Source organism: uncultured Cellulomonas sp. (genome assembly GCF_947494015.1).
In the GTDB taxonomy this organism is placed as follows: domain Bacteria; phylum Actinomycetota; class Actinomycetes; order Actinomycetales; family Cellulomonadaceae; genus Pengzhenrongella.
This window is the reverse complement of sequence record NZ_CANLTL010000006.1, coordinates 228,242-275,572: the sequence shown is the minus strand read 5'-3', so window position 1 is coordinate 275,572 and position 47,331 is coordinate 228,242. Positions and strand designations below refer to the sequence as shown.

The 47,331-nt window shown below is 75.9% G+C and carries 42 protein-coding genes (1 of these 42 running past the window's edge); 20 read left to right on the top strand and 22 right to left on the bottom strand.

The genetic code is table 11. The annotated features are described in order from the left end of the window. The 5 genes from Q0840_RS09380 to hisC all read right to left on the bottom strand — a co-directional run. Positions 1–405 (bottom strand): biotin/lipoyl-containing protein (locus Q0840_RS09380; protein ID WP_298459063.1); only part of this gene is annotated, 405 nt, incomplete at its 3' end. 119 nt (positions 406–524) lie between these two features. Beyond that, on the bottom strand, positions 525–1,568 hold the full coding sequence (locus Q0840_RS09375; protein WP_298459061.1) for an alpha-ketoacid dehydrogenase subunit beta: 1,044 nt from the start codon (positions 1,566–1,568) through the stop codon (positions 525–527). Next, complete coding sequence (pdhA, locus tag Q0840_RS09370) at positions 1,565–2,743, bottom strand: pyruvate dehydrogenase (acetyl-transferring) E1 component subunit alpha (protein WP_298459059.1); 1,179 nt, start codon at positions 2,741–2,743, stop codon at positions 1,565–1,567. Before pdhA ends, Q0840_RS09375 begins: the two co-directional genes overlap by 4 nt. A gap of 200 nt (positions 2,744–2,943) precedes the next feature. Continuing rightward, on the bottom strand, positions 2,944–3,336 hold the full coding sequence (locus Q0840_RS09365) for a VOC family protein (protein ID WP_298459058.1): 393 nt from the start codon (positions 3,334–3,336) through the stop codon (positions 2,944–2,946). A gap of 141 nt (positions 3,337–3,477) precedes the next feature. Next, a complete protein-coding gene (hisC, locus tag Q0840_RS09360; RefSeq protein WP_298459056.1) occupies positions 3,478–4,572 on the bottom strand; it encodes a histidinol-phosphate transaminase in 1,095 nt (364 codons plus the stop codon). A gap of 112 nt (positions 4,573–4,684) precedes the next feature. Between hisC and Q0840_RS09355 the strand changes: the two genes are divergently transcribed. Next, entirely contained in the window at positions 4,685–5,068 is a 384-nt protein-coding gene (locus Q0840_RS09355; protein ID WP_298459055.1) for a phage holin family protein, read from the top strand. On the opposite strand, the gene Q0840_RS09350 is transcribed toward Q0840_RS09355, so the two are convergent. Further along, complete coding sequence (locus Q0840_RS09350; RefSeq protein WP_298459053.1) at positions 5,043–6,635, bottom strand: hypothetical protein; 1,593 nt, start codon at positions 6,633–6,635, stop codon at positions 5,043–5,045. The genes Q0840_RS09355 and Q0840_RS09350 overlap by 26 nt on opposite strands. Continuing rightward, complete coding sequence (locus Q0840_RS09345) at positions 6,632–6,982, bottom strand: hypothetical protein (RefSeq protein ID WP_298459051.1); 351 nt, start codon at positions 6,980–6,982, stop codon at positions 6,632–6,634. The genes Q0840_RS09350 and Q0840_RS09345 overlap by 4 nt, the downstream gene beginning before the upstream one ends. 182 nt (positions 6,983–7,164) lie before the next feature. On the opposite strand from Q0840_RS09345, the gene Q0840_RS09340 reads away from it, so the two are divergent. The 3 genes from Q0840_RS09340 to Q0840_RS09330 all read left to right on the top strand — a co-directional run bounded on the left by Q0840_RS09340 (position 7,165) and on the right by Q0840_RS09330 (position 10,670). Beyond that, positions 7,165–8,217 (top strand): DMT family transporter, encoded by a 1,053-nt coding sequence (locus Q0840_RS09340; protein WP_298459049.1) that lies wholly within the window; start codon positions 7,165–7,167, stop codon positions 8,215–8,217. A gap of 62 nt (positions 8,218–8,279) precedes the next feature. Further along, positions 8,280–9,890 (top strand): methyl-accepting chemotaxis protein, encoded by a 1,611-nt coding sequence (locus Q0840_RS09335; RefSeq protein WP_298459047.1) that lies wholly within the window; start codon positions 8,280–8,282, stop codon positions 9,888–9,890. 135 nt (positions 9,891–10,025) lie between these two features. Continuing rightward, positions 10,026–10,670 carry a GNAT family N-acetyltransferase gene (locus Q0840_RS09330; protein ID WP_298459046.1) on the top strand — a complete coding sequence of 215 codons (645 nt, stop codon included), beginning with the start codon at positions 10,026–10,028 and terminating at the stop codon, positions 10,668–10,670. A 296-nt stretch (positions 10,671–10,966) separates the two neighbouring features. Here Q0840_RS09330 and Q0840_RS09325 read toward each other — a convergent pair whose 3' ends face one another. Further along, positions 10,967–12,523, bottom strand: coding sequence for a methyl-accepting chemotaxis protein (locus Q0840_RS09325; RefSeq protein WP_298459044.1), 1,557 nt, complete (start codon positions 12,521–12,523; stop codon positions 10,967–10,969). 103 nt (positions 12,524–12,626) lie between these two features. On the opposite strand from Q0840_RS09325, the gene purB reads away from it, so the two are divergent. Continuing rightward, positions 12,627–14,093 carry an adenylosuccinate lyase gene (gene purB, locus Q0840_RS09320; protein ID WP_298459043.1) on the top strand — a complete coding sequence of 489 codons (1,467 nt, stop codon included), beginning with the start codon at positions 12,627–12,629 and terminating at the stop codon, positions 14,091–14,093. Between the two features lie 125 nt (positions 14,094–14,218). Here the strand turns inward: purB and Q0840_RS09315 are convergent, their stop codons facing one another. Together Q0840_RS09315 and Q0840_RS09310 are read right to left on the bottom strand one after the other, a co-directional pair. After that, positions 14,219–15,766, bottom strand: a complete 1,548-nt coding sequence (locus Q0840_RS09315; protein WP_298459041.1) for a GAF domain-containing protein — start codon at positions 15,764–15,766, stop codon at positions 14,219–14,221. 109 nt (positions 15,767–15,875) lie between these two features. Then, on the bottom strand, positions 15,876–17,270 hold the full coding sequence (locus Q0840_RS09310) for a glutamyl-tRNA reductase (RefSeq protein WP_298459095.1): 1,395 nt from the start codon (positions 17,268–17,270) through the stop codon (positions 15,876–15,878). 56 nt (positions 17,271–17,326) lie between these two features. Here Q0840_RS09310 and hemE point away from each other — a divergent pair, with 56 nt between their 5' ends. The 9 genes from hemE (at position 17,327) to Q0840_RS09265 (ending at position 28,201) form a co-directional block, all read left to right on the top strand. Further along, positions 17,327–18,397, top strand: a complete 1,071-nt coding sequence (gene hemE / locus Q0840_RS09305) for a uroporphyrinogen decarboxylase (protein ID WP_298459040.1) — start codon at positions 17,327–17,329, stop codon at positions 18,395–18,397. A gap of 9 nt (positions 18,398–18,406) precedes the next feature. After that, positions 18,407–19,987, top strand: coding sequence for an NAD(P)/FAD-dependent oxidoreductase (locus tag Q0840_RS09300; RefSeq protein WP_367183097.1), 1,581 nt, complete (start codon positions 18,407–18,409; stop codon positions 19,985–19,987). Between the two features lie 157 nt (positions 19,988–20,144). After that, positions 20,145–21,167, top strand: coding sequence for a hydroxymethylbilane synthase (gene hemC / locus Q0840_RS09295; RefSeq protein ID WP_298459039.1), 1,023 nt, complete (start codon positions 20,145–20,147; stop codon positions 21,165–21,167). Next, positions 21,164–22,168: a uroporphyrinogen-III synthase gene (locus tag Q0840_RS09290; protein WP_298459038.1), complete on the top strand. Its 1,005-nt coding sequence runs from the start codon at positions 21,164–21,166 to the stop codon at positions 22,166–22,168. The genes hemC and Q0840_RS09290 overlap by 4 nt, the downstream gene beginning before the upstream one ends. A gap of 4 nt (positions 22,169–22,172) precedes the next feature. Beyond that, positions 22,173–23,195: a porphobilinogen synthase gene (hemB, locus tag Q0840_RS09285; protein ID WP_298459036.1), complete on the top strand. Its 1,023-nt coding sequence runs from the start codon at positions 22,173–22,175 to the stop codon at positions 23,193–23,195. A gap of 101 nt (positions 23,196–23,296) precedes the next feature. Beyond that, positions 23,297–24,658 carry a glutamate-1-semialdehyde 2,1-aminomutase gene (gene hemL / locus Q0840_RS09280; protein ID WP_298459035.1) on the top strand — a complete coding sequence of 454 codons (1,362 nt, stop codon included), beginning with the start codon at positions 23,297–23,299 and terminating at the stop codon, positions 24,656–24,658. Between the two features lie 277 nt (positions 24,659–24,935). Next, positions 24,936–25,217 (top strand): metal-sensitive transcriptional regulator, encoded by a 282-nt coding sequence (locus Q0840_RS09275; RefSeq protein ID WP_298459033.1) that lies wholly within the window; start codon positions 24,936–24,938, stop codon positions 25,215–25,217. A gap of 62 nt (positions 25,218–25,279) precedes the next feature. Continuing rightward, positions 25,280–25,507 carry a heavy-metal-associated domain-containing protein gene (locus Q0840_RS09270; protein WP_298459032.1) on the top strand — a complete coding sequence of 76 codons (228 nt, stop codon included), beginning with the start codon at positions 25,280–25,282 and terminating at the stop codon, positions 25,505–25,507. 117 nt (positions 25,508–25,624) lie between these two features. After that, positions 25,625–28,201: a cation-translocating P-type ATPase gene (locus Q0840_RS09265; protein WP_298459031.1), complete on the top strand. Its 2,577-nt coding sequence runs from the start codon at positions 25,625–25,627 to the stop codon at positions 28,199–28,201. Positions 28,202–28,235: 34 nt separating this feature from the next. On the opposite strand, the gene Q0840_RS09260 is transcribed toward Q0840_RS09265, so the two are convergent. Genes Q0840_RS09260 through Q0840_RS09245 form a run of 4 tightly spaced genes read right to left on the bottom strand, consistent with a single transcriptional unit; the run spans position 28,236 to position 31,364 of the window. Beyond that, a complete protein-coding gene (locus tag Q0840_RS09260) occupies positions 28,236–29,075 on the bottom strand; it encodes an ABC transporter permease (protein ID WP_298459030.1) in 840 nt (279 codons plus the stop codon). Continuing rightward, the gene (locus Q0840_RS09255) at positions 29,072–30,142 is read right to left on the bottom strand and encodes an ABC transporter ATP-binding protein (RefSeq protein ID WP_298459029.1); all 1,071 of its coding nucleotides are present in this window, start codon (positions 30,140–30,142) and stop codon (positions 29,072–29,074) included. Before Q0840_RS09255 ends, Q0840_RS09260 begins: the two co-directional genes overlap by 4 nt. Further along, positions 30,139–30,588 (bottom strand): winged helix-turn-helix domain-containing protein, encoded by a 450-nt coding sequence (locus tag Q0840_RS09250; protein WP_367183096.1) that lies wholly within the window; start codon positions 30,586–30,588, stop codon positions 30,139–30,141. Before Q0840_RS09250 ends, Q0840_RS09255 begins: the two co-directional genes overlap by 4 nt. Next, positions 30,588–31,364 (bottom strand): hypothetical protein, encoded by a 777-nt coding sequence (locus Q0840_RS09245; RefSeq protein ID WP_298459028.1) that lies wholly within the window; start codon positions 31,362–31,364, stop codon positions 30,588–30,590. Before Q0840_RS09245 ends, Q0840_RS09250 begins: the two co-directional genes overlap by 1 nt. 124 nt (positions 31,365–31,488) lie before the next feature. On the opposite strand from Q0840_RS09245, the gene Q0840_RS09240 reads away from it, so the two are divergent. The 4 genes from Q0840_RS09240 (at position 31,489) to Q0840_RS09225 (ending at position 37,714) form a co-directional block, all read left to right on the top strand. After that, positions 31,489–32,283: a CPBP family intramembrane glutamic endopeptidase gene (locus Q0840_RS09240; RefSeq protein WP_298459027.1), complete on the top strand. Its 795-nt coding sequence runs from the start codon at positions 31,489–31,491 to the stop codon at positions 32,281–32,283. 89 nt (positions 32,284–32,372) lie between these two features. Next, positions 32,373–34,904: a lysylphosphatidylglycerol synthase transmembrane domain-containing protein gene (locus tag Q0840_RS09235; RefSeq protein ID WP_298459026.1), complete on the top strand. Its 2,532-nt coding sequence runs from the start codon at positions 32,373–32,375 to the stop codon at positions 34,902–34,904. Between the two features lie 162 nt (positions 34,905–35,066). Continuing rightward, the gene (locus Q0840_RS09230) at positions 35,067–35,888 is read left to right on the top strand and encodes an alpha/beta fold hydrolase (RefSeq protein ID WP_298459024.1); all 822 of its coding nucleotides are present in this window, start codon (positions 35,067–35,069) and stop codon (positions 35,886–35,888) included. Next, a complete protein-coding gene (locus tag Q0840_RS09225) occupies positions 35,885–37,714 on the top strand; it encodes a bifunctional diguanylate cyclase/phosphodiesterase (RefSeq protein ID WP_298459023.1) in 1,830 nt (609 codons plus the stop codon). Before Q0840_RS09230 ends, Q0840_RS09225 begins: the two co-directional genes overlap by 4 nt. On the opposite strand, the gene Q0840_RS09220 is transcribed toward Q0840_RS09225, so the two are convergent. Next, positions 37,695–38,147: a hypothetical protein gene (locus Q0840_RS09220; RefSeq protein WP_298459021.1), complete on the bottom strand. Its 453-nt coding sequence runs from the start codon at positions 38,145–38,147 to the stop codon at positions 37,695–37,697. The genes Q0840_RS09225 and Q0840_RS09220 overlap by 20 nt on opposite strands. A 184-nt stretch (positions 38,148–38,331) precedes the next feature. On the opposite strand from Q0840_RS09220, the gene Q0840_RS09215 reads away from it, so the two are divergent. Next, entirely contained in the window at positions 38,332–39,027 is a 696-nt protein-coding gene (locus Q0840_RS09215; protein ID WP_298459019.1) for a fasciclin domain-containing protein, read from the top strand. Positions 39,028–39,167: 140 nt separating this feature from the next. On the opposite strand, the gene Q0840_RS09210 is transcribed toward Q0840_RS09215, so the two are convergent. The 3 genes from Q0840_RS09210 to Q0840_RS09200 all read right to left on the bottom strand — a co-directional run bounded on the left by Q0840_RS09210 (position 39,168) and on the right by Q0840_RS09200 (position 41,274). Beyond that, positions 39,168–39,992 carry an anti-sigma factor gene (locus Q0840_RS09210; RefSeq protein WP_298459017.1) on the bottom strand — a complete coding sequence of 275 codons (825 nt, stop codon included), beginning with the start codon at positions 39,990–39,992 and terminating at the stop codon, positions 39,168–39,170. Then, the gene (gene sigK / locus Q0840_RS09205) at positions 39,989–40,585 is read right to left on the bottom strand and encodes an ECF RNA polymerase sigma factor SigK (protein WP_298459015.1); all 597 of its coding nucleotides are present in this window, start codon (positions 40,583–40,585) and stop codon (positions 39,989–39,991) included. The genes Q0840_RS09210 and sigK overlap by 4 nt, the downstream gene beginning before the upstream one ends. Positions 40,586–40,770: 185 nt before the next feature. After that, complete coding sequence (locus tag Q0840_RS09200) at positions 40,771–41,274, bottom strand: GNAT family N-acetyltransferase (RefSeq protein ID WP_298459013.1); 504 nt, start codon at positions 41,272–41,274, stop codon at positions 40,771–40,773. Between the two features lie 213 nt (positions 41,275–41,487). Here Q0840_RS09200 and Q0840_RS09195 point away from each other — a divergent pair, with 213 nt between their 5' ends. Further along, complete coding sequence (locus Q0840_RS09195) at positions 41,488–42,540, top strand: SDR family oxidoreductase (protein ID WP_298459011.1); 1,053 nt, start codon at positions 41,488–41,490, stop codon at positions 42,538–42,540. Between the two features lie 256 nt (positions 42,541–42,796). On the opposite strand, the gene Q0840_RS09190 is transcribed toward Q0840_RS09195, so the two are convergent. The 4 genes from Q0840_RS09190 to Q0840_RS09175 all read right to left on the bottom strand — a co-directional run. After that, positions 42,797–44,077 (bottom strand): ABC transporter permease, encoded by a 1,281-nt coding sequence (locus Q0840_RS09190; RefSeq protein ID WP_367183094.1) that lies wholly within the window; start codon positions 44,075–44,077, stop codon positions 42,797–42,799. Positions 44,078–44,079: 2 nt separating this feature from the next. After that, positions 44,080–44,739: an ABC transporter ATP-binding protein gene (locus tag Q0840_RS09185; RefSeq protein ID WP_298459090.1), complete on the bottom strand. Its 660-nt coding sequence runs from the start codon at positions 44,737–44,739 to the stop codon at positions 44,080–44,082. Between the two features lie 146 nt (positions 44,740–44,885). Next, on the bottom strand, positions 44,886–46,448 hold the full coding sequence (locus tag Q0840_RS09180; protein WP_298459009.1) for a hypothetical protein: 1,563 nt from the start codon (positions 46,446–46,448) through the stop codon (positions 44,886–44,888). Positions 46,449–46,540: 92 nt separating this feature from the next. After that, positions 46,541–47,331 carry the 3' portion of a hypothetical protein gene (locus Q0840_RS09175; RefSeq protein WP_298459007.1) on the bottom strand. Its footprint extends 247 nt past the window's final position, so the window shows 791 of its 1,038 coding nt (coding positions 248–1,038); its start codon lies beyond the right edge, outside the window; its stop codon occupies positions 46,541–46,543.

Genomic DNA, 47,331 nt, shown 5'->3' with positions numbered 1-47,331 from the left:
GCGCCCCCGCCCCGGCGCCGGGGCGGGGGCGCCGTCCGCCGGCGTGCCGGACGGGGCCGGCGTGCTCGACGGCGCGGGCGTGCCCGACCCCGAGGCCCCGGGGCCCGGTGCCGGGTCGGCGGCGGTCGCCGCGGCGGACTCCGGGCGCGGCGTCCCGGACGGGTCGGTGTCGATGACGATGATCGGCGTGCCGACCTCGACGGTCGTGCCCGTGGCCACCAGGATCTCGGTGACCACCCCGGTGAACGGGCTGGGCAGCTCGACCAGCGACTTCGCCGTCTCGATCTCCACGATGGCCTGGTTGACCGTGACGGCGTCGCCGACCGCGACGTGCCAGGTGACCACCTCGGCCTCGGTCAGGCCCTCGCCGGCGTCGGGGAGGCGGAACTGCTCGAAGGTCGGCACGACGGTGGCCCTCCAGGGACGGGACGGTGGGACGGACGGTGGGGCGGTGCTCGCACCGGGCTCCGCGACGGCCGGTCGGCCGCGGCGCGGGCACCACGGCCGCGTGCGCGGTGGTGCGGTCAGAACGCCATCGCACGGTCGACGGCGTCCAGCACGCGGTCGACGCCGGGCAGGTAGTCGTGCTCGACCTTGTTGGCGGGGTACGGGGTGTGGAAGCCGCCGACCCGCAGCACGGGTGCCTGCAGGTGGTAGAAGCACTCCTCGGTGACCCGGGCGGCGATCTCCCCGCCGGCGCCGTAGAACACCGGCGCCTCGTGCACGACGACGCAGCGCCCGGTGCGGCGCACGGACGCCACGAGCGTCGGCGCGTCGAGCGGCGAGATGCTGCGCAAGTCCACGACCTCGATGCTCACACCGTCGGCCGCCGCGGCCTCGGCGGCCCGCAGGGCGGTGGCGACGCCCGCCCCGTAGGCCGCGATGGTCAGGTCCGTGCCGGTGCGGGCCACGTGCGCCCGGTCCATCTCGGCGAGCGCGGCGGCCCCGGCCTGCGTGTCGCCCGAGGTGATGGTGGTGTCGAGATCGACCTCGCCCTTGTCCCAGTAGCGGCCCTTGGGCTCGAAGAACATCACCGGGTCCGGCGAGGCGATGGCCTGCTGGATCATCACGAAGGCGTCCGCCGGGGTCGCCGGCGTGACCACGCGCAGGCCGGCGGTGTGGGCGAACAGGACCTCGGGGGACTCGCTGTGGTGCTCGATGGCGCCGATGCCCCCGCCGTAGGGAACCCGGATGACCACGGGCAGGGAGAGCCGCCCGCGTGAGCGGTACCGCATCTTGGCGAGCTGGGTGGTGATCTGGTCGAACGCCGGGAAGATGAACCCGTCGAACTGGATCTCGCACACCGGCCGGTAGCCGCGCAGCGCCAGCCCGATCGCGGTGCCGACGATGCCGGACTCCGCCAGCGGGGTGTCGACGACGCGGTCCGGGCCGAAGTCCTTGTGCAGGCCGTCGGTGACCCGGAACACGCCCCCGAGGGGGCCGATGTCCTCGCCCATGAGCAGCACCTTGGGGTCGGTCTCCAGCGCCCGTCGGAGCCCGGCGTTGATCGCCTTGGACAGGGTCAGGCGCTGGGTGCCGCGGTGACCGCTCGCCTCGGCCGCGCTCACAGGGCCACCTCCCCCGCCGACGCACCGGCCGGGGCGGGAGCCACCTGCCCCTGGGGCGGCTCGCCGACGAACGAGGCCTCGTACTCGGTGAACCAGGCGCGCTCGGCGTCGAGCGTGCTGTGCGGGGTCCCGTAGACGTGGTCGAACAGGCTCACCGGTGCGGGCGGCTGCATCGCGCGCACGGTGGTGCGGATCCGCTCGCCGAAGGCGGCCACCTCGGCGTCGAGGTCGGCGACGAAGTCCGCCCCGAGCTCGCCGGCGGACTGCAGATAGGTGCGCAGCCGGTCGATCGGGTCCCGCTGTCGCCAGTACTCGTCGTCGGACGTGCTGCGGTAGCGGGTCGGGTCGTCGGACGTGGTGTGCGCGCCCATCCGGTAGGTGAAGGCCTCGACGAGCGTCGGCCCCCCGCCGCTGCGGGCCCGCTCGAGGGCCTCGGCGGTGACCGCGTAGGTGGCCAGGACGTCGTTGCCGTCCACCCGCACGCCGGGCACGCCGAAGCCCTCGCCGCGGCGGGCGAGCGGCACCCGGGTCTGCCGGGTGGTCGGCTCGGAGATGGCCCACTGGTTGTTCTGGCAGAACAGCACCAGGGGCGCGTTGTTGACGGCGGCGAACACGAGCGCCTCGCTCACGTCGCCCTGCGACGTCGCGCCGTCGCCGAAATAGGTGACCACGGCCGTGTCCCGCTCGCGGTCACCGGTCGCGACGAGGCCGTCGCGCTGCAGGCCCATCGCGTAGCCGGTGGCGTGCAGGGTGTGCGAGCCGATGACCAGCGTGTACAGGTGGAACCGGTGCTCCTCGGGGTCCCAGCCGCCCTGGTCCACGCCGCGGAACAGCCTGAGGATGTCGACGAGGTCCAGGCCGCGGGTGTGGGCGACGCCGTGCTCGCGGTAGGACGGGAAGACGTAGTCCTGGGCCGCGAGCGCCCGACCCGAGCCGACCTGGGCCGCCTCCTGGCCGAGGCTCTGCGCCCACAGCCCGAGCTCGCCCTGCCGCTGCAGCGACGTGGCCTCGTCGTCGAAGGCCCGCACGAGCACCATGTCGCGGTACATGCCGCGCAGCGCGTCGGCGTCCAGGTGCGCGATGCGCGGGGAGTACTCGGGATGCTCCCGGAGCTCACCGGCCGGGGTCAGGAGCTGGACGAGGTCGGCGTCCTCGAGAGGGCCGGAGGTGCTCACGCGGTGCTCCTTCGGGGCAGGGCGCGGGGCTGCGCAACGGGACGAATCGGAAACCTACGTCAGCGTAGGCTACGCAACCGTAGGTTCGTCCGCGCGGGCGGGTACAGAACCTCGGCCCGGTCGGTTGTAGGGATCCTCACCCAGCCGGGGCCGCCCGGCGCCGCTCTGCGGCAGAGCCCCGAGGCGTCACCCGTCGGGCACTAGAAGCGCTCGCCGGTCCGCCACGGCATCTGCTGCAGGGTCAGAGAGTTCCCGTCGGGATCGACGATCGAGGCGTGGAGAACTCCTCCGCCGACGTCCACCACCTCCCCAACATCGACCCCACGTCCGACCAGCTCAGCACGGGCGAGCTCGACATCGTCGACGACGAGGTGGAGCCCTCTCACCGAACCGGGCGGGGCCCCGAAGACCGCAAGGCCCGTCCCGAAACCGATGGAGCAGCCGGACCCCGGTGGCGTCACCTGTACCACCCGCACTCCGTCGGCGGGGCGGACGTCGACATCCACGACGAACCCCAGCCCGTCGGCGTAGAACGCCTTGGACCGGTCGACGTCGTGCACCGGCACCGGCACCAGCTCGAGCTTCATGTCCACGCCGGGCTCCTCCGTGCTCGCTGCCGTCGTCGGCCGGATGACCGGCGGCAGCTGCCCCCACGTCACCCGTCCGAGACGGATCGTGTCACAGGCGAGCGCGAGCTCCAGGGTCGCCTGCGGTCCCTCGTCGCGGGGGACGCGTCAGGCCGAGCGGGGTGCCGACCACTCGGCGGTGACGTCGAGCAGGAGGTCGGTCGCCTCGGGCTCCCCGACGCTCACCCGGACGCCATCCCCGGCGAACGGACGCACGAGCACACCCGCCGCGGCGGCCTCCGCGGCGAAGGCGCCCGACCGGTCACCGAGGCCGAGCCAGACGAAGTTGGCCTGGCTGTCCGGAACGGACCAGCCCTGGGTCCGCAGGCGGTCGACGATGCGCGTGCGCTCGGCGACGATGGCCTCGACCCGGTCCAGCAGCTGCCCGGCCGCGCCGAGCGACACCACCGCGGCGCGCTGCGCGACGTGGGACACCCCGAACGGCGTCGACGTGGCGCGGATGCCGGCCGCGATCCGGCGGCGGGCGACGGCGTACCCGACCCGTAGGCCGGCCAGTCCGTACGCCTTGGAGAAGGTGCGCAGGAGCACCACGTTGCGGTGGGCGGCCAGCACGTCGAGGCCGTCAGGGGCGTCGGGGTCGCGGACGAACTCGACGTACGCCTCGTCGAGCACGACCAGGACGTCGGACGGGACCGACGCGAGCAGGGTCTCCAGCTCGGCGGTGCGCACGGCGGGCCCGGTGGGGTTGTTGGGCGTGCACACCACGACGACCCGGGTGCGGTCGGTCACCGCGGCCGCCATCGCGACCAGGTCCAGGCGCGCGTCGTCGGTGAGCGGCACGGGGACCGCCGTCGCTCCCGCGACCGCGACCGCGATGGGGTACGCCTCGAACGAGCGCCACGGGATCACCACCTCGTCGCCCGCCCCGCACACGGCGGCGAGCACGTGCCCGAGCACGGCGACCGACCCGCACCCCGTCACGACGGACTCGGGCCGGACCCCGAGCGCGTCGGCGAGCGCGGCGGTGAGCTCGGTCGCGTACATGTCGGGGTACCGGTTGGCGTCCGCGGCGGCGTCGGCGATCGCCGAGACCACCCCGGGCAGCGGCGGGTACGGGTTCTCGTTCGACGACAGCTTCCAGGCCGCCGCACCCACCGACGCCCGCGCCCCGGGGACGTAGGCCGGCAGGTCCGCGACGGCCGGACGGAGCGGGACGGAGCGCGGGGTCACGGCGTCCAGCATGCCACCGCACCGCCGGGCTGCCCGGACCCGTCCGGCGCACGCCCGGCCCGCCCGACGCGCGGGACGGTGCCGGGGGTGCTGCGCCGACCCGCGGCTGCGGGAGGATCGGTCCATGACGTTCGTGCTGCGCGTGCTCATCAACGCGGTCGCCCTCTGGCTGGCCACCGTGCTGCTGTCCGGCCTGGAGATCGTCGGGGGGACGACGACGCTCGAGCGGATCGGGGTCCTCACCGCCGTCGCGCTGGTGTTCAGCCTGGTGAACGCGGTGATCAAGCCGGTGGTGAAGCTCCTGACGTTCCCGCTGTACGTCCTCACGCTCGGGCTCTTCACGCTGGTGGTCAACGCGCTCATGCTCATGCTGACGGCGTGGGTCACCGAGTGGACGACCGTCGGCCTGCGGGTCGGCGGGTTCGGCACCGCGGTGATCGGGGCGCTGGTCATCTCGCTGGTCAGCCTGCTGCTCGGTGCGGTCACCGGGGTGAACCGGCGGACGTAGGCCCGCCGGCTCGGGCGGGCTCCCGCTGACCCGGCGCCGGCAGGCCGGGTCCCAGCAGACCTGGCCCCAGCAGACCCGGCCCCAGCACACCGAGCCCCCGCTGCTCAGCCCCCGGTGCGTGCACCGGGCCGTCGGGCGGCGTGCGCTCCCCGGTGAACTCCAGGTGCACCGCCGTGCTGCCGGGCCCACCGAGCACCTCGGCGGCGGCCCGCTCCCACGCACGCACGGACGACCCTCCGGCGTCGGACACCGCGCGCGCCGTGCGGGCGTAGGCGGCGATCTCGTGGGCGGCCGCCGGGGACCGCGCCGCGACCCGGTCGGCGACCGCCGGGGACACGCCGAGGTCGCGCACCGCGGTCGTCCGGTTCGCACGGTCGGGGTTGCGCCACCCGTCGAGCGCGGGCACCAGGTCCTGACGGTGCTCGAGGTGCAGCGCGGCCGTCCCGGTGGGCACGGGCATCGTCGCCACCGGCGAGCCGGCGGTGAGGACGGCGGCGACCCGGAACCGCTGGGTGAACGTCGCACTGCCGGCGAGCGCCATCGCCACCATGCCGCCCTGGCTGTGCCCGGCCAGCAGGATCGGCTCGTCCGACCGGGCTCCGGCCTGCTCGAGCGCGCGCTCCACCAGCTCGCTGCTGTCGTCGGGGACGGCCGCCATGAGTCGCAGGTTGGTCGCCATGTCCAGCGGGTTCGGCCCGGTCCCCATCGAGCCGTCCTGCGTGCCGGGGATGGAGACCACCCATGACCGGGTGCCGTCCGGGTGGTCGATCCGGTCCACGCCGACCGTGCCGGCCGCCCCGCCCCCCTGCGGGTACAGCGCACCGATGCGGTCGAGCACGTCACCGGCGTCGTCCGGGGCCGAGGTCCGCGGTGACGCCCGCAGACGAGGAATCACCTGCAGCGGGCGGCGACGCAACGACGGCACCACGAGGCCACCCAGGGCCGCGCCGGTCGTGACCAGGCCGGAGGCTCTCGGGACCGGGACGACGGTGGGCTGCCCCCGACCCGGTGGCAGCCCCCCGGCCGCTCCGGCCATCGCCTGGACGGCGAGCTCCGCGAGGTCGGTCCGCAGCAGCGCCCGGCGCAGGTCGACCCGGCGGCCGGACAGCCGCAGGCCGATCGACGCCGCGAGCGCCGTGGGCAGCAGGCCCGTGGCCAGCACGGTGAGCACGGCCGCACGGAGCCCGGTGAGCAGTGGCTGGTCGGCCGCCTGGTGAGCCCCGACCGCCAGCAGGCCGCGCACGTGCGCGCCGGCCCGCGCCTCCGCGTCCTCGTACGCGCGGGCTGCGTCGCGCAGGCGGCGGGCGAGGTCGTGCACCGACTGCTGGTGCGCGGTGAAGGACGTCGGGCCCCGCACGAGCGGCGTGACGGCGTGCTGGGCACGGACCGCGGTGGGGAGCACCCCGGCCGGGGCGCCCAGCTGGGCATCGGCCCATGCCACGGAGCCCGCCGCGGCGTCGAGCAGGTCGGCGGCGGCGCGCAGCCGGCGCACGCCCTCGCGCAGCCGGTCGAGCCGCGCGGCGGTGCCGCCGACGCCGCCGCGCACCTCGAGGCCAGCGTCGGTCACGGGACGCCGGACCAGCCGACCGGACCGGGCACGAGCGGCGACGCGGGCCCGAGCGGACCGTCGGTGGGCAGCAGCACACCCAGGTCCCGCGTCGCGGCGGCGTGCCGCACCATCGCGTCCGTCGCCCAGCCCAGCTGGCGGTGCGTGCGCCGGACCTCGCGGACGACGTCATCGAGCGCGGCGCGGTACCGCACCGCCGCCCGCCCGGACCACTCCACGTCGCCGGCCGCGTCCAGGTGCCGCAGCGCGGCGACCGTGGCGTCCGCGGCCCGCTCCAGCGCCCGCACGGCGGCCATCTCGCGCTGGGGCCACGCGAGCCCGCCGGCGGGCACCACGCCGCCCGTCATGCTCGACCACCCATGCTCCGGGACGGTAGGCACGCAGCCGGCGGGCCCCACGGGCCCGGCGCCGCGGCGGGGGACGACGTCGCGCAGGACGTGGCCGGGGGACGGCCCGCGCGGGTCCGGCGAGGCACGCAGACGGGCACGGGCACGGCCACCCGGCGGGTGGCGCCGCTAGCCTCGCCCCCGTGCCACCCAGCCCGCCGCTCGTCCCGGCTCGCCGCCCCACCGCGGCACCACGGGCCACGCTGGGCGTGGTCGCGGTGGTCGTCGCGGCCGTGCTGTTCGCGGTGAACGGGACGGTCGCCAAGCTGGCCATGACCAGCGGCATCGGCCCCACCCGCCTGGTCGAGCTGCGCACGCTCGGGTCCGCGCTGGTCCTGGTGCCGGTGGCCCTGGTGGTCGTCCGGCGACGCATGGTGCTGCACCGTCGCGACGTCCTGGTGATGGCGACGCTCGGTGTCGTCGGGATGGCCGCCGTGCAGTGGTGCTACCTCGTGGCCATCTCGCGGCTCCCGGTGGGCCTCGCCCTCCTGATCGAGTACACCGCACCCCTGCTGATCGCCCTGTGGGCCCGGTTCGTGCTGCACGAGGCGGTGCGGCCGCGGGCCTGGTGGGGTCTGGCCGCGTCCCTGGTGGGCCTGACGATGGTGGCGCAGGTGCGCCGCGGCGTGGAGCTCGACGCCGTCGGCCTCGCAGCAGCAGGCGGTGCGGCGGTCGCGCTGGCCACCTACTACGTGCTCGGTGAACGGCTGGTCGCCCGCCGCGACCCGCTGTCGACCCAGGCGTGGTCGTTGGCGTTCGCGGCCCTGTTCTGGGCCGTCCTGCAGCCGCTGTGGACGTGGGACGTGTCGGTGCTGGCGGTCGAGGGCACGCTGCCCGGCCCGCTGGCGGGCCTGGCCGCACCGACCTGGGCGCTGGTGCTGTGGGTCGTGGTGCTGGGGACCGTGGTGCCGTACACCCTGGTGCTCGCCGGGGTCCGGGTGATCGGCGCCGCCCGCGCGGGTCTGCTCGGGATGATCGAGCCGGTCGCGGCGGCCGGCGTGGCGTGGCTCGTCCTCGGCGAGTCCATGACGATCGTCCAGGTCGCCGGCGGAGCGGTCGTCCTGGCGGGGGTCGCGCTGGCCGAGACCGCGCGTGCCCGCCCCGTCGCCGTCCTGCCGGACGCCGTCCTGCCCGAGCCCGCCCGTCCCGCGGCCGTGCTCGACGACGCGGCGGATGCGACCCCCGTGGTTCCTTGACGAGCGACCCGGTGTGCCGATCAGTGGGTCGAGAACCCCTGTCACGTCAACCGGAGACCACCATGAGCACCACCACCCGCCGCGCCTCGCGCCTGAGCGACCTCGGCGTCCGCACCAAGATCCTCGCCGCCGTCCTGGTCGCGTCCGTCGTGGCCGCGGTCGTCGGCCTGATGGGCCTGTCGACGCTGTCGGCGTCCAACGCCGACATGACCCTGCTGTACGAGGACAAGATGCTCGGCTTCGAGAAGGCCGCCGGCCTGCGCCGGGACACCCTGAGCATCCGTCTCGCCGCCGCCAACCACGTCATCTCCTCCGACGCGGAGCGCACCGCCCAGTTCGAGCAGCAGGTCGACGAGCTCGAGGCCTCGCTGGCCGAGCAGATCGAGGACTACCGCCCGATGCTGAGCAGCGCGTCCAACATCGCGGCGCTCGACAGCTTCGTCGAGGGCCTGGCGGCGTACAGCACGGCGCTGGACGACGTGCTGCTGCCCGCCGGTCGCGCGAACGACGTCGCCGCGTGGGAGGACGCCCGTGACGGCGTCGCCGCCGACGCGATCACCACGATGACCGAGGCGACCGGCGCGCTGGTCGAGGGCGAGAAGACCGCGGCCAAGGAGCTCATCGCCGAGTCGCAGGCCGCCTACGACCGCGCCCGCACGACCGCGATCGTGCTCCTCGTCGTGGGCCTGTCCGTGGCCATCGGCGTCGGGCTCGTGGTGTCCCGGGCGATCGTGCGCGGGCTCGACCGGGTGCGGGCCACCGTGACCGCCCTGGAGAGCGGCGACCTGACCGTCCCGGTCGGCCTGACCACCCGCGACGAGGTCGGCACCATGGGCGCCGCGCTCGACAACGCCCTGACCACGCTGCGCGGGGTGGTCTCCACCATCGACGCCTCCTCGGACTCCCTGGCCGGCGCCTCGACCCAGATGTCGGCCACCGCGGTGCAGATCGCCTCCGGCGCCGAGGAGACCGCAGCCCAGGCCGGCGTCGTCTCGGCCGCCGCCGAGCAGGTCTCGCGCAACACCCAGACCGTCGCGGCCGGCACCGAGGAGATGGGCGCCTCCATCCGCGAGATCGCCCACAACGCCTCCGAGGCCGCCCGGATCGCCGCCCAGGCCGTGACCGCCGCCGAGGAGACCACCGCCACCGTGTCGCGCCTGGGTGAGTCCAGCCGCCAGATCGGCGACGTGGTCAAGGCCATCACCTCGATCGCGGAGCAGACCAACCTGCTCGCCCTGAACGCGACGATCGAGGCCGCCCGCGCCGGGGAGGCCGGCAAGGGCTTCGCCGTCGTGGCCGGCGAGGTCAAGGAGCTCGCCCAGGAGACCGCCCGCGCCACCGAGGACATCGCCCGGCGCGTGCAGGCCATCCAGGGCGACACCGCCGGCGCGGTCGACGCGATCGGCAACATCTCGCACATCGTGGCCTCGATCAACGACTTCCAGGCGACGATCGCCGCGGCCGTCGAGGAGCAGACCGCGACGACCAACGAGATGACCCGCAACGTCTCGGAGGCGGCTGCCGGGTCCGGGGAGATCGCGGTCAACATCTCCGGTGTGGCCGACGCCGCCGCGCTGACCACCCAGGGTGCCGCGGAGTCGCAGCAGGCCGTGAGCGAGCTGGCCCGCATGTCCGCCGACCTCAAGACCCTGGTGGGCACCTTCCGCTACTGAGCCCACCCACCGGCGCGCGCAGCGCCGCGCACCGACGGCCACGACCCCCCGCGGGTCGTGGCCGTTCGCGCGCCGGGGACCGGGCGGGCGTGCCGGGCCGGCGCGACGGACCGCGGGGCGACCTAGAGTCCCGGCATGGAACCGGTCACGCTGAGCGACGGCGTCGTCGAGCTCGCTCCCCCGACCCCCGCCGACGTCGACGCGGTGACGACGCTGTGCCAGGACCCCGACATCCGGCGATGGACCACCGTCCCGAGCCCGTACACCCGGCCCGACGCCGAGTACTTCGTCGGCACGATGGTCGGCGACGGCTGGGAGCAGGGCCGGGAGTGCACCTGGGGGATCCGCACCGACGGTGCGCTGGTCGGCATGATCGGCCTGTCGCTGCGCCCCCCGGGGTCGGCCGAGGTCGGCTACTGGCTGGGTCCGCAGGCGCGCGGCCGGGGACTGCTGCACCGGTCGCTGCGGCTGGCGCTCGGCCACGCGTTCGCGCCGGACGGGCTGGACCTGGACCGGGTCGAGTGGCGGTGCTTCGCCGGCAACTGGGCCTCCTGGCGCGCTGCCTGGCGGGTCGGCTTCACCTTCGAGGCGACCCTGCGCGGCGGCGGGGTGCAGCGTGGCCGACGGGTCGACGAGTGGGCGGGCACGCTGCTGCGCGAGGACCCGCGGGAGCCGCGGCGGCCCTGGCCGGCGACGAGCATCCCCGCGCCCTTGCCGCCCACCCTGCCGCCCACCCTGCCGCGCACCACGCCAACGCCCGTGGCCGGCCCGAGCGCCTGACGCCGGGGAGCAGGTCGCCGGCCGCACGTCGGCGACGACCGGGCGCTCCGCCGGTAGAGCGTCGGACCGCGTACCCGGGGGGCACGCAGGTGACGAACCGCCTGCCCCCGGACCCTCGCGCCGCAGGCCGGCGAGGACCGCGACGCCACGGTGCAGCGCCTGCTGGACCTCGGCGCCCGGCAGGGGACGTCGGCCAGGGCGAAGCGTCCCGTGGCTGGTGCCGGCCGACCGGCGACGGCGACGAGCTCTGCGTGCTCAGCCCCGGGACGGACCGCGCCGGTGCGCGCGCCGGACGGTCAGCGGCCCTCGAAGGCCCGGGCCATGGCGCGCTGGGTCTCGAGCACCTGGCCCATCCGGGTCTGCACCTCGTCCATCCGGCCGATCGTGGCGCTGATCGCCTCGATGCCGCGGGTCACGGTCGCGGTGTTGCTCTGGATGTCCGCGACCCGCTCCCCGACCCGGCTGGTGGCCGCCGTCGTGCCGCCCGCCAGCTCCTTGACCTCCGTGGCGACCACGGCGAACCCGCGGCCGGCCTGCCCGGCGCGTGCAGCCTCGATGGTCGCGTTGAGGGCGAGCAGGTTGGTCTGGTCGGCGATGGAGGAGATGACCTTGATGACGTCGCCGATCGCGGTGGACGAGTCGCTCAGGGCGCGCACCTCACCGGCGATGGCCGAGGCCTGGGCGACGGCGTCCATCGCGACCGCACCCGCCTCGCGGGCGCTGGCCTGGAGCTGCTCGACGCTGCCGAGCAGCGCCGTGGCCGCCTCGGAGTCGCGAGCCGCCCGGCGCAGGATGTTCAGGCGCTGGGACACCAGCCGGGCCACGTTGCGCAGCGCGTCGGCCCGGCCCGCGGACAGGTCGATGGTGTCCGTGGTGAAGAAGTCCATCGTGCCGATCACCGCGCCGTCGACCATGATCGGCAGGCAGACGCCGGACCGGACCCCGGCCCGCTGCGCGGCCGGGCGGCGGACGCAGTCCGTCAGCTGCCCCAGGTCGGGGACGAAGACGAGGTCGCGGGCCTTCCACGCCCGGCCGGACAGACCCACGCCCTCGGCGAAGCTCGCGGACAGCGTGACCTGCCGGAACTCCTCGCCGGCGCTCCCGGACTCGACGACGAACCGCAGCACGCGGCTCTCGGTGTCCAGGCCCCAGAACGACCCGTAGGCCCACCCGAACTCGGTCCGGACCGCCTCCAGCGCGGTGCGCAGGGCGGTCTCCTCGTCCCGGCACGCGCCCACCTGCTCGACCACCGTGGTGACGGCCTGCTGGTCGCGGGCAGCGCTGGCCAGCACCTCGGCCGCCTCCATCGCGGCCAGGGTCTGCGACACCACGCGGGACAGCGCGCTGAGCACAGCGGGGCGCGTGGCGCTCTCGGTGCCGGGCCGGCGCGACAGGAACTCCAGGAACATGACGATCTCGCCGTCCCGGCGGATCGGCAGGGACAGGGCGCCGTGCGCACCGGCGCGCAGGCTGGTCTCGCCGCGCACGCAGTTCGGCGGGTGCGCGGCCAGGTCGGTGAGGTCCAGCACCTCACCCTGCGACCACGAGACGCCGCACAGGCCCAGGCCGCGGGTCATGTGGTGGTCGGGCGTCATCCGGCTGAGCTCGGCGCTCAGCGAGCCCACCTGGGACCGGAACTCGAGCTCGTCCGAGCCCGGCCGCACCTCCCACGCCGATCCGTAGTCGTAGCCGAAGGCGCGCCGGATGCCCTCCAGGACCGCCTGCACGCCCGCGCACGTCGTCTCGGTCTTCCCGAGGTCGGCGATCACCGAGTCCAGCGCCTCGAGCTCGGCGAGCACGCGGCTGTCATCGCTGCGGTCGTCCTGCGGTCGTCGTCGCGTCAGCACAGGCACGCGGTCACTCCTCGGGGTGGGCCCGGGCTCGAGATGCCGGGACCAGCGTCGGATCGGCGGGCGCGGCCCGATGATGAGGTGTCCGCGTGGGACCATGTGCCCCGTGGCCGACTCGACCGACATCCCTGCCCAGCACGCCGCGACCCGGGTGACCCTCGCCGGCGTGGTCCCGGCCGTCGCCCTCGGCCCGCTGGACGGGCGCTACCGGACGACCGTGGCGCCTCTGGTCGACCACCTCAGCGAGCCGGCCCTGAACCGCGAGCGCCTGCTGGTCGAGGTCGAGTGGGTCATCCACCTGACCCGGACCGGCGTCGTCCCGGGCGCGCCACGGCTGTCGGCCGCGGAGGAGGACTACCTGCGCAGCGTCGTCACCACGTTCGGCGCGCAGGAGATCGCGCGGCTCGGGGCGATCGAGAAGGTCACCGTGCACGACGTCAAGGCGGTCGAGTACTTCCTCAAGGAGCACCTGGCCGCCGCGCCGGACGTGCTGGGTGCCGGCACCGCGCTGCCGGCCGTCTCCGAGCTGGTGCACTTCTGCTGCACGAGCGAGGACGTGAACAACCTGTCCTACGCCCTCATGGTGCGCGGCGCGGTGACCGAGGTGTGGCTGCCCGCCGCGCAGGCCCTGGTCGGCGAGCTCGCCGCGATGGCCCGCGAGCACCGCGACGTCCCGCTGCTGGCCCGCACGCACGGCCAGCCCGCCACCCCCACGACGCTCGGCAAGGAGCTCGCCGTCCTCGCCCACCGGCTGGGCCGTCAGCTGCGCCGGGTGGAGCGCGCGGAGTACCTCGGCAAGCTCAACGGCGCGACGGGGACGTACGGCGCGCACGTGGCCGCCGTCCCCGGCGCCGACTGGGAGGCCGTGTCCCGTACCTTCGTCGAGGGCCTGGGACTGACCTGGAACCCGCTCACCACCCAGATCGAGTCCCACGACTGGCAGGCCGAGCTGTACAGCGACGTCGCGCGGTTCAACCGCATCCTGCACAACCTGGCCACCGACGTGTGGACCTACATCTCGACGGGCGTCTTCAGCCAGATCCCCGTGGCCGGGGCGACCGGCTCGTCGACGATGCCGCACAAGGTGAACCCGATCCGGTTCGAGAACGCCGAGGCGAACCTGGAGCTGTCCAGCGCACTGCTCGACACCCTGGCGTCGACCCTGGTGACCAGCCGGCTGCAGCGTGACCTGACCGACTCGACCACCCAGCGGAACATCGGCCCGGCGTTCGGCCACGGCCTGCTCGCGATCGACAACGTGCGCCGCGGGCTGCGAGCGCTCGCCGTCGACCGTGACCTCCTCGAGCGCGAGCTCGACACCAACTGGGAGGTGCTCGGCGAGCCGGTCCAGTCCGCGATGCGCGCGGCGGCGGTCGCCGGGGTCACCGGCATGGAGAACCCCTACGAGCGACTCAAGGAGCTCACCCGCGGCAAGCGCCTGACCGCCGACGACATGCGTGAGTTCATCGCCGGCCTCGGCCTGCCCGACGACGTCGCGGCGCGGCTGGCCGAGCTGACGCCGGCGACGTACACGGGGCTCGCGAGCCGCCTCGTCGACCACCTGGACGGGTGAGCCGGGGGGCGGACGGGGCACCCACACCCTCCTGCCCGATCGGTGACCGCCGTCGCCGTGGGACCGCTCGCGTCGGTGCCGCAGTGCCGCGCGCCGACCGGGACGACCCGGCGGGACCGCGGGGCTCAGGCGTGCTCGAACATGGACGCCATCCGCACCTGCTCGCCGAGGACGTCGTCGATCTGCGCCTGGACGGTGTCGAGCTGCCCGATGATCTGCGTGGTGGTGTGGATCCCCGCGGCGACGGAGTCGCTGGTGAGCTGGAGCTCGGCGACCCGCTGGGCGACCCGGCCGGTGGCCTCGGCGGTCTCGCGGGCGAGCTCCTTGACCTCGCTGGCCACGACGGCGAACCCCCGGCCGACCTCGCCCGCCCGGGCGGCCTCGATCGTGGCGTTGAGGGCCAGGAGGTTGGTCTGGTCGGCGATCGACGAGATCACCTTGATGACGTCGCCGATCGCGGCGGACGCCTGGCCCAGCGCGGTCACGTCCGCGGTCATGGTCGACGACTGGCCGGCCGCTTCCTGCGCGACCCGGCCGGCGTCCTGGGCCGCGTCGCGCAGCTCGGCGACCGTGCTGAGCAGGCGCTGTGCGCGGGCGCCGTCGGCGGCGATGCGGCGGACCACGGACAGCCGCTGGGACACCAGCTGGGCGACGTTGCGCAGCGCCGCGGCGCGCGACTCGGACAGGTCGATGGAGTCGGTGGTGAAGAAGTCCATGGTGCCGATGACGTGGTGGCCGTCCATGATCGGGAAGCAGACCCCCGACCGGACGCCGGCCCGCTGAGCAGCGGGTGCACGGACGCAGTCGGTCACCTGGGCGAGGTCCTGCACGAACACGAGGTCGCGGGCCTTCCACGCCCGACCCGACAGGCCCACCCCCTCCGCGAACGACGCGGACAGCGTGACGCGGCGGAACTCCTCGCCGGCCGACCCCGACTCGATGCTGAACCGCAGGACGTCCGACTCCTCGTCCCGGGCCCAGAACGAGCCGTACGCCCAGCCGAACGCCGTCCGGACCGTCTCCAGCGCCACCTGCACCGTGGTGGCCTCGTCGACGGCGTCGCCGACCTTGGTGACGACCGTGGTGACGGCCTTGCGATCGTTCAACGTCTCGTTGAGCGCCGCACCGGCGAGCCCCTGCCGGCGCGCCAGCGTCGCGATCCGGCCGATCGCCTCCCACTTCTCGTCCCCGAAGCGGGGCAGGGGGTGGTCGCTGTAGAACTCCATGATCCCGACGACGTCGCCCTCGTCCATCATGGGGACCGCCGCGCCGGCGACCATCCCGGAGCGCTGAGCGGCCTCCCACCGCAAGCAGCCGTGGTCCCCGTCGGACGGCTGGACGACCACGGGACGCCGGGTTCTCGCCGCCTCGCCGAGCAGGCCGGCATCGGGCTGCACGCTGCGCGCGCCGCTGACGGCCGAGCGCAGCGTGCCGGCGAGCGGGCCGGTCTCGTAGGCCAGCCGCAGCGTGCCGTCCGGGCTCGGGACCCACCGCGCGCCGTAGGTCAGGCCGAGCGTGCGCACCATCGCGTCGGTGAGCTTGATCCGCGCGTCCTGCGCGTCGGTCAGCCCGGTGTCGAAGGCGAGGAGGACCTGCTCCAGCGCCTCGACGTCGCGAGGCACGCCGCGGTCGGCCTGGGGGTCGGGCGTGGTGGTGCGGCGGAACAGCGGCATGACGGCTCCCGGTCGTGGCGTGACGCGATGCCGTGCACATCGGTCGCCCGACGCCGGACTTGAGCGACCGTCCCCGGCCGGGCCCACGTGAACGCCGCCGCGCCGCGCGTCACCGGACGGACTCCGCCACCTCCTGGTCCGTCGCCCCGGCCGGCGGCGGTGCCGGCACCGGTGGCGCCGGGATCGCGGCGAGCTCCGCCAGGGCGGCCCGGTAGGCACGGTCGTCGCCGGCGCGCGCGGCGGTCCGTGCCCGGACCGTCGGTGGGTGGAGCAGGGCCCGGGTGCGGCGACGCAGCGACCGGACCAGCCGTGCGTGCTCCTCCGGGCTCGTGCCGGTGGCGGCGGCGCACACGCCGTCGGAGGCGGCCAAGCCGGGCACCGGCTGCTGGGCGTCGGTGACGGGCGTCGGCTCCCCGGCGGCCTCGTCCGCGGCGCGGATCCGGCCCGCCTCGGCCTCGAGCTCGCCCAGCACGCGGCGCCGCTCGGCGACGACGGCGGCCTCGAGCTCACGCGCCCGGGTCACCGCCTCGAAGTCCGCGGCGGCGGCCGCGACGAGGTCGTGCGCGAGCTCGACCGGTGCGGACTGCTCCTCGGGTGCGTGCCGGCGGATCGTGTCCAGGTTGATCAGGCGGACGCCGGGCAGCCGGCCGACCGCCGGGTCGACGTCGTTGCGCAGCGCGAGGTCGGCGACCACCTGCGGGTGCCCGGTGGCGGCCCAGGTGCGGCCGACGAGCTCGGCGTCGAGCACGCGTCCGACGGTGCCGCTGCACGCCACGACGAGGTCGGAGGTGCCGATGGCGTCGGCGAGGCCGCCGTCGTGCACGGGGACGATGCCGCGGGCCGCGGCGAACGTCGCGGCCCGGCCGGACGGTGAGAACACCCGGATGTCGGCGCAGCCGTGGCGGCGCAGCGCGGCCAGGCTCGCGCCGGCGTACGAGCCGGTGCCGACCAGCAGCGCGCGGACCTGCGGCCAGGGCGGCAGGCCGGGCTCGGCGAGCTCGAGGGCGACGCCCACCACGGAGCGGCCGGCGGCGCCCAGCCCGGTGCGGGTGCCGACGTCGCGTGACGCGCGAGAGGCGGTCTGGAACAGCCGCTCCAGGCCGGACGACGTGGTGCCCTCGGCGCGGGCGGTGGCGAGCGCACGCCGGACCTGGCCGGTGATCTCGCGCTCGCCGACCACCATGGACTCGAGCCCGGAGGCCACCGAGAACAGGTGCGCGGGGACCTCGGGTCCGTGCAGCACCTGCAGGGTCGCGGTCACGTCCGGGGTCGGGATGCCGGACGCGTGCGCGATGACCCGGGTGGTCGCGTCGACCGCGGCGGGTGCCTGGTCGGGACGGTCGACCTCGAGGTACACCTCGAACCGGTTGCAGGTCGCGAGCACGACCGTCCCCGTCGGGGCAGCACCGGACGCCGCGACCGTCCGGCCCACCGACTGCGCTCCGGCACTGAGCCGTTCGAGCACGTCGAGGTCGAGGTCGCGGTGGCTCGCGATCAATGACATGAGCACCACAGCACCTCGATTCAACCAGGCGATCGGAACGTGGGCACAATTGCGCCGTGACCCTGCCCCCGGACCACCCCCTGACCGACGGACGCACCGCCCATTCTGGGGTGCTCCGTGCCTTTTCCGCTGACCGGCCGGACCGGCTGCCCGTGTGGTTCATGCGACAGGCGGGTCGCTCGCTGCCCGAGTACCGGGCCGTGCGGGAGGGCGTGGGCATGCTCGACTCGTGCCTGCAGCCGGAGCTGGCCAGCGAGATCACGCTGCAGCCGGTACGCCGCCACGGGGTGGACGCCGCCATCTTCTTCAGCGACATCGTCGTCCCGCTGCGGCTGGCCGGCGTGGACGTGGACATCGCCCCCGGGGTGGGGCCGGTGCTCGGCTCGGCCGTGCGCACCGCCGACGACGTCGCCCGACTCGTCGACGCCGGACCGCTGACGCCCCAGGCGCTGGCCCCGGTCTCCGAGGGCGTCCGGCTGACCGTCGCCGGGCTGGACCGCACCCCGCTGCTCGGTTTCGCCGGGGCACCGTTCACCCTGGCCGCGTACCTCGTCGAGGGCCGGCCGTCGCGCGACCACCTGGCCGCGCGCACCCTCATGCACGCCGACCCCGACACGTGGCGCGCGCTGACCGAGTGGGCCGCGGACGTCACCGGGGCGTTCCTGCGCGCACAGGTGCTCGCCGGCGCCAGCGCGGTGCAGCTGTTCGACTCGTGGGCGGGCTCGCTGTCGCGCGCGGACTACGAGGCGCACTGCGCCCCGTCCAGCGCCCGCGCGCTGTCGCACGTCACCGACCTCGGGGTGCGCATCGTGCACTTCGGGACCGGCACCGAGCACCTGCTCACCGCCATGCGTGACGTCGGGGCCGACGTCGTCGGGGTCGACTACCGCACGCCGCTGGACGAGGCGAACCGTCTGCTCGGCGGGCGGACGCCCCTGCAGGGCAACATCGACCCCGCGCTGCTGGCCGCCCCGTGGCCCGTGCTCGAGGCGCACGTGCGCGACGTCGTCCGGCGCGGGGCCGCGGCGCCGGGCCACGTGGTCAACCTGGGCCACGGCGTCCCGCCGACCACCGACCCGGACGTGCTGACGCGCGTCGTGGAGCTGGTGCACGGGCTGGACGCGTAGGGCGCCGGCGTGGACCGGGTCGGGTCGCAGGACGGGCACGCCAGCCCCGCCGGCGGGACGACGCGACGGGAGTCCGTGGACGCCGTCGTCGTGGGCGGCGGTGTGGCCGGGCTCGTCGCCGCCCGCGAGCTGGCGCTCGCCGGGCTGGGCGTCGTGGTGGTCGAGCCCGGTCACGGGCCGGGCGGGGCGGTGGGGCGGCACACGGTCGCGGGACTGGACCTGGACGCCGGGGCGGAGTCCTTCGCGACCCGTGGCGGCACCGTCGCGGCGCTCGCCGCAGAGCTGGGGCTCGCCGACGCCGTCACCGCCCCCGCGCCGCTGGGCGCCTGGGTGCACGGGCCCTCGGGGCCCGGGACGCTGCCGCGCGCGGGCCTGCTCGGCGTCCCCGTGGACCCGTGGGCCCCGGACGTGCGCCGCACGATCGGCCTGGCCGGCGCCCTGCGCGCCAGCGCGGACCGGCTGCTGCCGGCTCGCGTGGGCACCGCCGGCCCACGCGGCGCCGACCGGTCCGGCACGCGGTCGGGCACGCCGTCGGGCACGTCGTCGGGCACGTCGTCGGGCACGCCGTCCGGGACCGTGACGTTCGGCGGGCTGGTCCGGGCACGGATGGGCCGGCGGGTGCTCGACCGCCTGGTCGCACCCGTCGTCGGCGGCGTGCACGCGGCCGACCCGGACGACCTCGACGTCCGCACGGTCGCCCCGGGCCTGCTCCCGGCGCTCGACGAGCACGGGTCCCTCGGCGCCGCGGTGGCGTCGCTGCGCGCGCTCGCGCCGGCCGGGGCCGCGGTCAACGGCCTGGTCGGCGGCATGCACACGCTGGTGGACGCGCTGGTCGGGGACCTGAGCGCCCGTGGCGGCCGGCTGTGGACGGGCTCGACGGTCCGAGCCCTGGACCGGGTGGGCACCGGCTGGAGCGTGGCGGTGGACAGCCCGCGCGGCCCGCTCGTGCTCACCACGCCGCGCGTGGTGCTCGCCGCACCCGCGGCGGCCACGCTCGGGCTGCTCGCCGGCGTCCTGCCCGGCCTGGCGACCGTCCGCACCGACCCGGGGGCCGACGTCGTGCTCGCCACCCTGGTCGTGGACGCGGCCGAGCTGGACGTGGCCCCCCGCGGCACCGGCGTGCTCGTCGCGCCGGCCGCGCAGCGCGCACCCGGTCGCGGCGGTGCGCCCGCCGTCCGCGCGAAGGCGCTGACCCACGCGACCGCCAAGTGGCCGTGGCTCGCCGCGCAGGCCGGGCCGGGCCGCCATGTGCTGCGCCTGTCCTACGGGCGGGCCGGCGGCTCGGGCTCCCTGCAGGACGTCGTCGGGCTCGCGGACGAGGCGCTGACCGCGCTCGCCGTCCGGGACGCCGGGACGCTGCTCGGCGTGCCGCTGGATGGGGCCTCGGTCCGTGGTGCGGCGCGGGTGCGGTGGTCGCAGTCCCTGCCCCGGGCGAGTGCGGGCCACCGCGCGTCGGTCGAGGCCGTGAGCGCCGCGGTCGACGCCACCCCGGGGCTCGCGGTGTGCGGCGCCTGGGTGGCGGGCAACGGGCTCGCCACCGTGGTCCCGCACGCGCGGGCAGCCGGTCGACGACTGGCGGAATTGTTCTGACAATTCGTCAGGACAATGGCCCCGGAATACCGTGGGACGGCTCGCGACGTGACCTGCGCAACAGGCGTGGGCGCGGTCCTGACGCATTGTCACATCAGCCCTGTGGGGTTTGTCACCCCCTTTCGACATCGCTCGGCGCGGGACGCAAGATGGACCCATGCCCGATCCTGTGAGCACCGAGGACGCCCTGGCGACGGTGCGGGTCGGCACCCGCGCGAGCACGCTCGCGCTCACCCAGACCGGGACCGTCGCGGACAGCCTCGCCGCGGCCGGGCCGCTGCGCACCGAGCTGGTCCGGATCACCACCGACGGCGACCGCCTCACCGGCTCGCTCGTCGCCCTCGGCGGCACCGGGGTCTTCGTGACCGCCCTGCGCGAGGCGCTGCTGGACGGTCGGTGCGACGTCGCGGTGCACTCGCTCAAGGACCTGCCCAGCGCACCCGCCGACGGGCTCGTCCTGGGCGCCGTGCCCGACCGCGAGGACCCCCGGGACGCGCTGTGCGCGCGCGACGGGCTGACCCTGGCCACGCTGCCGCCCGGCGCCCGGGTCGGCACCGGCTCCCCCCGGCGGGCCGCGCAGCTGCGCGCCGCCCGACCGGACCTGGTGCTGCTGGACATCCGCGGCAACGTCGACACCCGGCTGCGCCGGGTCGCGCCCGGCGATCTCGACGCCGTCGTGCTGGCCCGCGCCGGGCTCGCGCGGCTCGGCCGGCTGGACGCCGTCACCGACCTCATCGACGTGGGCACCATGGCGCCGGCGCCCGGCCAGGGCGCGCTCGCCGTCGAGGTCCGCGCCGAGGCCGTGACCGACCCGGCGCACCCCCTGGCCCGGGCACTGGCCGCCGTCGACCACCGGCCGAGCCGGCTGGCCGTGACGGCCGAGCGCGCGCTGCTGGCCCGGCTCGAGGCGGGCTGCGCGGCGCCCATCGGGGCCCTCGCGCGGCTGACCGGCACCGTCCTGGCCCTCGACGCCGTCGTGAGCCGGGTCGACGGCACCGACCGGCTGCGCCGCAGCCGGTCGGTCGACCTGGCCGCCACGGCGGCGTCGGGGGCCTCGGCGTCGACGCCGGCCGCGACGGACCCGCAGCTCACGGCCGCCGCCGCGCTGGGCGCCGAGGTGGCCGAGGTCCTGCTCGCCGACGGCGCCGGTGACCTCGCCGAGCTCGGCGTGCTGCTGTGACCACCGCCCCGGACGCACCGCACGGCACCGCACCGGCAGCGCACGGCGCCGGGCCCGACGACGCCCCGCCGCACGGCGCCCAGCCCGGCCCCGCAGAGCCGGATCCCGCGCAGCCCGACCCCGCGCAGCCCCTCGCCGGCCTGCGGGTGCTGGTCCCGCGAGCGCCCGAGCGAGCCGGCGCCCTCATCGGCGCGCTGCGCCGGGCCGGTGCGGAGCCGGTCGCCGCGCCCCTCGTCGTCATCGGACCGCCCGAGGACCCCGCCGCGCTCGACGGCGCGCTCGCGCGGCTGGCGGCGGGCCGGTACGACTGGCTGTCGGTCACGAGCGGCTTCACGGTCGACGCCCTCGACGCGTCCGCCGCCCGCGCGGGCCGCACGCTTGCCGACGTCGTCCGCGCCGGACGCGCCGCCAGGCCCGGCAGCACCCGGGTCGCCGCCGTGGGCGACGCGACCGCCGCCGCCCTGCGCGGGTCCGGCGTCGACGTCGACTTCGTCCCGAGCGGGGAGCAGTCCGCGCGCGGCATGCTCGCCGAGTGGCCCGAGCCGGTGTCCGGTGCCCGGCCCGCCGGCCGCGGCACCGCGCTGCTGCCGCAGGGCGACCTGGCCGAGCCCACGCTCGCCGACGGGCTCACCGGGCTGGGCCTGAGGCCCGAGGTGGTCGTCTCCTACCGCAACAGCCCCGCCCCGCCGCTGCCGGCGGCGCTCGTGGCGGACCTCGCCTCGGGCGTGGTCGACGCCGTCGTCCTCACATCGGGCAGCACCGCACGCCGGCTCGCCGACCAGGTGACGCTGCCCGCGTCCACCCTGGTGTGCTGCATCGGCCCGCGCACCGCCGAGGTCGCCGCCGAGGTCGGTCTGCCCGCCGGCCTGGTCGCCGACGGTCCGCACCCGCGTGCCGTCGTCGCCGCCTTCGTCCGGCGACTGGCCCCCGCCCCGCCGTCCCCGCCGCCCGCCCCGCGGCTGCCCGCGCCGCCCGCCCCGCCCTCCGCCGACCCGAGGTGACCGCATGACCTCCACGCACGACCGCCGCCACCGACCGCGCCGCCTGCGGGGCACCCCCGCCCTGCGCCGGATGGCCACCGAGGTGCGCCTGCACCCGGGTGACCTCGTGCTGCCCCTGTTCATCAAGGAGGGGCTCACCGAGCCGGTCGAGATCGCCTCCATGCCGGGCGTGCTCCAGCACACCCCCGAGAGCCTGCGCGCGGCGGTCCGCGAGGCCGCAGACGCCGGGCTGGCGGGCGTCATGCTGTTCGGCGTGCCGACCGTGCGCGACGCCGTCGGCTCCGGCGCGACGGACCCCGACGGGGTGCTCAACCGCGCCATCGCCGACGCCGCCGAGGCCGCCGGCGGCCGTCTCGTCGTCATGGCCGACCTGTGCCTGGACGAGTTCACCGACCACGGCCACTGCGGCGTGCTGACCAGTGGCCCGCACGGGGAGGTCGTCGTCGACAACGACGCGACCCTCGAGCGCTACACCGCCATGGCGCTCGCGCAGGCGCGGGCGGGCGCGGACCTGCTCGGCCTGAGCGGGATGATGGACAACCAGACGGCCGCCGTGCGGGACGCCCTGGACGACGCGGGCTTCGGCGACGTGACGATCCTGGCCTACGCCGCCAAGTACGCCAGTGCCTTCTACGGTCCGTTCCGGGACGCCGTGGAGTCGACCCTCGAGGGCGACCGGAAGAGCTACCAGATGGACCCGGCCAACCGGCGCGAGGCCGCGCGCGAGGTGGCGATCGACGTCGAGCAGGGCGCCGATGTCGTCATGGTCAAGCCCGCGCTGCCGTACCTGGACGTGCTGGCCGACGTCGCCGCGACCAGCGCCGTGCCGGTCGCCGCCTACCAGGTGTCCGGTGAGTACGCGATGGTCGAGGCGGCCGCGGCGAACGGCTGGATCGACCGGCGGCGCGCCGTCGAGGAGTCCGTCCTCGCGATCCGCCGCGCGGGCGCCGACCTGATCCTCACCTACTGGGCGACCGAGCTCGCCGGCTGGCTCACCGAGCCGACCCCGGCCCGTCCCGGCCGCTGACCACCGGCGACCGGTCGGCCACCCGACCGGTCGCTCACACCCACCCACCACCGGCGCCGCAGGCGCCCCACGACGTCGCACCCACACCCCGGGAGCTCCACATGACCGCACCGTCCACCACGTCGTCGACCACGGCGCCGTCCACCACCGCCGGCAACGACGGGCTGTTCGCCGCGGCGCAGGGCGTGCTGCCCGGCGGCGTCAACTCGCCCGTCCGGGCCTACGGGTCCGTCGGCGGCACGCCGCGCTTCCTCGTCTCCGCGAGCGGTCCGTACGTCACCGACGCCGACGGGCGCCAGTACGTGGACCTCGTGTCGTCGTGGGGGCCGATGATCCTCGGGCACGCCCACCCGGCGGTCGTGCGCGCCGTGCAGGACGCCGCCGCGCAGGGGCTGTCGTTCGGTGCCCCGACACCCCGGGAGACCGCGCTCGCCGAAGAGATCCGGCGGCGCGTGCCCCCCGCGGAGCGGGTGCGGCTGGTGTCCACCGGGACCGAGGCGACCATGACCGCGGTCCGGCTCGCGCGCGGGTTCACCGGCCGCGAGCTCGTCGTGAAGTTCGCCGGCTGCTACCACGGGCACGTCGACTCGCTCCTGGCCCAGGCGGGGTCCGGCGTCGCGACGCTCGCGCTGCCGGGCTCGGCGGGGGTCACCGCGGCCAGCGCGGCCGAGACGATCGTGCTGCCGTACAACGACCTGGCCGCGGTCGAGGAGGCGTTCGCCGAGCGCGGCGACCGGATCGCCGCCGTCATGACCGAGGCGGCACCGGCCAACATGGGCGTCGTCCCGCCGCTGCCCGGCTTCAACGCCGCCCTGGCCCGGATCGCGCGCGCGCACGGCGCCCTGATGATCCAGGACGAGGTGCTCACCGGCTTCCGGGTGAGCCCGGCCGGCTGGTGGGGGCTCGAGGGTGCTGACGAGGGCTGGGCGCCCGACCTGCTGGCCTTCGGAAAGGTGGTCGGCGGCGGACTGCCGGTCGCCGCGCTCGGCGGCCGGGCCGACGTCATGGACCACCTGGCGCCGCACGGGCCCGTCTACCAGGCCGGGACGCTGTCGGGGAACCCGGTCGCCACCGCCGCGGGGCTGGCCACGCTGCAGGCGGCGGACGCGGACGTCTACGCGCGGCTGGACCGTGCGGCCCAGGTGCTGTCCGGCGAGGTCGGCGCCGCGCTGACGACCGCCGGCGTCCCGCACCGGGTGCAGCACGCCGGCAACCTGTTCAGCGTGATGTTCGGCCCGGCCGCCGCCGAGCACGGCGTGCAGGACTACGCCGGCGCGCAGGGCCAGGAGACGTTCCGGTACCCGCCGTTCTTCCACGCGATGCTCGACGCCGGCATCAGCCTGCCGCCGTCGGTCTTCGAGGCGTGGTTCGTGTCGGCCACCCACGACGACGGCGTGCTGGACCGCATCGTCTCGGCCCTGCCGGCCGCCGCCCGCGCCGCCGCGCAGGCCCGCCCCGCCTGACCCCCGCAGGCCCCCCCGCGCGCCCCCGCCCCCCGGCCCCCCGGCCCCCCGGCCCCCGCCGAGTGCGACGTCGTGGACCCTTCGGGCGACCCGAACGGCCCGAAACGTCACACTCGGCACGCGCGACCCGGCGAGTGCGACGTCGTGGACCGTCCACGCGACCTGAACGGTCCGAAACGTCGCACTCGGCACGCGCGGGCGTCGACGGCCGCGCGGTTGCGGAATACCCCTGGGGGGTACACCGTTGTGCTGACGACGGACGAGAGAGGGCACGTTGATGAGCGGCTACACCGGGTCCAAGGACGACTACCTCAAGCGGCTGCGCCGGATCGAGGGTCAGGTCCGCGGCATCGCCCGCATGGTCGACGAGGACACGTACTGCATCGACGTGCTGACCCAGGTGTCCGCGGTCACCAAGGCGCTCCAGGCCGTCAGCCTCGGCCTCGTCGAGGACCACCTGTCGCACTGCGTCGTCGACGCGGCCCGCGAGTCCGACGACGCCGGGCACGCCAAGGTCCGCGAGGCCGCCGACGCGATCGCGCGCCTCGTCCGCAGCTGATCGGCTCCACCCCCCACCACCGGTCGGCACCCGTCGGCCACCCACCAGAGAGGGACGACACCATGAACGCCACCCCGCACACCGCCACCTACGAGGTCACCGGCATGACCTGCGGCCACTGCGTGCAGTCCGTGACCGAGGAGGTCTCCGCGCTGACCGGCGTCAAGGACGTCTCGGTCGAGCTCAACGTGGGCGCCGCGTCGCAGGTCACGGTCGTGTCCGACGAGCCGCTCGACACCGAGACCGTCCGCGGCGCCGTGGACGAGGCCGGGTACCAGCTCGTCGGCTGACCCCCGGCCCGGGCCGCCGGTCCGGTCACCGTCCGTCACGCCCGCGTCCGGCGTCCCGCCCGACCCGGCGCAGGCATCACACCACCCGTACCCAGGCACGCTCGCAGCGAGGACGCCATGTCGCACGCCACGCAGGACCAGCCCGCCGCACCCCTCCGGCCGGTCGTCACCCTCGACCTGGCGGTCGAGGGGATGACCTGCGCGTCGTGCGTGACCCGGGTGGAGAAGAAGCTCAACCGGGTCCCCGGGGCCAGCGCCACGGTGAACCTCGCTCTGGAGTCGGCACACGTCGAGCTCACCGTGCCCGACGACGCCGCAGGGATCGCGGGCGAGGACGACCTCATCGCCGCCGTGCGCAAGGCCGGGTACGACGCCCGGGTGACCGCGCGCGGCGAGCGCGCCGGGCACCCCGGGACCGCCACCGCCCCTGCACCGGACCCGACGGCGGCGGCGGGCGCCACCGCGGCCGCCGGCACCAGCGGCGAGGCCGCCGGGCCGGGCCCCCTCGTGGCACCGGGCACCGCGACAGAACCGCACCCCACCCCCGCACCGGGCCCGGTGGTGGACGACGTCCCGGACGACGGCGCGGACCTGTCCGCGCCGACGACCGACCGCGGTACCGACCTGCGCCGCCGGCTGCGGGTCTCCGCGGTCCTGACCGTCCCGGTCGTGGTGCTGTCCATGATCCCGGCCCTGCAGGTGTCCGGGTGGCAGTGGGTCGTCGCCGCGCTGGCCCTGCCGGTGGTGACGTGGGCCGCGTGGCCCTTCCACCGGGCGGCGGCGCGGGCCGCCCGCCACGGCGCGTCCACGATGGACACCCTGGTCTCGATCGGCATCGTCGCCGCGACCGGCTGGTCGCTGTGGGCGCTGCTGCTCGGCGGCGCCGGCACGCTCGGCATGCGGATGCAGCCGACGCTGTGGCCGCGCGCCGACCACGCCGGGACCGGCATGCCCGAGCTCTACTTCGAGGTCGCCGCGGTGGTGACCACCTTCCTGCTCGCCGGGCGCCTCGCCGAGCACCGCTCGCGGCGCCGGGCCGGTGACGCCCTGCGCGCCCTGCTCGACCTGGGCGCCAAGGACGCCACCCTGCTCACCACCGATCCGGCGGGCCGACGCGTCGAGGAGCGCGTCCCGGCCGGGCGCCTCGTGGTCGGCGATTTGTTCGCCGTCCGGCCCGGGGAGAAGGTGGCCACCGACGGCGTCGTCGTGGAGGGCACCAGCGCGGTGGACGCGTCCCTGGTGACCGGCGAGCCGGTGCCGGTGGACGTGGCCCCGGGCTCCGCGGTGACCGGCGCGACCGTCAACACCTCGGGGTACCTCGTGGTGCGGGCGACCCGGGTCGGGCAGGACACCGTGCTGGCGCAGATCGGCCGGCTGGTGTCGGCAGCGCAGACCGGCAAGGCCCAGGTCCAGCGCCTGGCCGACCGGATCTCCGCCGTGTTCGTCCCGGTGGTGCTGGTCCTCGCGCTCGGCACCCTGGCGGTCTGGCTGCTGACCGGCAACAGCGCTCAGGCCGCCTTCACGGCGGCGGTCGCGGTGCTGATCATCGCGTGCCCCTGCGCCCTCGGGCTCGCGACGCCGACGGCGCTGCTCGTCGGCACCGGGCGCGGCGCCCAGCTCGGCGTGCTCATCAAGGGGCCGGAGATCCTCGAGGAGACCCGCCGCGTCGACACCGTGGTGCTCGACAAGACCGGCACCGTGACCGAGGGGCGGATGCGGGTGGTCGACGTCGTCGCCGCCGACGGCACGCCCGCCGCCGAGGTGCTGCGGCTCGCCGCCGCGGTGGAGCGGATGAGCGAGCACCCCATCGCCCGCGCGATCGCCGCGGCCGGGGACGCGGCGGCCTCCGCGCCGGCCCCGGCCGGCTCGGTACCCGGCGAGGTGCGCGTCGGCGCCGACGGCGTCGGGGTCGGCTCGGACCAGGTGCTCGACTTCCGCAACGACGCCGGCTCGGGCGTGAGCGGCACCGTCCGGACCGCGCACTCCGGCCTCGGGCTCGGCACCCGGGTCCTCGTCGGGCGCCCGGCCTGGCTGGTGCGCGAGGGCGTCGTGGTCGACGACGCCCTGACGGCCGCCTTCCGCGACGCCGAGTCCGCCGGCGGGACCGCGGTCGCCGCCGCCTGGAACGGCACCGCGCGCGGCGTCGTCGTCCTGCGCGACCCCGTCAAGGCGACCTCACGGGACGCCGTCGCCGAGCTGCGGTCGCTGGGCCTGCGACCGGTGCTGCTCACCGGGGACAACGTCGGCGCGGCGCGCGAGGCGGCCCGCGCGGTCGGCATCGCCGAGGACGACGTGATCGCCGAGGTCATGCCGGCCGACAAGGTCGACGTCGTGCAGCGCCTGCAGGCGCAGGGGTCGCGGGTCGCGATGGTCGGGGACGGCGTGAACGACGCCGCCGCGCTGGCCGCCGCGGACCTCGGGCTCGCCATGGGCACGGGCACCGACGTCGCGATCGAGGCCGCCGACCTCACGCTCGTGCGCGGGGACCTGCGGTCCGCCGGGCAGGCGATCCGGCTGTCCCGGGCGACCCTGCAGATCATCCAGCAGAACCTGTTCTGGGCGTTCGCCTACAACGTGGCCGCGATCCCGCTGGCGGCGGCCGGCCTGCTGAACCCGATGATCGCCGGCGCGGCGATGGCGTTCAGCTCGGTGCTGGTCGTGGCCAACTCGCTGCGCCTGCGGCGCTTCGCCTGACGGCGCTTCGCCGGCCGCTCCTCGCGCGGACGGCTCAGCGGAAGCGGCGGCCCTCGTCGCGCCGGTACGCCCACACCGCCAGCGCCGCGAACAGGACGCCCCAGGCCACCAGGACCGGCAGCGACGTCGCCGGCGCCTCGCTGCCGGTCAGCGCCTGGACCAGCAGGTCGCGTCCGGCGCGGCTGGGCAGCGCCGTCGACAGCGAGTCGAGCCACCCGGGGAACGCCTCGGGCGGCATGAACAGACCACCGGCGAACGCGAGCGGGAACAGCACGACCTGCACCACCGGCAGCGCCGCCTTCGAGGAGAGCGAGTACCCGATCGCCATCCCGAGCAGCAGGAACGGCAGCGCGACGGCGGCGATGACCAGGACGCTGACGGCCAGCCGCGCCCCGGGGACGCTCGCGTCGGTGAACAGCCAGCCGATCAGGGCGAGCGGCAGCAGCCCGAGCAGCGCGAACGCGGCACCGTTGGCCACCCGGCCGGCCATCCGCGGCCCGGCGCCGGCGGGCAGCGTGCGCAGGAACGGGTCGAACGGCTGCTGCCGGTCCTCGGAGACGCCGGCGCCGTAGGTGAACAGGCAGGTGGACATCACCGCGAACATGCCGAGCTGGCCCACGGCGGCGGTCGCCGCGACCGGGTTGCTCGCGACCGACTCCTGCGGGACGACGAAGAAGAACATCGCCAACGCCGGGAACAGCATGTTGCCGATCACCGCGATCGGGACCCGGATCGTCTCCAGGAACTGGTAGCGGGCGTGCAGCAGCGCGAGCCGCAGGTTCGCCACCGGCGGCAGGGCAGCCCGGGCCGACGGCGCGGCGACCGGCTCTGCCGCTCCGGCAGGGCGGGTGTGCTGGTCGGGGGTCGTCGTCATCGGGCCATCTCCTCGGACGTGGCGGCGCCGGCCGCGGCCGGCGACTCGGCGGTCAGGGCCAGGAACGCCTCCTCGAGCGAGGCACCGCGGATCTCCAGCCCGCGGAAGTCGACGCCGCCGGTGACCAGGGTGCGCACGAGCGCGTCGGCGTCGGCGGCGAGCAGGTGGACGCGGTCACCGTCGCGCGACACGTCCCGCACGCCCGGCAGCCGGTCGAGGACGACGACGTCGGCCGCCGGCGTGGTGAGCTGGAACGTGACCCGGCGGACCTGCACCCGCGCCAGGACGGCAGCGAGCGAGTCGTCGGCGAGCACGGTGCCCCCGCCGATCACGACGACGCGCTGGGCGAGCGCCTCGATCTCCTCCAGGTAGTGGCTGGTGACCACGACCGTCGCCCCGCTCGCGTGGTACTCGCGCAGCGCCTCCCACAGCACGTGCCGGCCCTCGACGTCCAGACCGGTCGTCGGCTCGTCCAGGACGACGAGCCGGGGCCGCCCGACCACGGCGAGCGCGACCGCCAGTCGGCGCTTCTGCCCCCCGGACAGCGCGCCGGTCTGCCGGCGGGCGAGGTCGGCCAGGCCGAAGCGGCCGAGCAGCTCCGCGCGCGGCATGGGGTCGGGGTAGTGGCCCGCGATGAAGTCGACGACCTCCCCGACCGTGAGCGTCGGCGGGAGCCCCGTCTCCTGCGGCGTGGTGCCCAGGCGGACCCGGCTCGTGGCGCTGCGCGGGTCGCCACCGAACAGCCGCACGGTGCCCGAGTCCGGCTTGCGCAGGCCCGTCGCCAGGCTGAGCAGGGTCGTCTTGCCCGCGCCGTTCGGCCCCAGCAGCCCGACCAGCTCGCCCGGCTGGACGGCCAGGCTCACGTCGCGCAGCGCCACCGTCTCACCGAAGGTCCGGGTGACGTGCTCCGCCTCCAGCACCGGCCCGTCCCCGGCGGGCGCGCCGGCGGCGGCGGTGCCGGTCACGGTGCCGTTCACGGTGCCGGCGGCGCGCGGGGCGGGTCGTCCGGCGGCGGTGGCGTCGTCGCGCACCGCGGCGCGACCACGACGAGGGCTGCGGGGGGTCATCGGGACTCCTGAGGGGTCGGCGTCGTCAGCGAGGTCGGGAGCGGGCTGGGGGACCGCGCGGAGACCGGCGCGGGTGGATCGCTCGCCGGTACGGGTACGGGTGCCGGGGCGGGTGTGCGCGGGAAGGCCGCGGTCGCCTCGGCGGGCGGGGTGAGCAGCGCCCGGAGCTCGTCGAGGTAGTCGTCGAACGCCCGGCGTCCGGCCGGGGTCGCCTCGACGTGCGTCGCCGGCGTGCGGCCGACGTGGCCCTTCGTCACCGTGACGTACCCCGCGTCCTCGAGCTTGCGCAGGTGGGCCGACAGGTTCCCCGCCGTCGCGTCCAGCAGCGTCTGCAGCCGGGGGAAGGTGATGCGGTCCCCGGACGGCAGGGCGGTCAGCGTCGTCATGATCCGCAACCGAGCCTGGGTGTGGATGATCGGATCGAGCTCGCCGGGGGTCGGGGCCATCAGATGACCGCTGCCGCGCCGCCGAGGCCCGCTCCCCGCGGCGCAGCGCCCCGACGTCGGCGCAGCTCCTCGGCGACGGCACCGACCAGCATCCCGCCGCCCCCGGCGACGGCCATCACCGCGAGCATGAGCGGCCGGCCGGCGAACGACGCGATCACCGTCGCCACGAGGATCCACGCGCCGAGGACGAACTGGGTCCGGTCCCGCCAGAGCGCGGCACCGGCCATGTAGAGCACCCCGACCAGGACCGGCGGCGCGATCGTCATGACCGTCCCGAGGACCTCCGGGTCCGCACCCGCCCGGGCCAGGGCACCGCCGAGCGCGAAGATCGCGACGAAGCCGAGGGTCCACGTCCAGCCGTACATCGCCCCCTGCACGGACGAGGTGCCGTGCAGCCCGGCCGTCCGGCGCGCGACGTGGACCGCCGTGACGACCAGGGCGGTCATCAGCAGACCCGCGAACACGACCCCGGCCACGGTCGGCGACGTCACGACCAGCGGGTCGTCCCCGGCGGTCAGGTACAGCAGCCCGAACCCCAGCAGCCAGGCCAGGCCCCACGCGCCGAACAGCACGCGACCGTCGACGTCGGTCGCGGCGGCCAGCCGGGCGCGCTGCTGAACGATCAGCGCCGCGGTCGCCGCGGGGTCCGACGGTGCGTCGTCGTCGGCCGGCGCGGGCGCCGCGTCGTCGACACCCGTGCGCATCCGGTGGCCCCCGGGCACCCCGCGGCCCGCCGTCGGGCCGCCGCCGGTGGACGTGTCGGGACTGCCGGCCATCGCACGCTCCGTCCGCGCAGTCCCGGGCGAACTGCTTTGCGCTGCAAAGTAGTGTGCGTCCGTCACCAGCCGCAAGGGACCCGACCGGATCGCCGGGCGGCGACCGTCGACCTACCGTGACGCCATGACCGTCGACGCCCAGGTGCCACCCCCCGGTCCGACCGCGGTCCGCCGACGGTGGACCGTCGAGCTGTGGATCGTGCTGGGGCTGTCGCTCGGGCAGTCCGCGCTCTACTCGCTGGTGTCGATCACGGCGCGCCTGACGGCGGGCACGCCGCTCGCCGAGCAGACCGCGACCCTGAACCCGAGCCGGTCCCCACGGCCGTACCTGGACCTGACCTACCAGCTGCTGGGGATCGCCTTCGCCCTCGTCCCGGTCGCGCTCGCGCTGTACCTGCTCTCGGCGAGCGGGCGCAGCTCGCTGCGGCTGATCGGCCTGGATCGCGCCCGCCCGGTCCGCGACCTGGCGGTGGGGCTCGGGCTGGCGGCGCTGATCGGCCTGCCCGGTCTGGGCCTGTACGCGGTCGGACGCGTCCTGGGGGTCACCGTCGAGGTGCAGGCCTCGGCCCTCAACGCCGCGTGGTGGACGGTGCCCGTGCTGATCCTGTCCGCGCTGCAGAACGCCCTGCTGGAGGAGGTCATCGCGGTCGGCTACCTCATGGAGCGCCTCGCCGCGCTGCGCTGGTCGCCCGTCGCGGTCGTGGCGGCCAGTGCCGTGCTGCGCGGGTCGTACCACCTGTACCAGGGCATCGGACCGTTCGTGGGCAACGCCGTCATGGGCGTCGTCTTCGCCGAGTACTACCGCCGACGGCGCCGCGTCATGCCGCTGGTGGTGGCGCACACCGTCCTCGACGTCGTCGCCTTCGTGGGCTACGCGCTCGTGCCCGCGGAGTGGCGGACGGCGCTCGGGCTGAGCTGACCCCACCACCGGGCTCCGACCACACCCGGGCGTGCCCCCGGGGCCGTGGTGACACGGGATCGTCGACCCCCGCACCTAGACTCGCGCCCATGCCGGACCAGCTCACCGCCCCCCCGGGCGCGGAGCAGCCGCGGAGCACCCCCGCGCACGCGCACGGGGTGCAGATCGTCGACACCCCGACCGTACGCGTCCACCACCCCAGCGACCTGCTGATGCTCGTGCTGTCGGCGCTCGGCGTCGCGGTCGTCATGCTGCTGGCCGTCTACGCCCACGAGACCACCACCGGTGTCGCGGAGGACGTGCGCGGCGCGGGCAGCATCGTCCGGCAGATCTTCACCGTGCCGGTCGCCCTGCTCGAGGTGCTGGTGACCTTCATCGCGCCCACGGCCGTGCTGATCGAGCTCACCGTCCGACGGCTGGGCCGCCAGGTGCTGGACGCCACGGTCGCCGCCCTCGTCGGGCTCGTGCTCGCGGCCGCCGTCGCGGCGACGGTCACCGCCGTGGGCGACGACCTGCTCGTCGCGGCCCTCTCGGCACGCGTGCGCGGCCAGACGTCACTGACCATCCCGGCCTACCTCGTCACGGTCACCGCGCTGCTGACCGCGGCCGGCCCCCGCGCGCGCCGGCGCACCGTGGGCTGGTCCTGGAACCTGGTGTGGGTGACGCTCGGCGTCGCCCTCATCACGGGTGCGGCGTCGCTGCCCGGCACCGGTGTCGCGCTCCTGCTCGGCCGCGCCGCCGGCGCGGCCGTCCGCTACGTGTCCGGCGTCCAGTCCGAGCGCGCCTACGGTCCGGCCCTGGTCGACGGCGTGCGCCGCGCCGGCTTCGACCCCGTGCGCCTGGAGCGGGTGCGCGAACCGGAGACCGCGACCGGCCCGATCGGCACCGTCGCACCGCCCAGCGCCCTCACCGGCGCCGTCACACCGCCCGCCCCGACCGCGACCCGCGCCATCACGCGCTACTCCGACGACCGCGTGTACGACCTCACCACGACCGGCGACGGGCGGCTGACCGTCGTCGTGCTCGACGGCGACCGCCAGGTCATCGGCGCGCTGGCCCGGCTGTGGCGCTCACTGCGGCTGCGGGGCATCGAGGGCCGCTCGTTCGTGTCGCTGCGGCAGGCCGCCGAGCGGGCCGCCCTGCTCGCCTACGCCGCTCACGCCGCCGGCGTGCGCACGCCCGCCCTGCTCAGCGTCGCCGAGGCGGACGACTCCATGCTGCTCGTCCAGGAGCGCGTGGACCGCGCGGTCCCGCTGCGCGACCTGGACCCGGCCTGGCTCACCGACGACCACCTGCACGCCGTCTGGGAGCAGCTGCAGCTCGCGCACGACGCCGGCATCACCCACCGCGCCCTGACGTCCGACGTCGTCCTCGTCGAGGACCGGGGCGCCGGCCCGCTGGTGTGGATCACCCGCTGGGAGAACGGCGACGTCGCCTCCAACCAACTGTCGCGGCGGATGGACCTGACCCAGATGCTCGCCCTGCTCGCCATCCGGGTCGGGGCGGACCGGGCGCTGCAGTCGGCGGTCGACGTGCTCCCCGGCGAGGACGTCGAGGCGATCGGGCCCCTGCTGCAGACGCCCGCGCTGCCGCGCCGCACCCGCGAGGAGGTGCGTGCCCACCCCAAGGTGCTCGCCGAGCTGCGCGCCGCTCTGGTCGAGCTGCTGCCGGACGCCGACGTGCAGCCCGAGCAGCTGGTCCGGTTCGGCGCCCGCACGCTGATCACGATCCTGCTGACGGTCGTGGCGGTGTACGTCGTCCTCACGACCGTCAACGTCGAGCAGATCACCGAGGCCGTCGCGGGCAGCGACTGGCGGTGGAGCCTGGTCGCCTTCGGCCTGGGCCTGCTGACGTTCCCGGGCGCCGCGCTGGCCTTCGTCGCGTTCGCGCCCATCCGGCTGTCGGTGTGGCGGGTCACGCTCGTCCAGGCGGCGGGAGCGTTCGTCGCGCTGGCCGCGCCCGCCGGCATCGGGCCCGCCGCCCTCAACCTGCGCATGCTCAACCGGCGCGGGGTCACCGCGTCCCTGTCGGTCGCCACGGTGGCGCTGGTGCAGGTGTCGCAGTTCGTGGTCACCGTCGTGCTGCTCCTGCTGCTGTCGGTCATCTCCGGGACCAGCAACGCGCCGCGGTTCACCCCCAGCCCCACGCTGCTGCTCGTCATCGGGATCGTCGCTGCCCTGGTCGCGTCGTCCTTCCTGGTCCCGGGCGTGCGCGGCTGGGTCGCCCGCAAGACGCTGCCCACCGTGCGCCAGACCTGGCCGCGCCTGATCGCCGTCGTCGGGCACCCGTGGCGGGTGGCGCTGGCCGTGGGCGGCAACGTCGTCATGACCATGGGGTACGTGCTCGCGTTCGAGGCCTGCCTGGCGGCCTTCGGGCAGGACCTCACGCTCGTCCAGGTCGCGCTGATCTACCTCGTCGGCAACGCGGCGGGCGCCGCGGTCCCCACACCCGGCGGCATCGGCACCATCGAGATCGCCCTGACCACGGGACTGACCGCCGGTGGCCTCAACCCCGGTGTCGCGGCGTCGGTGGCGCTGCTGTTCCGCGTGCTCACCTACTGGCTGCGCATCCCGGTCGGCTGGCTGGCCATGCGCACGCTGCAGCGCTCGGGCGACCTGTGACCCGGTGCGTCCCCGGCTCGGGGTTGGCGCGCCGGTACGCACCGATGGTTGGCTGGGCCGTGCAGGCCTCCGGCAGCGCTCCCATGCAGCGACGTCGGCGCGCCGAGGGGGCACGATCCGGGACACGCGACGGCGCGGACCCAGGACTCGGGAGGGGACGCAGTGGAGGCTCAGGGCGTCATGGCCGAGCGGCACCACGTCACGAGCAGCGGCCGCGAGGACGCGCCGGCGCTGCTCTTCGTGCACGGGTTCGGGTGCGACCAGAGCGTGTGGCGGGACGTCGCCCCGCCACTGGCCCGGGACTTCCGGTGCCTCCTGTTCGACACCATGGGCGCGGGCCGCTCGGACCCGTCCGGCTGGGACCCGCAGCGCTACAGCGGCCTCGACGCGTACGCCGCCGACCTGCTCGCGATCTGCGCGGAGCTCGACCTGCGGGACGTCACGGTGGTCGCCCACAGCATCGGCGCGATGATGGCGGCCCAGGCGGCCATCCGCGAGCCCGAGCGCTTCCGCCAGCTGATCTGGCTCGCGCCGTCCCCGTACCTGCTGGACGACCCGGCCGACGACTACCACGGCGGCTTCGCCGCGGACGACCTGCCCGAGGTCCTGCGCTCGCTGGACACCAACTACCTGGCCTGGGCGGAGGCGATGGCGCCGGTCGTGATGGGCGTCCCCGAGCGGCCCGAGCTGGGCGAGCGGCTGACCGGGATGTTCTGCCGGAACGACCCGGCGATGGCGGCGGCCCTGGCGCGCACGTCGTTCACGACCGACTGCCGTCCCCTGCTGCCCCGGCTGAGCACACCCACCCTCATCCTCCAGTGCCACGAGGACGCGATGGCCCCGCTCGAGGTCGGTGACTACCTGCACCGGCACCTGCCGGCGTCGACCCTGGTCCCCCTGCGCGCCACCGGTCACTGCCCGCACCTGAGCGCACCGGCGGAGACCGTCGACGTCATCCGTCGGCACCTGGCGCCGGCCGCGTGACCGCCGGGTCGTCGCCGGACGGGCCGGACGGGCCGGACGGGCCGGACGAGCCGGACCCGGGTCGGCTGTGGTGGGTGGCGCCCAGCGCGAACCTCACCCTGGACACGCAGGGACGCGTCGTGGCCGCCAACGCGACGCTGTGCGCCTGGACCGGCCGCACACCCGCGGACCTGGCCGGCACGGCGTTCGGGTCGCTGCTGGCACCGGGCGACCGGGTGCTGTGGGCGTCGCGGTGGCTGCCCGAGCTGCTGGCCACCGGGCGGGTCGCGGAGGCGTCGGTGCAGGTGACGGGCCCGGACCGCGGTCGCCGGGCCGCGCTGCTGTCCGCGGTCCGCATCGCGGCCGACGGCGAGGACGCGCAGACGCACGTCGCCCTGGTGGAGGCGCGTCAACGGCAGCGCCACGAGGATGCGCTGGTCGCCGCCCGCCGGGCGGCGGAGGAGTCCGAGGCGCGGGTCCGCTCGGCGCAGGCCGCGCTCGAGGCGCTGGTGCACCGCGACGCGCTGACCGGCCTGCACAACCGGGCCGGCCTGCTCGACGCCCTGCACCGGCGGTTGGCGTGCGCCCCCGCGACGGCCGGCGACGCCCCCGTCCCGACGGTCCTGTCGGTGGACCTGGACGGCTTCCGGACCGTCAACGACGACCTCGGGCACGCGAGCGGTGACGAGCTGCTCCGTGAGGTGGGGACCCGGCTGGCCGCCGCGTGCCCGGCCGGCGCCGTCGTCGCCCGGTTCGCCGGCGACGAGTTCGTCGTGGTCGACGAGGTCGCACCGTCCCGGGCCGCCCGCGTCGCGGCCCACCTGCTGCGCGCCGTGACCGCCCCCTTCGTGCTCAGCGGCGTGGAGGTGGTCATCGACGCGGGCGTCGGCATCGCGCACGCCGCCGGACCGGTGCGGGCCGAGGACGTCGAGCACGCCGCGCAGCAGCTGCTGCGGCGGGCCGACCTGGCGATGGACCAGGCCAAGGCTCGCGGCACCGGGCAGTGGGTGGTGCACGATGCGGGCAGCCCCGATCCCGTGGCCGACCGGATGGCGCTGCTGGAGCAGCTGCGTGCCGCGGTCCGCGACGGTGACCTGCGCGTGCACTACCAGCCGCGGGTCGACCTCGTGAGCGGGTCGGTGCGCGGGGTGGAGGCGCTGGTGCGGTGGCAGCACCGGACGCGGGGACTGCTGCAGCCGGGCGACTTCATCGATGCCGCCGAGCAGTCCGGCATCATCCGCGACCTCGGCGCGTGGGTGCTCGGGGAGGCGGTGAGCCAGGCCCTGCGGTGGCAGACGACCGGTGGCCCGCCGGACCTGCAGGTCGCCGTCAACGTCTCCGCGCGCCAGCTCGCCGACGTCGACCTCGCCGAACGAGTGGCGGGCGTCCTGCAGAGCACGGGTCTGGCCGCGTCCCACCTGGTCCTGGAGATCACCGAGACGGCGCTGATGCGACGCCCGGACGTCGCGGTCGGCACCCTGCGCCGGCTCAAGGAGCTGGGGGTGCTCATCGCGATCGACGACTTCGGGACCGGGTACTCCAGCCTCACGTACCTCAAGCAGTTCCCGGTCGACGAGCTCAAGATCGACCGGTCCTTCGTCTCGGGGCTGACGACCGACCCCGCCGACCGGGCGATCGTCGAGACCTGCGTGCAGATGGCCCACACCCTGGGGCTCGTCGCCGTCGCCGAGGGGGTCGAGACGGACGGCCAGCGCGACGCGCTCCGCGAGCTGGGGTGCGACCAGGCGCAGGGCTACGGGCTGGGCCGGCCGGTGCCCGCGGACGTGCTCGGCCGGCGCCTGCTGGCCACGGCCGGGCCTGGCCCGGCTACCGGTCCGCAGACGTGAGCACCAGGTCGCAGCCGGTGACCCGCTCGCCGTCCACGGCCAGCTCGAGCCGCAGCGAGGACGCGCCGGCCGGGGGCACGGGCGTGAAGCGCCAGGCCGACTCCCACGCGGTCCCGGTCCCGGCCGCGCGTCCGGTGCGCGCGGTGTAGGTGGTCCCGACGTCGTCGACCAGGTGCGCCTGGACGCGCGCGAGCAGGTTGCCCGGCATCGCGGGCGCGGGGCCGGCGGCGTCGGCCCCGTGCTCCTCCACGCGCTCGGTCCAGGCGCCCATCGCGGTCTGCCAGTCCTGGTCCATCCGCTCGGTCGCCTCGCCGGGCACACCGTCCCAGCGGATCTGAAGGCCGTCCGGCAGCACGTCCACGCCGCGCAGGACGACGTGGACGCCGGCAACCGTGGCGATGGGGAAGTCGGTCGGCACGCGCAGGCTCACCATGGGCCCACGGTAGGGGTCCGCGCACCGGGGCGTCGCCTCCCCGCCCGGCGCCGCGGACGGCGCCCGGCGGCCCGGCCACCCATCCACGCCCCTGGGCGGCTCCGAACTCCCCTCGACGGTCCCGCTGACGCGGGACGACCACCCCGCCCCGGACCTCCGGCGGCGGACTGACGAGGAGGATGCCATGACCAGCACCACGCGCACCCGGATGGCCACTGTCGGGTTCCTGGCCGTCGCGACGCTCGGGCTGTCGGCCTGCGGCTCGGACGCCGAGGAGATGAACGCCGCGGACACCGCCGCGGAGGCACCGGCCATGACGCCGGAGCCCGAGGCGACCGAGGACATGGGCGACGACATGGCCGACGAGGACATGACCGCCGAGCCCGCCACCACCCTGGTCGGCCCCGGCTGCGCGGCCTACGCCGAGGCCGTCCCCGACGGCCCCGGGTCGGTCGCCGGCATGGCGCAGGACCCGGTCGCCGTCGCGGCGTCCAACAACCCGATGCTCACCACGCTGGTCTCCGCCGTCTCCGGTGAGCTGAACCCGGACGTGAACCTGGTCGACACCCTCAACGGCGACGAGTTCACCGTCTTCGCCCCGGTCGACGAGGCGTTCGCCGCGATCGACCCGGCGACGATCGAGACCCTCAAGACCGACGCCGACATGCTGTCCAGCATCCTCACGTACCACGTCGTGCCGGGGCAGCTGTCCCCCGACATGGTCGTCGGCGAGCAGACCACGGTCCAGGGCGGGACGGTCGAGGTCACCGGTGAGGGCGACACCCTGATGGTCAACGGCGCCCACGTCGTGTGCGGTGGCGTGCAGACCGCCAACGCCACCGTCTACCTCATCGACGGGGTGCTGATGCCGACGATGTGACGTCGGACCGCGCACAGCCGCGAGGCCCCCGCTCCGGGTTCGGAGCGGGGGCCTCGTCGTCCGTGGTGCGCCGCGTCGGGACGGCACAGGTCGAGGCCCGGCCTCCTGGTGTGAGCGGCCGTGCTCGGGCTCGGGGCGGCTCAGGCCTGAGCCGGCTGGAGGACCACGACCGGCTCGGTGGTCGGCTGCTCGGACCCGCCGGCCGGCTCCACCGTCACGGCGAGGCCGTCGCCGGACCGGTAGTCCTCGGAGATCACCTCGACGCGCCCGCCGTCGTCGGGAACGACACCCTGCGAGAGCGCCTCGCCGTCGCGCAGCACCCAGAGCTGGTACTCGCGCCCCTCGGCGGGCTCGGCGAGCCCGGTCGCGGTGAACAGCGCGCGCTCGTCGGACAGCACGCCCACCGCGGTGCCGCCGCCGGCCACCTGCGAGCGGACGACCACCGAGCCGGGGTCGGCGAGCAGGTCCGTGACCGCCTGGGCGCGCGCCTCGACGCGCTGCGTCTGCTGCGCCTGCTGCACCGCGAGCGCGCTGGGGATGGCGGCCGCGGCCAGCGCGGTCGCGGCGACCGCGAGCCAGGTGGTGGTCCGGCCCGGTCGGCGTGCGGGGCCGGCCGGGGCACGGTCCGCGTGCCGCGTCGACCGACCCGTCACGACGCGGCCCGCGTCGGCCGGTCCCGGCCCGACGACCCCGGCCGCGGCCGCGGCCTGCGGGGTCCGCGCGATCGCCCCCAGGACGTCGCCGCGCAGCGCCGGCGGCGGTGGGGTGCTCCGCGCGGCGCCCAGCAGGGCCGCCGTGGCACGCAGCTCGGCGAGCTCCTGCGCCGCCCGGGCGTCCCGGGCCACGAGGCGCTCGACGGTGCGGCGCTCGACGTCGTCGACGGCGTCCAGCGCGTACGCGGCGATCAGGTCGTGCACGTCAGTGCCGTCGGTGCCGTGGGTGCCGGCCGTGTCGTCGGCGCTCATGCCACCATCACCCCGAGGCAGTCGCGCAGGCGCAGCAGGCCGTCCCGGATGCGGGACTTGACGGTGGCCAGCGGCGCGGCGAGCTCATCGGCGACCTCGCGGTAGGTCCGCCCGCCGTAGTACGCCAGGACGACGGCCTCGTGCTGGGTCGGCGTGAGCCCGTCGAGGCAGTGCCGCACGCGCTCGCGGTCCAGGGCGTCCTCGACCTCCTCGGCCACCACGTCGAACGGGCGCTCGCCCTGCTCGTCGAGGGCGCGCTGGTCGCGGTTGCGCTGGGACTGCACCGAGCGGACCCGGTCCACGGCCCGCCGGTGCGCGAGCGTCAGCGCCCAGGTGCGCGCCGACCCCCGCTCGGCCTCGAACCGCGCCGCCGTCCGCCACAGCTCGACCATGACCTCCTGGGTCACCTCGGCCGCGTGGTCGCGGTCGCGCAGCACCGACAGGCACGTGCCGAACACCGCGGGCGACAGCGCGTCGTACACCTGCGCGAACGCGTGCTGGTCACCCTCGGCAGCGCGGGCCAGCAGCACGTCGGTGGTCGGCGGCGCGCCATCGGCGGGCGCGTCCAGGGCGCCGTCGCGCGATGTGCTCACCGGCGACAGTCTGCCGCAGCCCGACGGCGTGCGGGACCGCACGGCGTCCGGCACGGCGGGCAGGAGCAGGGTCATGGGGGGCTCGGGGGGTCGATGGGGCGGGTCGAGCGTGGTTCGGACCGCCGCACGGCACGGACGGGTCCGGGAGAGGGTGAGATGCGCGGGCCGTCAACCGCCGGACGACGTCATCGCGCCAGCACGAGCAGCATCGTGTCCGAGCCGCCGGTGCGCCCCACCACGCCGAACCCGTGCCGCTCGTACAGGGCCCGTGCCCGGTCGTTGCCGTCCTCGACGCTCAGGCTCACCGCACGGGTGCCCGACGCGCGGGCGCGGTCGAGCAGCGCCGCGAGCAGCGCGCCGCCCAGGCCGGCTCCCCGCCGACCTGCACGCACCGCCATGCTGAGCTCGGGGACGTCGTCGGCCACGTAGCCGTAGCCGGGCCTGTCCCGGGTGGTGGTGCGCAACCAGGCCGCGCCCAGCGCCGGCTGGTCCACGGAGCCCGCGGCACCGTCGACCGCGACCACCCCGAGGTCCCTCGGACGCATCCAGCCGTCGAGGTACCGGCGGGCGTGCGGGTCGGCCAGCATCGCCGCGTGGCCCATGCGCTGCTGCCCGGTCCAGTTGTAGGCCTCGAGCAGCAGCTCGGCGAGCAGGTCCGCATCGGACGGGACGGCGTCACGCAGGTGCACCGGTTCACCGAGGGCGTGCGGACCCGCGTCCGGCGCCGCGTCCGGTGCACGGCAGGCCCGACCGGCGGATCGCCGACCGGCGGGTCCGTCGGACCGGCGGTCCGTGGTCGGTGCACCCGGTCGCGGGCGCGGCACCCGGGTGCGAGCATCGACGCGCGCGGCCCGGCGCCGATCCGCCCGGGCGGCACCCCAAGGTCTTCAGGAGGATCCGGCATGAGTCGACGCAGCACCGGCAGGGTCGTGGTGGTCCTCGGAGCATCGAGCGGCATCGGACGGGCCACCGCCGTCACGCTCGCCCGGCGGGGCGACACGCTCGTCCTGGCGTCGCGCTCCGCGGACGCGCTGGCCGACGTCGAGCGCGAGTGCCGGGCCGCCGCGCAGGGCCGGTCGGCCGGCCGGTCAGGCCGCCGCTCGACGGGCCCGACGGGCGACGCCGCACGCCGCGTGTCCGTGGTCCCCACGGACGTCAGCCTGCGCTCCTCGGTCGAGCACCTCTTCCGGGTCACCCTCGAGCGGCACGGGCGGATCGACGCCGTGGTCCACTCGCCCGCGGTCGTCGCGTACGGCACCTTCGAGCAGGTCCCCGCGGAGGTCTACGACCAGGTCGTGACGACCAACCTGCTCGGTGCGGCCAACGTCGCCCGGCTCGCGCTGCAGACCTTCAAGGACGCCGGCGGAGGACACCTGGTCCTGGTGGGCTCGCTGCTCGGCAAGATCGCGACGCCGTTCATGAGCTCGTACGTGACGAGCAAGTGGGGGCTGCACGGGCTGGCCCGCACGCTCCAGGCCGAGGTGCGCTACGTCCGCGGCGTCCACGTCTCGCTGGTCACCCCGGGCGGGGTGGACACGCCGATCTACGCCCAGGCGGCCAGCTACGCGCGCCGCGAGGGGCGCCCGCCGATCCCGGTCGACCCGCCGGAGAAGCTCGCCCGCGCGATCGTCCGGGTGCTCGACCACCCGCGCCGCGAGACGTCGGTCGGCCTGGCCAACCACGTGTGGACGGCCGGGTTCAGGTTCATGCCGGCGGTGTACGACGTGCTCGTCGCCCCGGCCATGTCCCGCGCCGGTCTGTCGATGACGCCGTCCCCGCAGGACCACACCGGCAACGTGTTCGCGCCGGTGCCGGCGGGTGAGGCCACGCACGGCAAGTGGGGACGGCACTGGATGCGCGGGGTCGCCGTCGGCGGGGCGGGCGTGGCTGCGCTGGCCGCCGTGGTGGCAGGCGCCGCGCTGCGCTCGTCCACCGAGGACGCCGGCCGGTCGTAGCAGCGACCACCTCGACGTCATCCGGCCGGGCCTCGTGCCACCCCGGACGCGCCACGCCGTCCCTCGCGCCAGATCTGCAGCTCGGCGGCGAGGCCGGCCAGCGCCAGGGTCCCGAAGACCACCAGGTCCGTCATAGCTTCGAAGACTACAGTCACGGGCCGTCCGGACACCGCCCCGCTGCACCACGTCCGGGTGAGGTGCCGGAGCGCGACGGGCCCCGACCCCGGCCCGGCCGCGGTGGGACGCGCCGGGGCCTTCAGGTCGCGGTTCCCCGCAGTGCGGCGATCGGCTCGATCCGCGCCGCCTTGACCGCGGGGTAGGTGCCCGCGGCGAGCCCGATCACGCCGCCGAGCAGCGCGGAGCCGACGACGGCGGCCTCGTCGAGGATCGGCGTCCACTCCTTGGCGAGCGACACCGCCACGACCACCAGGACGCCGATCGCCGCGCCGACCAGCCCGCCGAGCAGGCCGATCACCACCGACTCCACGAGGAACTGCTGGGCCACGTCGCGCGTCGTGGCACCCAGCGCGCGCCGCAGGCCGATCTCGCCGACCCGCTCGCGGACGGACAGCAGCGTCACGTTGGCGATACCCAGCCCCCCGACCAGCAGCGCGACCGCCCCGAGGGCCAGGAAGATGGCGTTGATGTCGGCCTGCACGTCCCGCCGGACCGCCGACGGGGGCGGCGGGACCTGCACGTCGACCGCCTCCGGCGTCGCGGGGTCCAGCGCGATCGGGGCCTGCTCGCCCACCACCGCACCGGCGCCGACGGCGATCGTCACCTGCGCCTGCTCGAGCCCGGCCAGGGCGAAGTCCGCGCGCGCCGTCCCGACCGGGAGCAGCACCGAGTCGAGCAGGTCGGAGCGGCGCTGGACGTCGCCGAGGATGCCGATCACGGTGTACGGCCGCTCCCCGATGAAGATGGACGGCTGCCGGTCGACCCGGAAGACGCCGAGCCGCTGCGCCGCGCGCACCCCGAGGACCACCACGCGGTCCGCGCGGGCGTCGTGCCCGGCGTCGAAGGAGCGACCGGTCGCGATGGTGCCGCGAACGGCGTCGAGGAGGCCCGGGGTGGTGGCCAGCACCGGCGGTGGCGTGAGCGCCGGCGCGGACGGGTCGTTGACCGGCACGGCGGAGACGGTCGCGGCGCCGATGTCCACGGTGCTGACCGCGCCGACCTGCTCGACGCCGGCCAGCCGGTCGAGGCGGTCCTCGACGTCCCAGGGGATGCGTCCGACGGTCCGCTGCGAGTCTCCGCTCCTCGCGGTCGCCGGCTCGACGACGACCTGGGTGGCCGCGACGGCGTCGAACTGACGGGCGACCTGGCCCGCCGCCGTCTGCGCCAGACCGACCGTGACCACCAGCGAGCCGATCCCCAGCACCGTGCCGACGATGGTGAGCAGCAGCCGCGCCGGGCGGGACCCGATGCCGTGCGCCGCCTCCGCGAGCAGGTCGCGCAGCCCGAACCGGTCCAGCGGCGCGCCACGAGGGACGACGACGCCGGGTCGGGCCCGGCGTCCGGCACGTGCGGGCAGCACCGTCACACCTCCTGCAGGACGCCGTCGGTGATCCGCACGCAGCGCGGCGCGCGCGCCGACACCGTCGCGTCGTGCGTGATCACGACGAGGGTGAGGCCCTGTGCGTGCAGCTCGTCGAACAGGTCCAGGACGCCGCCGGACGTCACCGAGTCCAGGTTGCCGGTCGGCTCGTCGGCCAGCAGCACGTGCGGCGACGCGATGACGGCGCGCGCGACGGCGACCCGCTGGCGCTCCCCGCCGGACAGGACCGGTGGCAGGAAGTCGAGCCGGTGGCTCATGCCGACGCGCTCCAGCGCCGCGTGCGCACGGTCGCGCCGCTCGGTGCGCGGCACGCCGCTGTACAGGGTCGCCAGCAGCACGTTGTCCAGCACGGTCCGGTGCGGCAGCAGGTGGAACGACTGGAACACGAAGCCGATCCGCCCGCCGCGCAGCGCCGACCGGTCCCGCTCGGTCAGCTCGCGGGTGGCGAGCCCGTCGAGCAGGTACTCACCCGAGGTGGGGCGGTCGAGCAGCCCGAGCAGGTGCAGCAGGGTCGACTTGCCCGACCCGGACGGCCCGACGACGGAGACGTACTCACCGGGTCGGACCACCAGGTCCGCGTGCCGCAGCGCCTGGACCGGCGGGTCCCCCGGGAAGCTGCGCGCCACGCCGCGCAGCTCGATGACCGGTACCGGTGGTGCGCAGGCACCCCCCGGGGCGTCCGGCGCCGGGTGCGGGTCGGCGCCGGGCGGGGCGGCGCCGTCCGGGTCGGCGCGGTGCGGGTCGGCGCGGTGCGGGTCGGCGCGGCCCGGGTCGACGTCCGAGCGTCTCACCCGTCCGACCCGCCGGTCTCCTCGTCCGGCGACCCGGCGTCGTCCGCGTCACCGGCGGGCACCTCGCCGGCCTGGCCCACCACCACCCGGTCGTCCGGGGACAGCGCGCCGTCCACCGGCTCCACCTCCACGAAGCCGTCCGCCGCCAGCCCGGTGGTGACCTCCACGAGCGAGGACACGTCGCCGTCGAGCACCTCGACGCGGGCCTCGCCGCCGGGCCCGGCCGTCAGCGCGGCCAGCGGGACGGCCAGCACCTCGCCACCCGTCGAGCTCACCGGGATGGTCACCCGGACGTTGGACCCCTGCATCACGGTGCGCTGCTCCTCGGTGAGCTCGCCCGGGGTGATGACCACGGGAGTCCGGCCCGCCGCGGCCTGGGTGTCCTGCCCGGCGGGGTCCTCGCCGCCGACCGACGAGACCGTCCCGGGGATCTCGCTGTCGTCGGGCAGCGTGATCGTCGCGGGGGCACCCACCTCCAGCAGCGCGGCGTCGGTGTCGGAGATCGAGCCGCGCACCTGCAGGGTCGCGCCGGACACGCTCATCGCCGCGCTGCCCGAGACGGTCGCTCCCCGGGTGACCGCCACCGAGTCGACCCGGCGCGGCATCGACGCGAGGTAGACCACCTCGCTCGCGGGCAGCGGCGTCACCGCGTCCGCGCGGGCGTCGGCGAGATCGGCGCGGGCACGCTCGAGCGCCTTCTCCGCCGCGGTCACCGCGGCACGCTGCATCGAGGTGTCCGGTGCCTGCTGGCCCGCGTCGCGCTCGGCGACCGCGGTCGCCACGGCACCCTCCGCCGCGGTCAGGTCGGACCCGCGGCACACGGCCGGGTCCGCGTCGCACGCCGCGCGCGTCTCGTCGAGGATCGCCACGGCCGTGTTCACCGCGGCCTGCAGGGCCACCCGGCGTGCGTGGGTGTCCTCGCCGCGGGACGCCGTCGCGAGATCGGCACGGGCCAGCCGCACGCCGTCGTCGGCCGCGTCGAGGGCCTCGGTCGCCGCCCGGAGACCGGCCTCGACCTCCTCGCCGGGAGTCGGGGCCGGGTACCCGGAGCGGGCGTAGAGCGCCTCCACGGCACTCGCCGTCGGGGCGTCGTAGACGGGGTCGGCCGGGTCGCCCGGGTCGATCCCCAGCGCGACCAGCGCCTCCTTGAGCTGGACGACGTCGGGTCCGGACACCCCCGGGCGCAGGGTGCGGTACACCGGCAGGGCCCCGGGGAGCGCGATCACCGGACGCCCGGTGATCTCCAGCACCACGGCGCCGGCGTCGACCGTGGCGCCGGCCTCGGGGACGCCGCCGGTCACCACGGCGGGCCCACCGAGGTCACCGGTCTCCAGCACGACGTCGACCGGGTCCTCGTAGACGACGTCGCCGCGCATGACGACGTCCGTGGCCAGGACTCGGCGCTCGACGGGCACCGTGATCGCGCCGGCCACGGGGGGTGCGGCCTGCGCGGCCGCCTCCGCCGGCGACACGATCATCCGGCTCAGGCCCAGGCCCGCCCCGAGACTGACCACGGCGACCGCCGCCATGGCCCAGATGGTGCGGGTGGACCGCGACATCGCTGACATGGTGTCCGTTCTCCTCCTGCCGCGCGGCGTGGCGCGCTGCGGCCGGGCCGCGCGGGGCGCGCCGGCCCGGGCGTCGGGTGCGGTCAGGACCGCGCAGCCGTGACCGCCTCGACCCAGGCGTCGAGCTCCTCGCGGTGCGTGTCGACGAACTCCTGCTGCAGCTCGACGCCCACCTCGCGCATCGTGTCGTCGTACCCGATCTCCTCGCGGCACTCGGCGTCGGCCACCGCGGTGGCGATCTCCTCGTCGGTGAGCTCCCCGATGCGCTCCTGCACCTCGGCCTCGAGGGCGGCCATGTCCTCCTCCGACGGCACCTGGTCCTCGGTGGTGGGCGCCGCGTTGTAGACCTCCTCGAAGACGGCGTTGGACTTGTCGGAGATCCGCATCGAGGCCTCCTCCACGCTGGTCAGCCCGGTGATGCCGGCGTCCCCCATGCAGCTCACCCAGGTGGTGGTGGCCTCGGCGACCCGGGGGTCCTCCTGGGTCCGCTGCCACACGCTGTTCATCTCCTCCTCCAGCGAGGCGATGGCCGGGTCGCTCTGGCCGCCCTCGTACACCTCGTGCTGGGCCCTGCCCTGGCAGCCGCTCTGCTCCCAGTCGTAGACGAACTCCTCGTCACCCTCGGGCATCACCTGGTCACCGCTCAGCGCCACGTAGAAGGCCTCACGCTCAGACTCGGACATCGCCTCGACGTAGTCGGCGTTCGGGTCGACGAACTCCTCCTGCGGGGCGGCCTCCTCCAGGTCGCCGAACGGGTTCGTGGTGATGCCGTAGCCGTACTGCTCGGCGAACTCCCGGGTGCCCCACTCCACGTCGAGGTCGTCGGAGGACATGGACGTCCCGGCCTGCGAGGCGACGTCCATCGGGGTGTAGT

Excerpts from the sequence above, each read along its gene's own strand:
- hemL (WP_298459035.1), top strand. The coding sequence starts at position 23,297 with ATGACCGCACCGTCCACCACGTCGTCGACCACGGCGCCGTCCACCACC.
- Q0840_RS09265 (WP_298459031.1), top strand. The coding sequence starts at position 25,625 with ATGTCGCACGCCACGCAGGACCAGCCCGCCGCACCCCTCCGGCCGGTC.
- Q0840_RS09220 (WP_298459021.1), bottom strand. The coding sequence starts at position 38,147 with ATGGTGAGCCTGCGCGTGCCGACCGACTTCCCCATCGCCACGGTTGCC.
- hemB (WP_298459036.1), top strand. The coding sequence starts at position 22,173 with ATGACCTCCACGCACGACCGCCGCCACCGACCGCGCCGCCTGCGGGGC.
- Q0840_RS09270 (WP_298459032.1), top strand. The coding sequence starts at position 25,280 with ATGAACGCCACCCCGCACACCGCCACCTACGAGGTCACCGGCATGACC.
- Q0840_RS09255 (WP_298459029.1), bottom strand. The coding sequence starts at position 30,142 with ATGACCCCCCGCAGCCCTCGTCGTGGTCGCGCCGCGGTGCGCGACGAC.
- Q0840_RS09355 (WP_298459055.1), top strand. The coding sequence starts at position 4,685 with ATGACGTTCGTGCTGCGCGTGCTCATCAACGCGGTCGCCCTCTGGCTG.
- Q0840_RS09345 (WP_298459051.1), bottom strand. The coding sequence starts at position 6,982 with ATGACGGGCGGCGTGGTGCCCGCCGGCGGGCTCGCGTGGCCCCAGCGC.
- Q0840_RS09335 (WP_298459047.1), top strand. The coding sequence starts at position 8,280 with ATGAGCACCACCACCCGCCGCGCCTCGCGCCTGAGCGACCTCGGCGTC.
- hisC (WP_298459056.1), bottom strand. The coding sequence starts at position 4,572 with ATGCTGGACGCCGTGACCCCGCGCTCCGTCCCGCTCCGTCCGGCCGTC.
- Q0840_RS09195 (WP_298459011.1), top strand. The coding sequence starts at position 41,488 with ATGAGTCGACGCAGCACCGGCAGGGTCGTGGTGGTCCTCGGAGCATCG.
- Q0840_RS09310 (WP_298459095.1), bottom strand. The coding sequence starts at position 17,270 with ATGTCATTGATCGCGAGCCACCGCGACCTCGACCTCGACGTGCTCGAA.
- Q0840_RS09235 (WP_298459026.1), top strand. The coding sequence starts at position 32,373 with ATGCCGGACCAGCTCACCGCCCCCCCGGGCGCGGAGCAGCCGCGGAGC.
- Q0840_RS09210 (WP_298459017.1), bottom strand. The coding sequence starts at position 39,992 with ATGAGCGCCGACGACACGGCCGGCACCCACGGCACCGACGGCACTGAC.
- hemC (WP_298459039.1), top strand. The coding sequence starts at position 20,145 with ATGCCCGATCCTGTGAGCACCGAGGACGCCCTGGCGACGGTGCGGGTC.
- Q0840_RS09215 (WP_298459019.1), top strand. The coding sequence starts at position 38,332 with ATGACCAGCACCACGCGCACCCGGATGGCCACTGTCGGGTTCCTGGCC.
- Q0840_RS09275 (WP_298459033.1), top strand. The coding sequence starts at position 24,936 with ATGAGCGGCTACACCGGGTCCAAGGACGACTACCTCAAGCGGCTGCGC.
- Q0840_RS09260 (WP_298459030.1), bottom strand. The coding sequence starts at position 29,075 with ATGACGACGACCCCCGACCAGCACACCCGCCCTGCCGGAGCGGCAGAG.
- Q0840_RS09250 (WP_367183096.1), bottom strand. The coding sequence starts at position 30,588 with ATGGCCCCGACCCCCGGCGAGCTCGATCCGATCATCCACACCCAGGCT.
- Q0840_RS09180 (WP_298459009.1), bottom strand. The coding sequence starts at position 46,448 with ATGTCGCGGTCCACCCGCACCATCTGGGCCATGGCGGCGGTCGCCGTG.
- Q0840_RS09330 (WP_298459046.1), top strand. The coding sequence starts at position 10,026 with ATGGAACCGGTCACGCTGAGCGACGGCGTCGTCGAGCTCGCTCCCCCG.
- Q0840_RS09315 (WP_298459041.1), bottom strand. The coding sequence starts at position 15,766 with ATGCCGCTGTTCCGCCGCACCACCACGCCCGACCCCCAGGCCGACCGC.
- Q0840_RS09240 (WP_298459027.1), top strand. The coding sequence starts at position 31,489 with ATGACCGTCGACGCCCAGGTGCCACCCCCCGGTCCGACCGCGGTCCGC.
- Q0840_RS09245 (WP_298459028.1), bottom strand. The coding sequence starts at position 31,364 with ATGGCCGGCAGTCCCGACACGTCCACCGGCGGCGGCCCGACGGCGGGC.